General features: G+C 63.3%; 43 protein-coding genes, 1 tRNA gene and 1 pseudogene (2 of these 45 running past the window's edge). 10 read left to right on the top strand and 35 right to left on the bottom strand.

Annotated elements, in window-relative coordinates; genetic code table 11:
• Positions 1 to 854 carry the 5' portion of a methyltransferase domain-containing protein gene (locus MKZ40_RS06430; RefSeq protein ID WP_175088085.1) on the bottom strand. It extends 88 nt beyond the left edge of the window, so only the first 854 of its 942 coding nucleotides appear in the window; the start codon lies at positions 852 to 854; its stop codon lies beyond the left edge, outside the window.
• Positions 855 to 1,166: 312 nt separating this feature from the next.
• On the opposite strand from MKZ40_RS06430, the gene MKZ40_RS06425 reads away from it, so the two are divergent.
• A complete protein-coding gene (locus MKZ40_RS06425) occupies positions 1,167 to 2,336 on the top strand; it encodes a glycosyltransferase (RefSeq protein WP_175088086.1) in 1,170 nt (389 codons plus the stop codon).
• Positions 2,337 to 2,660: 324 nt separating this feature from the next.
• Here the strand turns inward: MKZ40_RS06425 and MKZ40_RS06420 are convergent.
• A tRNA-Arg gene (locus tag MKZ40_RS06420) sits at positions 2,661 to 2,737 on the bottom strand.
• A gap of 190 nt (positions 2,738 to 2,927) precedes the next feature.
• Positions 2,928 to 5,279: an EAL domain-containing protein gene (locus MKZ40_RS06415; RefSeq protein WP_175088087.1), complete on the bottom strand. Its 2,352-nt coding sequence runs from the start codon at positions 5,277 to 5,279 to the stop codon at positions 2,928 to 2,930.
• A 547-nt stretch (positions 5,280 to 5,826) separates the two neighbouring features.
• Here MKZ40_RS06415 and MKZ40_RS06410 point away from each other — a divergent pair.
• Positions 5,827 to 6,618 carry an alpha/beta fold hydrolase gene (locus MKZ40_RS06410; protein ID WP_175088088.1) on the top strand — a complete coding sequence of 264 codons (792 nt, stop codon included), beginning with the start codon at positions 5,827 to 5,829 and terminating at the stop codon, positions 6,616 to 6,618.
• A 169-nt stretch (positions 6,619 to 6,787) separates the two neighbouring features.
• On the opposite strand, the gene trpA is transcribed toward MKZ40_RS06410, so the two are convergent.
• Both trpA and trpB read right to left on the bottom strand, forming a co-directional pair.
• Positions 6,788 to 7,627 (bottom strand): tryptophan synthase subunit alpha, encoded by an 840-nt coding sequence (trpA, locus tag MKZ40_RS06405; protein WP_175088089.1) that lies wholly within the window; start codon positions 7,625 to 7,627, stop codon positions 6,788 to 6,790.
• 126 nt (positions 7,628 to 7,753) lie between these two features.
• Complete coding sequence (trpB, locus tag MKZ40_RS06400; protein ID WP_175088090.1) at positions 7,754 to 8,995, bottom strand: tryptophan synthase subunit beta; 1,242 nt, start codon at positions 8,993 to 8,995, stop codon at positions 7,754 to 7,756.
• A gap of 235 nt (positions 8,996 to 9,230) precedes the next feature.
• On the opposite strand from trpB, the gene MKZ40_RS06395 reads away from it, so the two are divergent.
• Positions 9,231 to 10,154 carry a LysR family transcriptional regulator gene (locus MKZ40_RS06395; RefSeq protein ID WP_175088091.1) on the top strand — a complete coding sequence of 308 codons (924 nt, stop codon included), beginning with the start codon at positions 9,231 to 9,233 and terminating at the stop codon, positions 10,152 to 10,154.
• A gap of 400 nt (positions 10,155 to 10,554) precedes the next feature.
• Here MKZ40_RS06395 and MKZ40_RS06390 read toward each other — a convergent pair whose 3' ends face one another.
• Positions 10,555 to 12,345 carry an EAL domain-containing protein gene (locus tag MKZ40_RS06390; protein ID WP_254626934.1) on the bottom strand — a complete coding sequence of 597 codons (1,791 nt, stop codon included), beginning with the start codon at positions 12,343 to 12,345 and terminating at the stop codon, positions 10,555 to 10,557.
• Positions 12,346 to 13,040: 695 nt separating this feature from the next.
• Here MKZ40_RS06390 and MKZ40_RS06385 point away from each other — a divergent pair.
• Positions 13,041 to 13,907, top strand: coding sequence for a 2OG-Fe dioxygenase family protein (locus MKZ40_RS06385; RefSeq protein WP_175088092.1), 867 nt, complete (start codon positions 13,041 to 13,043; stop codon positions 13,905 to 13,907).
• Positions 13,908 to 14,476: 569 nt separating this feature from the next.
• A complete protein-coding gene (locus MKZ40_RS06380) occupies positions 14,477 to 15,094 on the top strand; it encodes a LysE family translocator (RefSeq protein ID WP_175088093.1) in 618 nt (205 codons plus the stop codon).
• A 182-nt stretch (positions 15,095 to 15,276) separates the two neighbouring features.
• On the opposite strand, the gene MKZ40_RS06375 is transcribed toward MKZ40_RS06380, so the two are convergent.
• The 15 genes from MKZ40_RS06375 to leuC all read right to left on the bottom strand — a co-directional run bounded on the left by MKZ40_RS06375 (position 15,277) and on the right by leuC (position 33,890).
• The gene (locus tag MKZ40_RS06375; RefSeq protein ID WP_175088094.1) at positions 15,277 to 15,876 is read right to left on the bottom strand and encodes a YceI family protein; all 600 of its coding nucleotides are present in this window, start codon (positions 15,874 to 15,876) and stop codon (positions 15,277 to 15,279) included.
• Positions 15,877 to 15,942: 66 nt separating this feature from the next.
• Positions 15,943 to 16,485 (bottom strand): cytochrome b, encoded by a 543-nt coding sequence (locus MKZ40_RS06370; protein ID WP_175088095.1) that lies wholly within the window; start codon positions 16,483 to 16,485, stop codon positions 15,943 to 15,945.
• 178 nt (positions 16,486 to 16,663) lie between these two features.
• Complete coding sequence (locus MKZ40_RS06365) at positions 16,664 to 17,878, bottom strand: O-succinylhomoserine sulfhydrylase (RefSeq protein WP_175088096.1); 1,215 nt, start codon at positions 17,876 to 17,878, stop codon at positions 16,664 to 16,666.
• Positions 17,879 to 18,113: 235 nt separating this feature from the next.
• On the bottom strand, positions 18,114 to 19,628 hold the full coding sequence (purF, locus tag MKZ40_RS06360; RefSeq protein ID WP_175088097.1) for an amidophosphoribosyltransferase: 1,515 nt from the start codon (positions 19,626 to 19,628) through the stop codon (positions 18,114 to 18,116).
• A gap of 242 nt (positions 19,629 to 19,870) precedes the next feature.
• On the bottom strand, positions 19,871 to 20,599 hold the full coding sequence (locus tag MKZ40_RS06355; protein WP_175088098.1) for a CvpA family protein: 729 nt from the start codon (positions 20,597 to 20,599) through the stop codon (positions 19,871 to 19,873).
• Complete coding sequence (locus MKZ40_RS06350) at positions 20,596 to 21,306, bottom strand: SPOR domain-containing protein (RefSeq protein WP_175088099.1); 711 nt, start codon at positions 21,304 to 21,306, stop codon at positions 20,596 to 20,598. The genes MKZ40_RS06355 and MKZ40_RS06350 overlap by 4 nt, the downstream gene beginning before the upstream one ends.
• A 49-nt stretch (positions 21,307 to 21,355) precedes the next feature.
• On the bottom strand, positions 21,356 to 22,870 hold the full coding sequence (locus MKZ40_RS06345) for a folylpolyglutamate synthase/dihydrofolate synthase family protein (RefSeq protein ID WP_175088100.1): 1,515 nt from the start codon (positions 22,868 to 22,870) through the stop codon (positions 21,356 to 21,358).
• Positions 22,863 to 23,882 (bottom strand): acetyl-CoA carboxylase, carboxyltransferase subunit beta, encoded by a 1,020-nt coding sequence (gene accD / locus MKZ40_RS06340; protein ID WP_175088101.1) that lies wholly within the window; start codon positions 23,880 to 23,882, stop codon positions 22,863 to 22,865. The genes MKZ40_RS06345 and accD overlap by 8 nt, the downstream gene beginning before the upstream one ends.
• 303 nt (positions 23,883 to 24,185) lie before the next feature.
• Entirely contained in the window at positions 24,186 to 24,818 is a 633-nt protein-coding gene (locus MKZ40_RS06335; protein WP_175088367.1) for a phosphoribosylanthranilate isomerase, read from the bottom strand.
• Between the two features lie 22 nt (positions 24,819 to 24,840).
• Positions 24,841 to 25,932 (bottom strand): tRNA pseudouridine(38-40) synthase TruA, encoded by a 1,092-nt coding sequence (gene truA / locus MKZ40_RS06330; protein ID WP_175088102.1) that lies wholly within the window; start codon positions 25,930 to 25,932, stop codon positions 24,841 to 24,843.
• The gene (locus MKZ40_RS06325) at positions 25,932 to 28,748 is read right to left on the bottom strand and encodes a FimV/HubP family polar landmark protein (protein WP_175088103.1); all 2,817 of its coding nucleotides are present in this window, start codon (positions 28,746 to 28,748) and stop codon (positions 25,932 to 25,934) included. The genes truA and MKZ40_RS06325 overlap by 1 nt, the downstream gene beginning before the upstream one ends.
• Before the next feature lie 457 nt (positions 28,749 to 29,205).
• Positions 29,206 to 30,327, bottom strand: coding sequence for an aspartate-semialdehyde dehydrogenase (asd, locus tag MKZ40_RS06320; protein WP_175088104.1), 1,122 nt, complete (start codon positions 30,325 to 30,327; stop codon positions 29,206 to 29,208).
• A 218-nt stretch (positions 30,328 to 30,545) separates the two neighbouring features.
• The gene (gene leuB, locus MKZ40_RS06315; RefSeq protein WP_175088105.1) at positions 30,546 to 31,628 is read right to left on the bottom strand and encodes a 3-isopropylmalate dehydrogenase; all 1,083 of its coding nucleotides are present in this window, start codon (positions 31,626 to 31,628) and stop codon (positions 30,546 to 30,548) included.
• Positions 31,629 to 31,773: 145 nt separating this feature from the next.
• Positions 31,774 to 32,427 (bottom strand): 3-isopropylmalate dehydratase small subunit, encoded by a 654-nt coding sequence (gene leuD, locus MKZ40_RS06310; protein ID WP_175088106.1) that lies wholly within the window; start codon positions 32,425 to 32,427, stop codon positions 31,774 to 31,776.
• 11 nt (positions 32,428 to 32,438) lie between these two features.
• Complete coding sequence (gene leuC, locus MKZ40_RS06305) at positions 32,439 to 33,890, bottom strand: 3-isopropylmalate dehydratase large subunit (protein ID WP_175088107.1); 1,452 nt, start codon at positions 33,888 to 33,890, stop codon at positions 32,439 to 32,441.
• Positions 33,891 to 34,249: 359 nt separating this feature from the next.
• Here leuC and MKZ40_RS06300 point away from each other — a divergent pair, with 359 nt between their 5' ends.
• On the top strand, positions 34,250 to 35,140 hold the full coding sequence (locus MKZ40_RS06300) for a LysR family transcriptional regulator (RefSeq protein WP_175088108.1): 891 nt from the start codon (positions 34,250 to 34,252) through the stop codon (positions 35,138 to 35,140).
• Positions 35,141 to 36,129: 989 nt separating this feature from the next.
• On the opposite strand, the pseudogene phaC reads toward MKZ40_RS06300, so the two are convergent.
• From phaC to prmB, 5 genes and pseudogenes are all read right to left on the bottom strand, one after another.
• Positions 36,130 to 37,893, bottom strand: a pseudogene (gene phaC / locus MKZ40_RS06295) (class I poly(R)-hydroxyalkanoic acid synthase); the annotation flags it as partial.
• 616 nt (positions 37,894 to 38,509) lie between these two features.
• Positions 38,510 to 38,959 carry a phasin family protein gene (locus MKZ40_RS06290; RefSeq protein ID WP_175088110.1) on the bottom strand — a complete coding sequence of 150 codons (450 nt, stop codon included), beginning with the start codon at positions 38,957 to 38,959 and terminating at the stop codon, positions 38,510 to 38,512.
• Positions 38,960 to 39,179: 220 nt separating this feature from the next.
• On the bottom strand, positions 39,180 to 39,713 hold the full coding sequence (locus tag MKZ40_RS06285) for a hypothetical protein (RefSeq protein ID WP_175088079.1): 534 nt from the start codon (positions 39,711 to 39,713) through the stop codon (positions 39,180 to 39,182).
• Positions 39,714 to 39,973: 260 nt separating this feature from the next.
• A complete protein-coding gene (gene aroC, locus MKZ40_RS06280) occupies positions 39,974 to 41,065 on the bottom strand; it encodes a chorismate synthase (RefSeq protein ID WP_175088111.1) in 1,092 nt (363 codons plus the stop codon).
• 151 nt (positions 41,066 to 41,216) lie between these two features.
• Entirely contained in the window at positions 41,217 to 42,179 is a 963-nt protein-coding gene (prmB, locus tag MKZ40_RS06275) for a 50S ribosomal protein L3 N(5)-glutamine methyltransferase (RefSeq protein ID WP_107335261.1), read from the bottom strand.
• Positions 42,180 to 42,432: 253 nt separating this feature from the next.
• Between prmB and MKZ40_RS06270 the strand changes: the two genes are divergently transcribed.
• Together MKZ40_RS06270 and MKZ40_RS06265 are read left to right on the top strand one after the other, a co-directional pair.
• Positions 42,433 to 43,038 (top strand): Smr/MutS family protein, encoded by a 606-nt coding sequence (locus MKZ40_RS06270; protein WP_175088113.1) that lies wholly within the window; start codon positions 42,433 to 42,435, stop codon positions 43,036 to 43,038.
• A gap of 190 nt (positions 43,039 to 43,228) precedes the next feature.
• A complete protein-coding gene (locus tag MKZ40_RS06265; protein WP_175088114.1) occupies positions 43,229 to 44,071 on the top strand; it encodes a transporter substrate-binding domain-containing protein in 843 nt (280 codons plus the stop codon).
• Between the two features lie 154 nt (positions 44,072 to 44,225).
• On the opposite strand, the gene MKZ40_RS06260 is transcribed toward MKZ40_RS06265, so the two are convergent.
• From MKZ40_RS06260 to MKZ40_RS06235, 6 genes are all read right to left on the bottom strand, one after another.
• Positions 44,226 to 45,398: a patatin-like phospholipase family protein gene (locus MKZ40_RS06260; RefSeq protein ID WP_175088115.1), complete on the bottom strand. Its 1,173-nt coding sequence runs from the start codon at positions 45,396 to 45,398 to the stop codon at positions 44,226 to 44,228.
• Positions 45,399 to 45,456: 58 nt separating this feature from the next.
• Positions 45,457 to 46,425, bottom strand: coding sequence for an alpha/beta fold hydrolase (locus tag MKZ40_RS06255; protein WP_175088116.1), 969 nt, complete (start codon positions 46,423 to 46,425; stop codon positions 45,457 to 45,459).
• The gene (locus MKZ40_RS06250; RefSeq protein ID WP_175088117.1) at positions 46,422 to 47,342 is read right to left on the bottom strand and encodes an alpha/beta hydrolase; all 921 of its coding nucleotides are present in this window, start codon (positions 47,340 to 47,342) and stop codon (positions 46,422 to 46,424) included. The genes MKZ40_RS06255 and MKZ40_RS06250 overlap by 4 nt, the downstream gene beginning before the upstream one ends.
• A gap of 195 nt (positions 47,343 to 47,537) precedes the next feature.
• Entirely contained in the window at positions 47,538 to 48,899 is a 1,362-nt protein-coding gene (locus MKZ40_RS06245) for a DUF4340 domain-containing protein (RefSeq protein WP_175088118.1), read from the bottom strand.
• A complete protein-coding gene (locus MKZ40_RS06240; protein WP_175088119.1) occupies positions 48,899 to 51,652 on the bottom strand; it encodes a GldG family protein in 2,754 nt (917 codons plus the stop codon). Before MKZ40_RS06240 ends, MKZ40_RS06245 begins: the two co-directional genes overlap by 1 nt.
• Complete coding sequence (locus MKZ40_RS06235; protein ID WP_175088120.1) at positions 51,649 to 52,875, bottom strand: ABC transporter ATP-binding protein; 1,227 nt, start codon at positions 52,873 to 52,875, stop codon at positions 51,649 to 51,651. The genes MKZ40_RS06240 and MKZ40_RS06235 overlap by 4 nt, the downstream gene beginning before the upstream one ends.
• A 477-nt stretch (positions 52,876 to 53,352) precedes the next feature.
• On the opposite strand from MKZ40_RS06235, the gene MKZ40_RS06230 reads away from it, so the two are divergent.
• Both MKZ40_RS06230 and MKZ40_RS06225 read left to right on the top strand, forming a co-directional pair.
• Positions 53,353 to 53,484: a hypothetical protein gene (locus MKZ40_RS06230; protein ID WP_263643036.1), complete on the top strand. Its 132-nt coding sequence runs from the start codon at positions 53,353 to 53,355 to the stop codon at positions 53,482 to 53,484.
• Between the two features lie 170 nt (positions 53,485 to 53,654).
• The gene (locus MKZ40_RS06225; protein WP_175088121.1) at positions 53,655 to 54,605 is read left to right on the top strand and encodes an AEC family transporter; all 951 of its coding nucleotides are present in this window, start codon (positions 53,655 to 53,657) and stop codon (positions 54,603 to 54,605) included.
• Between the two features lie 138 nt (positions 54,606 to 54,743).
• Here the strand turns inward: MKZ40_RS06225 and sixA are convergent, their stop codons facing one another.
• The 3 genes from sixA to MKZ40_RS06210 all read right to left on the bottom strand — a co-directional run.
• On the bottom strand, positions 54,744 to 55,253 hold the full coding sequence (sixA, locus tag MKZ40_RS06220; RefSeq protein ID WP_175088122.1) for a phosphohistidine phosphatase SixA: 510 nt from the start codon (positions 55,251 to 55,253) through the stop codon (positions 54,744 to 54,746).
• Between the two features lie 156 nt (positions 55,254 to 55,409).
• Entirely contained in the window at positions 55,410 to 56,537 is a 1,128-nt protein-coding gene (locus tag MKZ40_RS06215; RefSeq protein ID WP_084589572.1) for an NAD(P)H-dependent glycerol-3-phosphate dehydrogenase, read from the bottom strand.
• A gap of 332 nt (positions 56,538 to 56,869) precedes the next feature.
• Positions 56,870 to 57,671: the 3' portion of an NAD(P)(+) transhydrogenase (Re/Si-specific) subunit beta gene (locus MKZ40_RS06210; protein WP_175088123.1), read on the bottom strand. It continues 587 nt past the right edge of the window; only the last 802 of its 1,389 coding nucleotides appear in the window; the start codon falls outside the window, past its right edge; the stop codon is at positions 56,870 to 56,872.

The raw sequence follows: 57,671 nt of genomic DNA, 5'->3' as shown, positions 1-57,671 counted from the left end.
AATTTCTGCATGTCAGCCTCGCTCAGCGGGTCGCGTGAACGCAGATAGTCGTGGAAGACGCGCAGCCCGGTCAGCTCGCGCACCTCAAGCCCCGCCTCTGCGGCCCACTGACGTATCTCGCCATCGCGAAGCGGTGAGATGGGTGTCAAGCGCTTGCCGGTACCCCAGCCCGCCAGGCGCCCTTCCAGCACCTTGTCGAAATTGCCCTTGCTGACATTGGAAAACGCCAGCGCATCGCGATTGAAGACACTCAGTGACATGACACCGCCGGGCGCCAGCAACTCCGCGAGCAATGCAAACCCTTCTCGCGGATCGACCAGCCACTCCAGCACGGCGTGGCACACTACCACCGGCCACTGCTGGTCAGTCACGGCGGCGAAGCCCTGCAGATCACATCCCTCCCAGACCAATCGCCCAGCGAACGGCTCATCACTCGACAGCGCGTCGGCTTGACCTGGCATTTGCGGATCTGACATTGCCTGAGCCGCCCGGGAGGGATCAGCCGTCGAACCAGCGGACAGCCCCTGGCCTTGCGGCGCGGCAGTGCTCAGGAAGCGTTTCGCGCGCTCACGCATCTCGCCTGAGGGTTCGATCAACGTGAGATGGTGCCCACGCGTGAGCCACCAGTGGGCTGTCTGCCCGAGCCCCGCACCGATTTCCAATACCGGGGAAGGCGGCAGGTGCGAGAAACGCTCATCCATCAGGCGCTGGGTCAGCGCAAGACGAACACGGCCGCGCTCCGTGGTGTAGAAACCACGTTCGAACTTGTCGGCCAGACCGTCGAAATGACGATCAGCGGTGGCACGGCGAACGCGGGAAGCGCCAGCGCGGGACGAGGTTTTCGGCTCAGGCATGAAGAATATCTTGGCGAAGGAGAAAGAACTGACGTTGCGATGGTGCAGATAATGCCTCACTCACTCGCCAAAGGCACTTCTCGGCGCGGATGAACCGCGATGTGATGCCGCTGATGGCCTGCTGCCACGCATTTCCTCCGCCAAAGGGATCGGCGTAGAATGGCGCCTGCATCGAGGGGCCAAGGAACGGCACATGGCGAGGAAAGCGGTCATGGGGCAGAGAAAGACCGACACTTGATCGACTTGAGCAGCTAAGGCTTCAACGTGACTGACTTGTGCACATCGACTCCACTTCCGACATAGACCTCAGCCATGAAACAACGCGTTCTGCTAATCGTCCGCAAGCTCAACATCGGCGGCATCCAACGCAATACCGTCAATCTCGCCAATGTCTTGCACCGCGAAGGCCATGAGGTTCATGTACTGGTACTGAAGGGTGAACTGGAGCTCGTCCCGGATGCCGGCGTGCATCTTCATCAGGTCGACTTTGACAAGGCATTTCGCAAGACGGGCATCGGCCTGTTCTACGACCTGTTCACCCGCCTGCTGCTGACCCCCTGGATCAAGGGCTCAGGCTACGTCTGGCGAGGCTATTATGGCGGTCACTATCTGCGCCGTTTCGTCGCGCGTCTGGAGAAGGAGCACGGGCCGATCGACCGGGTCATCACGCGCGGCCAGGGCGCCTTCGAGACCTTCTGGTCGTGGCGGGACCCTCGCCTGTGGCAGGTGGCGGTGTCATGGCCCGGCGACCTGAAAGAGGGCTGGCGACAACGCTTCCTGCTGAGCCGCCTGTATAGCGGTAAACAGGTCGTGTGCAATACCGACAATGTGCGTCAGCAACTGGAAAACCTGCTGGACCATCACGGGATCAAGGCGGCGAGACTCGCGACCATCGGCAATGTCTGTGATCTGGATGCCATCGCCGCCATGGCAGAGGAAGAGGTGGAGCTCCCCCCCCGTCCCTACGTGGTGCAGGTGTGTCGCCTCTCGGATGTCAAGCGCCAGGATGTGCTGATCAAGGCATACCTCGCGTCAGGTATCGAGGAAGACCTCGTCATCGTGGGTGATGGCCCCAAGCGGGAAGCCACCGAAGCACTGATCCGCGAGCTGGGTGTCGGCGACAGGGTCCACCTGATCGGTAGCCGCCTGAACCCCTACCCATGGATGAAGCACGCCCGCCTGTTCGTGCTCAGTTCACGCAGTGAGGCCTTCGGCATCGTGCTGGTGGAGAGCATGTGCTGTGGCACGCCATGCGTGGCACCGGATGTCCCCGGCGGCATTCGCAATGTCTTGATCCATGATCAGGCGCGTCTGATCTCCGAAGACTCCATCGAGGCGCTGGCAGCCAAGATTCGTGAAGGTCTCGCCAACCCGCCGGCACTCGACTCGGATCCGGAGCTGATCGAACGCTTCCGCGATACCCGCATCATGCAGGAGTTTCTGTCCCTGCCCACTGATGCCTTGACATCAGACTCCCGCTGACACCAACGCCCTGCATTTATCGAGAGACTTTCCTGCAGGGCTTGTTCTTGCGCCTTCCCGCGACGATTGAGTGACAAGTCGAATCGGTTGAGTGACAAAGCGATCGACAGACACGACGGTACGAGGTCCAGACCGAGAACCAGGACATTGTGAATCGGGTAATCGGACAGGAAGACCAAGTGCGGCAGCTCTTGAGGCGAGCCTGAAGCCGGGCCGGATGCTGCTCACGGCAAGGGCCGAGCACGCAACGCACGGTACAGAGAAGACGATGAGGCGATGACGCAGAAGGCAGGACAGACGACGTCGTCCAGAAGGTGGGGATGCTGGCGCCCCCTGCAGGAGTCGAACCTGCGACCTGCCCCTTAGGAGGGGGCCGCTCTATCCAGCTGAGCTAAGGAGGCGTAGCGAGCGGAAGTATAAGCCATTGAAGTGGCGAGATAAACCCGACAATTGCTGCGACGCCTGCATCACGCCCCCTGTCATCAGCTACATGATTGAGGCGCAGGATCGATAACCTGAGTGCATACTCCACGTCTGATTTCGGTGCCATGCCCCCTGACAGGCTGAGACAACCTCATGAACCTGCCTCCCCTATCCTTCCGACAGCCGGGCCTCCGCGTCGCCAATCATCTCTGCCATCGGGCGCGGGCGCCCCAGCAGGTAGCCCTGAACTCGCGAGCAACCCATGCGCCGGAAGACTTCGAGTTGCTCCACCTCTTCCACGCCTTCCGCCACGACATCGAGTGACAGGGCGCGCGCCATCATCAGCATGGCACGCACGATCTCGTTGCCCGTGGCATGCGTGTCTGGCGATTCCTCTAGACACAGGTCATTGATGAAGCTGCGATCTATCTTCAGCTCCTTGAGTGGCATACGACGCAAACGCGACAGATTCGAGTAGCCAATGCCGAAATCATCAATCGAGAAGCTCAGACCCAAGGCTGCCAGCTGGTCAATCTTCTCGAGCATTGCCGCTTCATCATCCGTCGCCAGGCTCTCGGTGATTTCCATACGCAAGAGCTCAGGCGCGAAGTCATGTTGCGCCAGCAGCCTGGTGACCTGCGGCACGAACTCGCTGCTACGGAACTGTACCTGACTGACGTTGACCGCCATCGGTAGTGCATGCCCTCGGGCGGTCATGGCGGCAAGCTCGCGACAGACCTGCTCCAGCACCCAATGCCCCAGCTCGAGAATCAGCCCGGACTCCTCCGCGATGGGGATGAAGGTCGCTGGCGAGACCATCCCCAGCTGCGGATCATGCCAACGCAGCAATGCCTCGGCGCCACACAATTGCGGCTCACCACTTTCGGGCAGGGAAAATTGCGGCTGGAGGTGGACGCTCAGCCGCTGGCAAGACACGGCTTCACGCAGCGCGTGCTCCATCTGGGCGGCATCGATGATGCGCTGGCGCATCTCTGGTGCGAAGAAACACAGCCGTGCACGCCCGGCCCCCTTGCTTTCATAGAGCGCGATATCCGCTTGATGCAGGAGGTGGCTCCAGGCATCGCCCTCTTCTCTGTCGATCTCGTCGTGCTCCGCCTTGCCGGCCGGCAGCACTTGCTGAGAGCAGGCGCCATAGCCTTCCTCGTGACGCGGATAGAGCGTGATGCCCAACGAGCCGGTCAATTGATGCGTTCGTCCTTCAAGCTCCAGCGGCCCCTGCAGTCGCTCCAGCATCTGCTCCGCCACCTGGCGCGCTCGGCTAGCCGCTTCGCGCGGCCCACCGGCTCTCGGTGCCAGCAGCACGATGAACTCGTCTCCCCCGTGGCGCGCGAGGAAGTCCTGCGGGCCCAGCATCTCAGCCAGACGCGAGGCGACCTGCTTGAGCGCCAGGTCACCGGCATCGTGTCCGAGGATATCGTTGAGACGCTTGAAGTGATCGAGATCCAGGAACATCAGCGCGCCCATCTCGCCGGGTTGGGCCTGCTCCGCCAGCTCACAGAGATGACGACGCACGAGACGCCGGTTGGGCAAACCGGTCAACGAGTCGTGCATGGCCTGATGCGTCAGTTGCTGGTCACGTCGATAGCGTTCGATCGCCAGTCTGGCCACCTTGACCGCGACTTCGAGCAAGCCATGGTGAGTCGCATCGAAGACCTCGCCTGTCTCGGCATAGAAGGCAAAGCTGCCCAGGGGGTTATCGTCGCCATCGAGAATCGGCATCGACAGGCAGGCATCCAACCCCAATGCATGCGGATGCTCACGGAAGCCCTCCCAGGCAGGTTCCTGCGCGATGGAAGGCGTCATGACCGGCTTGCGCCGCCACATCGCCGTCCCACAGGTGCCCACGCCTTCCCCGATCATCAAGCCACAAGTGAACAGCATGAAGCTTGCGGGCAGACTGGGCCCCTGCCCTGCCACGATGGTGAGGCCCACATCATCCAGCAGCAGCAACGAGGAGCGCACCTGAACCGCGGCACCTTCGATGGTCAGGCACAGGTCTCGCAATGTCTTGTCCAGAGACTGGCCTGCCGCCACAGCTTCCAGCAGCTCAAGCTGGGAGTGACTCAACATCAAGGCTCGGTGCATCTGGGTAATGTCCGTCTGCAACCCCAGATACCCATCCACCCGCCCCCCGGAATCCTTGAGCGGAATGCAGCGCAGCCGCAATCGCAGTGGTTGGCCATTGCTGTCGTAATGCACCAGCTCCTCATCGCTGGGTTCGCCGCGGCGGCGCTGTTCACGCAATCGGGTGATGACCAGCAGATCGGATGCCGGCCCCATCAGGAATTCACTGGGCACCTTGCCGACCACCTGCTGCTCTCGATAGCCGAGAAGCTGCTCAAAGGCGGGATTGACCCAGCGAATGCGCCCTTCGAGGTCGTAGCAACAGACGCCGTTGCTGGTGTGATCCAGCAGCTGGTTCAGCAAGCCTTCGGCTTCCTGGCCATTGGCGGGCCGTGAAGTGCTCGGCATGGTGCCAAACGATGTGGTGTCACTCACTGGCGTATCCTCAGCAGACTCCTCTGCGATCCTGGCTGGATGACATGCCGAGCCTTGGGACTCGGCGAATTACCAGCACCAGCGTGCCTGATCCTCGGCACCAGTATGCGGCCTATGTAGCAGTGATAGTAACCCACTGCGATGCGTTGAATATGAGTCCAGCGTCATTCAATCGGCACTGGCGTTGACCATCATCCGGCTCTCGAGCGCCACACAGGCCTTTGAATCGAGCGCGATCACTCCCACAACTCTGACAGCTCAGACTTCAGATGCCTGACAGCATGATCCACACGGAAGCCTCGGGCGTAGTACACACATCACGCCATTCGCCATGGAGAGCCACTCCTTGAACGCTCTGCTGCCCTTTGTGTCAGTCGCACTCTGCATACTGTTATCGGGATGCGGCCCGCGCTACCTTGCGACCAATGACATCCACCAGGCCCCTTACCTTGATGGATCCTCCCCCTCATCCCATCTCGTGACCCGCGACGCCACATCGCTGGCATGGGAGTCCTGGCAACCTGCGCAGGCAACCCCTCAACGCGCCATGCTGCTTGGCCTGCACAGCTACGGCGACTTCCGCCTGGCATTTTCCGATCTGGGTCCGTGGTTGGCCGGACAAGGCATCGTGACCTACGCCTATGATCAACGCGGTTTCGGGGAGTCCGGCCAGCAAGGGCGATGGCCGGAGTCCCCGTTGCTGGTCGAGGACCTGGTGGACGCCATCACGGTACTGCGCCAGCGCCACCCGAACCTCCCCTTGATCGTGGCGGGCGAAAGCATGGGCGGCTCGGTGATACTCAATGCCCTCGCCCGCCACCCGGAGCTGTCGATCGATGGCAGCCTGCTCGCTGCCCCGGGCGTCCGCGGTGGCATCCGCTGGCGCTATCTGTACAACGCAGGGCTCTGGACAGCGGCGCACCTGATCCCCGCAACCAGCGTGGAGGTACCCCGCAGGTACCCCGAAGGAGAACTTCAGCCCGTGGCCGCCAGGCGGTTGGCCGAGGATTCCCGCGTCGTGCATTCCGTGCGCCTTGATGCCTATTACGGTCTGATCCGCTTCACGGATCACGCCAGCGATGACATCGCGGCGCTTTCTGCAGACACACGGCTGCCGCACACCTTGCTGCTCCACGGTGATCGCGATGACACCGTGCCCCGTGTGGCCATCGAGCGGCTGGTCAATGACTGGCCGAGCGCCTCACGCGATACGCTCGAGATACATTACCTGCCCGAGGCACCCCACCTGCTGCTGCAATGGCACGACAGTGAGCAGGTACGTGGGCGGATAGCACACTGGTTGGCCGAGTTCCTGCCGGCGCACGCTTCACAAGAATGAAAGCAAGAGCGAGAGCGAGAGCGAGAAAGAGGCGATGGCCGTGACACGCCGACTCATGCCGATAGCGCGTGCCCTACAAACAGCAACGCCCCGAACAGAGTTCGAGGCGTTGCTGTCTATCTATCTAATTATCGCCCCTGTGAGGAGCATGCTGACCGCTAACCAGCGATCACTGACGCGCGGTCTTCAGGGCATCAGCCAGTTCACGGGTCAGGGCGTGTACGGCCTGAGTGCCCTGCTCCGGTGTCTCGGCATTGGCCTGCAGATCGATCAAGGCAGAGCCGACCACCACGCCGTCGGAGAAACGCCCGATCCGTGCCGCCTGTTCAGCGGTACGGATACCGAAGCCGACCGCGACCGGAATATCGGTATGTTCACGAATGCGACCGACCTCGGCCTCGACCTTCTCGGCAGTCGGTGCCGCGCCGCCGGTCACGCCATTGCTGGAGACGTAGTAGAGGAAGCCCGAGGTGTTGGCCAGCACACCCGGCAGGCGCTCACTGTCAGTGGTCGGCGTAGCGAGGCGAATGAAGCTGATGCCCGCTTCGTTGGCCGGGACGCACAGCTCGTCATCGTGCTCCGGCGGCAGATCGACGACGATCAGGCCGTCGACACCGGCCTCGCTCGCCTGCTCGAGAAAACGGCTCACGCCACGACGATAGATCGGGTTGTAGTAGCCCATCAGCACGATGGGGGTGTCCTGATCGCGCTTGCGGAACTCGCTGACCATCGCCAGGGTGTGGTCCATGGTCTGGCCGGCCTTCAGGGCACGCTGGGTGGCATGCTGGATCGCCAGACCATCGGCCATCGGGTCCGTGAACGGCATGCCCAGCTCGATGACATCGGCGCCGGCGTCCGCCATGCCGAGGAAGGTCGCGAGGCTGGCATCGTAGCCGGGGTCGCCCGCAGTGATGTAGGTCACCAGCGCAGCACGATTCTCGGCGCGCACGGCAGCGAAACGACGGTCAAGACGGCGGCTGGCAGTAGTGTCGATAGCGGAAGTGCTCATCAATAGACTCCGAATTTGCTGGCCTACAGGCATCGATGACACCTGCAGGCGAAGAAGGCATGGGGCGCTCAGACTCGATCAGCGACTGACGACTCTGACGCCGGGCAACACGTGACAGACCCGGGCTTACTCGCCGTCAGGGTTCAGGCCCAGTTCGTCGGCCAGGTGATGAGTCACGGTGGCCATGTCCTTGTCACCACGGCCGCTGAGGTTGACCACCATCAGATGGTCCTTCGGCAGGCCCGGTGCACGCTTGATGACTTCCGCCAGCGCGTGAGAGGACTCCAGCGCCGGAATGATGCCTTCCAGACGGCACAGCATCTTGAAGGCGTCCAGCGCTTCCTGGTCGGTCGCGGCGACATATTCGGCACGCTTGATGTCATGCAACCATGCGTGTTCCGGACCGATCCCCGGATAGTCGAGCCCGGCGGAGATGGAGTGCGCATCGCCGATCTGACCTTCTTCATCCTGCAGCAGGAAGGTGCGGTTGCCATGCAGTACGCCCGGCAGGCCGCCCTTGAGGCTGGCGGCATGACGCGGAGTTTCCAGGCCTTCGCCAGCGGCTTCGACACCGATGATCTCGACGCTCTCGTCATCGAGGAACGGGTGGAACAGGCCCATGGCGTTGGAGCCGCCGCCGATGCAGGCGACCAGCGAATCCGGCAGGCGCCCTTCCTTCTGCTGCAGCTGCACGCGGGTTTCCTGACCGATGATGGACTGGAAGTCCCGCACCAGCTGGGGATACGGGTGCGGGCCGGCCACGGTACCGATGATGTAGAAGGTGTCATCGACGTTGGTGACCCAGTCACGCAGCGCCTCGTTCATGGCGTCCTTCAGCGTGCCATCACCGGCGGTGACAGGCACGACCTTGGCGCCCAGCAGCTGCATGCGCTGCACGTTGGGCTGCTGACGATGGATATCGGTGGAGCCCATGTAGATCACGCAGTCCAGCCCGAAACGCGCCGCCACGGTGGCAGTCGCCACACCGTGCATGCCGGCGCCGGTCTCGGCGATGATTCGCTTCTTGCCCATGCGGCGAGCAAGCAATACCTGGCCCAGCGCATTGTTGATCTTGTGAGCCCCGGTATGCATCAGGTCTTCACGCTTGAGATAGATCTTGGCGCCGCCCAGCTGCTCGGTCAGACGCTCGGCGAAATACAGCGGGCTCTGGCGGCCGACATAGTCCGCGGACAGACCAGCCAGCTCCTCGGCGAATGCCGGATCCTGCTTGGCGGCTTCATACTCGCGCTGAAGGTGCAGGATCAACGGCATCAGCGTCTCGGCAACGAAGCGGCCGCCGAAATCACCGAAGAAACCCTTGGCATCAGGCCCTTGGCGCAGGCTGGGGGTAGCAGTCGTCTGGCTCATGCTGAACTCCTCGAAATCGTGTCAGTGGCTGGTCGCACAGAATGCGCAAGGCAATTGCGGGGCCAGCGATATGGTGATCATCCTAGCGCTGCAGGCACTGGAAGAAAAACGATAAATTCGCCAAGATGTGTGAGAAAATCTCACAGATGGTCGAGACGGTCATTGCCGCGCAGTGAACCTTTCCGTACCAATGACACGTCCAGCATTCGCCCAGCACTTGCTCAGGAGACACACCATGGAGCGCACCGAGCTACTGCCGCCCCTCAATGCCCTGCGCACCTTCGATGTGGCGGCTCGCCATGAGAGCGCCTCGCGCGCCGCAGAGGAGCTGCATGTGACCCACGGGGCCGTCAGCCGTCAGATTCGCCAGCTGGAAGACGCACTCGGCACACGCCTGTTCGATCGCGCCGGACGTGGCCTGACACTGACACAGGCCGGCCGTGAGCTGGCGACTGCGACCCGTCATCACCTTGGCGGTCTGGCACGCGTGTGCGGAGCACTGGCACGCAGTGATGCGCGGGCGCCCTTCGTGCTGAGCTGCCCGGGGTCATTTCTGGCACGCTGGTTCATTCCGCGGCTGGGGGCACTCAAGGACGCCCTGCCGGAACTCGAGCTGCACCTGACCGCCAGTGAGGACAACGAAGGGCTGCGCAATGGCGTGGACGGTGTCCTGCGCTTTCAGACGCCGCCCTTTGACGACGCCGAGCATCAGGAGACGCGCGTGCTGGGCACCGAGCGCATCGGCCCTGTCCTGCGGCCCGACAGCGAGTGGCTGGGCAAGGCCTCCACCGCCCCTTCCCCCGAGGTACTGCTGGGCCTGCCCCTGTTGCATACCCGATCACGCCCGCAAGCCTGGCCGGATTGGTGCTCACGCCAGGGGCTATCCAGTGAGGGGCTTGATTACGCGCAAGGGTTCGAACACCTCAACTACCTGCTCGAGGCGACACTGGTCGGGCTGGGCGTCGGCATCGCACCGGACTATCTGGTGGAGGAAGACCTGCGCAGCAAGCGCCTCGTGGCCCCCTGGGGCTTCGTCGAGACCGAGGCATGCCTGACACTGACATTGCCGCAGGTCGGCCGCGCTCGTGCTCGCCATCCGCATGCCGAAGCGCTGGGCGAATGGCTCGCCCGGGAACTGGCGACGGCTCCGCCCCACTAGCCGCCACACTTTGTGACAGGCATAAAAAAAGCCAGTCACAAGGACTGGCTTGCCCGGCCATGTATCCAGAGGATAACGCCGGAAAGATCGTGAATCCGCTCAAGGAACCATCGCAACCTGCAACGCAGGCTGGAAGCGAGGATGGGCGAACAACCCTGCGCATTGAACGACGCAGCCATCCTCGGCAGAAATGATCGAGGAGCCATGGCAGGCTCAACTCGAAGACTTCACGTCAGGTGGCCAGTCCTTATCCGAGATGGAGGACTCGAGATGAAGAGTGACGGCCTGACGCGCTTCAACTGTCAGCATCATATCTTTTAGTCCGCGAACAAAAAAGAGCCCAAACAGCAACAGACCTTTGCTGGAGAAGCACCATCAATCGCTCGCATGACGACCGGTATCAGTGACAGCCAGGGGCTGCAGCGCCCTTGTCCGAGGCGAGCCCCCCCGAGGCGCGATTCGGCGGATTGTTGCCGCCGAGTAACAGACGCTGAATATCCGTGGCCGCCATCGGCTTGTAGAAGTAATAGCCCTGGATCAAGTCACAACGCATCTCGCGCAACAACTCCAGCTGCTGTTCGTTCTCGACCCCTTCCGCGACCACCTCCAGCCCGAGGCGATGACCGAGGAAGACCGTGGCCTCCATGATGGCGCGGTCCTTGGGCTCCTGGGCGCACTCGATCACGAAGGAGCGATCTATCTTGAGCGCCGTCACGGGCAACAACTTGAGATAGCTCATCGAGGAATAGCCGGTGCCGAAGTCATCGATGGCGATCTTGTAGCCACGGTCGTAGAGCGCCCGTAGGCTGTCGCGCACCTTGATATCGGCATCGATCAACACGTTCTCGGTCAGCTCGATACCGATGTCCCGCGGTGTCAGCCCGTATTCCTCGACATAGGCCTCAAGGCGGGTGAAGACATCTGAACTGATGGCCTGGCGTCCGGAGATGTTGATGTCGATCCGGTAGCCCTTCAGCCCCATGGCGCGCCATTCGGCCTGCTGACGACACGCCTGGCGGATGACCCAGTCTCCAAGACGCTCGATCAGATTGGTACGCTCGGCGACCTTAACGAAATCTGAGGGCGGAATATAGCCCTCGGGAGAATGCCAACGCAGCAGCGCCTCGAAGGATTCGATGCGCTCACTGCGCGCCGCCACCTGCGGCTGATAATGCAGCGACAATTCCCCACCGCCATCCTGATTCAACAGCGCCTGCAGACGTCCGGCCAGATGGTGCTGATGCAGCATCTCGTTGCGGACTTCCTGATTGAAGAACTGATAGCCATCGCGCCCGGCCAGCTTGGCACGATGCTTGGCGACATCGGCATTGCGCACCAGCTCGGCCGCCTCGCTCCCATTCTCGGGATACAGGCTGATGCCGATACTCAGACGCAGCAGCAACTGGCGCCCTTCGATCTCGAAGGGTCGCTGGAAGTCCTGGCGAATGCGCTCGACCACCGACAGTGCATCACTCTCGTAGTCCAGACGTGGCATCGCCAGCACGAATTCATCGCCACCAAAGCGCGAGAGCAGATCCTGGCTGCGCTGGAAGCCCTGCAGGCGCTTGGCCACGCTGCGGATGACACGGTCCCCCATCTCGTAACCAAGGGTGTCATTGATCTCGGTGAAATGATCGATATCGAGAAACAGCACCATCAGGGTGTCGTCATGACGCTGACATTCACTGAGCGCCTCACCGAGTTCGCTCTCGAAAGTCTGGCGATTGGGCAGCTCCGTCAGGGGGTCGAAACGCGTCATGTAATCCAGATCACGCTGGACCTTGCGCTCACCCGCCAGATCGATATCGATACAGAACATCAGCGGGTTGTCAGTGCGCTCCCCCAACATCACATGGTGGGAAAAGACAGGCACGGGGGCACCCGACTTGTGCTTGAGCTCAAGTTCACTGGAGGGAATCTCGATACCCTGAGAGACCCAGGCATGGTGTGCGTCCACCACGACATCTGCCATCGTCTCCGGGATCACCAGAGTTTCCAGGCATCGTCCACGAGCTTCCTGCTCGCTATAGCCGTATAGCCGCTCGCTGGCCTCGTTCCAGTAGATGACGCGGCGCTGGCTGTCATAGCCCTGAACGGCGACGCGCGGCAGACTTTCCAACAGCTCTCGAAAGCGCTGATCACTGACGGGAAGTCCCTTGCTGGTCGAGAGGCCAACCATACTCGTCTGCATGACCGCCTCCTGCGTATGCTGATGATGTGACACCTGACGCTTGCGAGATAGCATGATGCCCGCAGTTGCGCCAAGAATCACCATCAGTAACGCGGTTGGCCATCGACCCAGCATGCTCTGGCTCCACACCACCACCGCCATCAACGTCAGTACCACGGCAATGATGACGGGACGAGAGCACAATATTCCGGCGACCCTGCTGGCCTGGCGGAACCCTTTAGCCATGTTGAAGGATACCTCCGCTGCCGTCCTTCGCCTGTTCGCCGGACTTCGGCGGAGCAGATCAACTCGTGACGGAATGTCACTTCGAACGAGTTCTCTCACACACAGAACGAGCTCTTGTCGTCATGAGAAAAGTCTAAGGGTCTGCTGCGCGTAAACCCAGCGTCTTGCAGCGCCTCTCGATGACTATCCTCAACGCTTCATGCAGTGCCAGACGGCCTGAACATGCGTTGCGCTGCTCGTCTGCAAAGGGCGAAGAATAGCGCCAATGACTTACATAATACCAGTCGATTAGATTACTCATACCTCGATACTGGCCATGTACCCATATTGATGATACTTGCGCGAGATTAGCGTGTTACCGCCATGGTACGGGTTTGACTATCTCGTGCGCACCTTCCCATTCTCCTCGACGTTGCCAACGCAACACCTTCCATCTGCGCCCAAGCGCACAAAACGTCGAGGAATTTCATATGAACATCGCAAATCGTGGCGTACGTCAACTGGCCGACTCTTCCCGCAAGATCACCCTGGAACAGGGCGGCCTGGTGGAGCACTACCCGGCCCCCAAGACGGACACCGCCCCCTTGCGCCTACCGCTTGCCTCGCAGTACTGGCCGGAGGCAGTCCACGAGGAGCTGGCACGCCAGCATTGGAGCAAGGCTTCCATCACCTCCCAGATCGATCTCGAGGCCTGGCAGGGCTTCTTGAAGGATCTGCCGCGCGACCCCTACGTCAACACCCGCTGGAAGCGCATGTCCTGGCTGCACCTGAACGACCAGCATGAGGTCGAGACGCTGGGCGAATGTCCGATGGCACAGGGCGGCAAGTTCAATGACGCCGCCAGCATGGCTGACCGTCTGCGCTATTACGCACCGCTGGAAGAGAGCTTCACCGAGCGCGAGGATGTGCGCGCCTTCGTGAAGGCATGGGCCGACATGTGGGGTATCGGCCCGCGTGAACCGATCCTGATGCAGATCACCGGCGTGCGCGGTGATGGCACCATCGACCCTCTCCAGGGTCAGGGCATCCACGCCGATGGCTGCAAGTACCTGAGCATCTTGGTGCTCAACCGCGAGAATGTCAGCGGCGCCATCAACACCCTCTATCAGGACAAGGCGGGCAAAGAGCTGCTGACCACCACGGAGCTGGCACCGGGCGAGGTCCTGCATATCCACGATGACCAGCTGTTTCACAGTGTCAGCTCCATCACCCAGGAGAACGCCGGCGAGCACTTCGAACGCTTCATCATTATCATCAACTGCTCGTTCATCGACGAGTTCCAGAACCGCATGCTGCGTCGTCATTTCCCGGACGCCGTCCTCAACGACTGCGAGTGAGCAACGGACTGCTCGCGAGCCATCGCAGCGAGACGCATCGCAACTTGCGGCGTCGTCTCATCTGAAGCCCCGCCGCGCAGAAGCCACGATGCCGATGCCCCCCGATACGTGAAACCCTGTTCTGAGCGCCTGAGCGCCTGAGCGCCCAAGTGCCTGAGCGCCTGAGCCTCTTGGCGACAGATGCAGGAATGAAGAAGGAGAGCCACCATCAGGTGACGCACTGTCACAAGGTGCGCGCCGACGAAAACGTGCATATGCAGCACCAAGCGTCAGCCGGGCGACCGGCTGGCGCTTTTATATGCCACAGAACGCCTGCTTCGCGCTTGCCTTGGATCATGCCGCTGCCCTGTTACACGATTCTTCCTTTTTCTCTCTCTTCTCTCTACTCTCTCTACTCTCTCTACTCTCTCTTCTCTCCTTTCTTTCCTCTTCCTTCAGCACTCCCCCGCCGCCGCACTTTGCATTACTCTGGTGGCTTGCGTTTGGCGCTATCGCAGTCGTCGCGACGCGCTTGATTGCATCGTCGCTTTGGAGGCGCTGTCCTCCCCTCTATGCATCAGGAATCTCTCATGACCTTTGAAAGCGGGCTGACCTTCTTCGTTGCCATCTTCCTGTTTGGCATCACCCCCGGGCCTGGCATCCTGGCGCTGCTGGCACGCGGCATGAGTCAGGGGGGCAACGCCTGCGTGCCGATGGCCGTGGGCATGAGTCTCAGTGATGTCTGCTACATGCTGGCGGCGGTGTTCGGCCTGTCGGCGCTGGCCACGCATTGGGGCGAGGTCTTCGTGGTCATCCGTATCCTGGGCGCCGCCTACCTGCTCTATCTCGGCTACCAGTTATGGACGAGCTCACCGACGCTGGAGGAAGCTGAGATTCCCAAACTACGCGGCAACTGGTGGAAAGGCTTTCTGCAGGGCTTTCTCATCTCGGCGTCCAACCCCAAGGTCATCCTGTTCTATATCGCCTTCCTGCCCACCTTCATGGATATCACCCGGCTGTCCGGCAGCGATATCGTGATCGCCGCCGGACTCAACCTGAGCGCCTTGCTGCTGGGCGTGGTGCCGGTGGGCTATCTCGCGGGCCGTGTCCGCCGCTATCTACGCTCGGCGAAGGCGGTCAAACGCCTCAATCGCGGCGCCGGCGGTCTGATGATCGGGGCGGGTGGCTATCTGGCATTGCGCGGCTGACGCCTGAACGACGCTCCCCGTGACACGAGCACCTTGCACAAACACGAACGCCCCTGCCGATTGGCAGGGGCGTTCGTGTCGAGAGGCATGTGATTGGGTAGCAAAGCGCTGGTGCTCAGTCCACGGCGTCAGTGCACGCTGTCGGCGCTGAAGTCAGTACCAGTACCCTGCGCTTGCCGTCTTTACTGGCGGATGCCTTCGATGACCAGATACAGATCGACGGTAGCCGCATTCGGGCCGAGCTTGGACGTGTCGATGCCGTAGTCGGCGAGCTTCAGCGTGGTGGTACCTTCAAAGCCCTGACGATAGCCGCCCCACGGGTCTTCACCACCGCCGATATGATCCACGTCCAAAGTCACGGGCTGTGTCTGGCCGTGCAGCGTCAGTTCACCCTTCAGCTTGCCGGAACCATCGCCGGTGGACTCGAAACCGGTCGAGGTGAAGGTCGCCGTCGGATATTGGGAGACATCCAGGAAGTCGGCCGACTTGATATGCTTGTCGCGTTCGGCGTGGGCGCTGTCCAGGCTATCGACATCGACTTCCACCGACACCTTTGCGTCTTCCGGCTTGCCCTGATCATAGGAGAAATCACCACTGAACTCCTTGAACTGCCCCAGCACGTAGGAATAGCCCAGATGGCTGATCTTGAACTGGATGAAGGCGTGCTGGCCATCAGTATCGATCGTGTAATCGGAGGCCTGTGCCTGACCCGCCATCAGTGGCAACGACGCCGCCATGAGGCCCGCCACCAGTGACTTGCCGAGGAAGGATATCTTGTTCATGTTGATGCTCCTTGAGAGGTTTCGTCACATCTGGCGTTCGAGCCGTACCCAACGCCTTCCTTTTCGTCAGCGCAGCGGCCGAATCATGCGCCGCAACGTGTCCTGCCCATCCAGCAGGTGATGCTTGAATGCTGCCGCCGCATGCCCCAGCGACAGGATGATCAGCGCACAGGCAGCATACCAATGCACTTCACCTGCCAGCGATGCCTGATCCTTCAGCCCCGAGATCACCGCCGGCACCTCGAAGAGATCGAATACCTTGATACCACGCCCGTCAGCGGTGGAAATGAGGTAGCCCGAGATCATCACCACCAGCATCAGCACGTAGAGCAGCACATGTCCGATCAGGGCCGCGCGCTGCTCATTGCGCGTACCATGAGCCTGCGGGGTCGTCTGGCTCCAGCGCCAGGCAAGCCGCACCAGCGTCAGTACCAGCAATATCACCCCGACCGAGCGATGCCACCACGGGCCGAGCTGATACCAGGCATCGTAATAGCCAAGCGACGTCATCCACCAGCCCAGCGCGAAGAGTCCGACGATGGCCAGCGCCGACAGCCAATGCATCACGATGACAGGCCAGCCCCAGCCCCGTCGAGAATTACGCCACATGAGGTGCTCCTGATGACAGTCTCCACCTGATCATCGATCTGACAGGTTCTTTGAGCAAGAGCTTAACCAGTGCCCGAACGGACGCCAACCCTCGCGGGCAACACCAGCGACATTTGTCCAGAGACACCCACGCCCGGCAGAACCGGGCGTGGGTGCGCAAAGGCAGACGTCAAGGGACTCAGCTCGCGAGCCGATCAAGCCCGCGCGCAAGATCACGCTTGATATCATCAAGATCTTCCAGGCCAACGGCAACACGCAGCAGGCCCTCTTCGATGCCGGCGGCCGCTTTCTGGTCATCGCTGAGGCGACCGTGCGTCGTGGTGGCCGGGTGCGTGATGGTGGTCTTCACATCGCCCAGGTTGCCGGTGATCGACAGGATGCGCGTCGCATCGACCACCGACCAGGCCGCCTCGCGGCCGCCCTTGACCACCACACCCAGCACCGCACCGAAGGCCTTCTGCTGGGCCTTGGCCAGCTCATGCTGCGGATGGCTCTCAAGCCCGGAATAATGCACCCGCTCGATGGCCGGATGTGCCTCCAGCCACTGTGCCAGCATCAGCGCGCGTGCACAGTGGGCTTCCATGCGAATGTTCAGCGTCTCCAGGCCCTTGAGGAAGACCCAGGCGTTGAAAGGACTCAGGCACGGTCCGCAGGTACGCACCACGCCATAGACCTCCTCCATCAGCGCAGAGCTTCCGACCACGGCGCCACCCAGCGTCCGGCCCTGACCATCGAGATACTTGGTGGCGGAGTGGATGACGATATCGGCGCCCAGCGTCAGCGGGCGCTGCAGAGCCGGCGTACAGAAGCAGTTGTCGATGGCGAGCCAGGCGTCGTTCTCATGGGCCAGCGCAGCCAAAGCCTTGATATCGCCAAGCTCGGACAGCGGGTTGGATGGCGTCTCGGCGAACAGCAGCTTGGTGGCCGGCGTGATCGCCTCGCGCCAGGCGTCCAGATCCTTCAGTTCGACGAAGCGCGTGGTGATGCCCAGCTTGCCGAAGTACTTGGTGAACAGGCTGACACTCGAACCGAAGATGGAACGCGACGCGACGATTTCATCACCGGATTCCAGCAACGCCAGCACGGTGGACATGATCGCGGCCATGCCGGAACTGGTCGCCACGCAACGCTCACCGCCTTCCATCGCCGCCAGGCGCTCCTCGAAGAAGCGCACCGTCGGATTGGTGAAGCGCGAGTAGATGTTGCCGGCTTCATCACCGCCGAACTTGGCTGCGGCCTCAGCGGCGCTGCCGTAGACGAAGCTTGAGGTGGTGTAGATGGGCTCGCCGTGTTCCTGCTCGGCACCGCGCAGGTGACCGGCACGGATGGCAAGCGTCTCGAGGCCCAGCTCATCGCGGGAAAGATCGGCGCGGGAAAGATTGTCGTCGTGCATGGTGTCCAGTACCTCTACTGATGGAATCTACTGCCCTGTGAATCACGATTCAGCGCCACGCGCCGCTGTGACATGGCGCGTCTTCAGCATTTCGGGTCGCGTCGACAGCAAGAAGAAGGAAAAGCGATGCGCCAATGTTACCGGTTTTGAACGCGCAACGGGCCCCGGATTTCTCCGGAGCCCGTTGCGGTTCGCTCATCGCGTGATTGCCAGCCAAGGATGACAGGCAGCCGGATCAGTCGATATCTTCGGAATCGTTGTGCAGATCCACTACCGCGTGGGTCTCGCCAGCGCTCTTGGCGCCATCATTGCGCGAGGCACGCAGGTCGTTCAGATAGGCTTCATCGATATCGCCGGTCACGTAGACGCCGTCGAACACGGAGCAATCGAACTCATCCAGCGCCGGGTTGACTTCACGACAGGCGTCCTTCAGGTCATCGAGGTCCTGATAGAACAGACGGTCAGCGCCGATCAGGTCCGCGATCTCCTTCTCGGTACGGTCATGGGCGATCAGCTCTTCCGCCGCCGGCATGTCGATGCCGTAGACGTTGGGGTAGCGAACCGCCGGTGCTGCCGAGGCGAAGTAGACGTTCTTGGCGCCCGCTTCGCGCGCCATCTGGATGATCTCGTTGCAGGTGGTACCGCGCACGATGGAATCGTCCACCAGCAGCACGTTCTTGCCGGCAAACTCGATATCGATGGCATTGAGCTTCTGACGCACCGACTTCTTGCGCAGTGTCTGCCCCGGCATGATGAAGGTACGGCCGATATAGCGGTTCTTCATGAAGCCTTCGCGGTAAGTCACTCCCAGATGCTGGGCCAGCTCGAGGGCGGAGGTGCGCGAGGTATCGGGGATTGGAATCACGACATCGATGTCCTGCTCCGGCCATTCACGCACGATCTTGTCGGCCAGCTTCTCGCCCATGCGCATGCGGGTGCCGTAGACGTAGGCGCCATCGAGCAGGGAATCCGGACGCGCCAGGTAGACGTGTTCGAAGATGCACGGCTTGAGAACCGGATCATCCGCGCACTGCAGGGTGTGCAGCTCACGCTCCATATCGATGAATACCGCTTCGCCCGGGGCCAGGTCACGGATCAGCTCGAAGCCGGCGACGTCGAGCGCCACGGATTCGGAGGCGATCATGTATTCGACGCCCTCGGCGGAGTCACGCTTGCCGAAACACGCCGGACGGATACCGTGCGGGTCGCGGAAAGCGACCAGGCCAGTGCCGTTGATGATCGAGACCGCCGCGTAGCCGCCCTTGCAGCGACGATGCACACGACGTACGGCATCAAACACATCACCGGCACCCAGACGCATGCCCTGCTTGCCCAGCTCGTGAGCGAAGACGTTGAGCAGCACCTCGGAATCGGAGCTGGTGTTGATGTGACGCAGATCAGAGGAGAACAACTCCTGCTTGAGCTGCTCGGAGTTGGTCAGGTTGCCGTTGTGCGCCAGCGTGATGCCGTAAGGCGAGTTGACATAGAACGGCTGTGATTCCGCCTCGCTGGAGGAGCCGGCGGTCGGGTAGCGAACATGGCCGATCCCCATGTTGCCCTTGAGACGCTGCATGTGACGAGTGCGGAAGACATCACGCACCAGACCATTGCTCTTGCGCAGCAGGAAACGACCTTCGTGCCAGGTCATCATGCCCGCGGCATCCTGCCCGCGGTGCTGCAATACGGTCAGCGCGTCATACAGCGCCTGGTTGACCGAGGCGTTGGCCATCAAACCTACAATCCCGCACATCCCGTCATTACCTCACTAATACACACTTGGATAGGGAAGCGCACGCTGGCGGCTGCCGGCGCCCGTCCATATGGCAATATGAGTGCTCACACGGCGCAATTGTCAGGCCTGCCCCCCATGCAGGCAACACCTGACCGATGGGTCAACCCCTTCGACTGCCGGCATGAGGCTTCAGCAACACGTGCCGAATGCTGAAAACGACAACGCCGGGCCACGATGCCCGGCGCTGAAAAACCTGCCTGTCACTGCTCACCGCCCACATTGCGGCTTTCGGCCTCGCCAGCGGTACTGCCTCTGAGCAACGCCTCCAGCGAGGGCTGCTCCTGCGCGGAATCCTGGCGCGTGAACGACTGCAGCGCCTGCTGGCTGAGTCTGTCGCTCAACTCACGCCCTTCTCGCTGGGCGCTGTCGATCAGGCCGCTGGCCTGTTGCTTGAGCCGGGTGCCACTGGCGGAATCCGGCAGCGACACGCTCTGGCCCCAGTCACCGCTCGTATCCCACTCACGATAGCGAGCCAACGACCAGTCGCGCAGCTGCTCAAGCGTCGGCCGCAGCTGCGCGGCCTGCCAGTCGGCGCTGTCACGCAGGGGCGTCAGCCCTACCACGGCGGTGATCAATACCAGTATGACCGCCGCGCGCAATGCGCCGAACACGCCACCGAGCAGACGATTGAAACCGCCCATGCCGACCGCATGAATCAAGCGTTCCAGCAGGCGCAGCATCAGCCCCCAGATCAGCACACTCGCGATCACCACCAGCACGAACCCTACCGCGGTGCGAATGCCAGGCGAGACGATCACCTCATCGAGCAGGCCACCCACCTCGGCGCCGAACTGGCGTGCCGCTACCAGAGCCACCAGCCAGCCCGCCAGGCCCAGGGCCTCGCTGAGCAGGCCCCGCATCAGCCCCAGCAGTACCGAGATCCCGATCAAGCCCAGACATAGCCAATCGATCCAGACCAGCTCGTTCACTCACCCTCCTTGCGCCGTACCAGCAGGCCCTTGATATTGACCTGCTGCTGCAGGCGCGAGCGTGCGGACTCACCGATCTCGGAGGACTTGTACGGACCGACGAAGACAACGGTCAACTTGCTGCCACGCGGAATCCGGTATGCCGCGAAGCCCTTGCCCTGCAGCTCCTTCTGGAGACGCTCGGCGTTGGCCGGGTCACCGAAGCTGCCGACCTGCACGGCCCAGCCACCGGCGGAAGACGAAGGCGCATTCGAGGCCACCGCAGGCTTTGGCTCAGAACTGGGCGCGGGCTTGGGTTCAGCCTTGGGAGTGGGCTTGGGCTCCGGCTTGGCAGCGGGTTCCGGCTTCGGCTTTGACTGCGGCTCGCTGCTGGCCACAGAGCGGGTCGGCGACAACTGCTCGGCCTCGGCGACACGGCTTGGGGACTCGGAACCGCTGCCACTGCCAGCACCCGGGTCACTGTCACGCACCTTGCCGTTGCTATCGACGAAGGTAATCGGCACATCCGTGCCGATCTTCAGCTCACTGGGCGGCTGCGGCTCATCGACGTTGGAGCGATCGATATCCACCGGCTTGCCAAGCGTCATCACCGGACTCGGGCGCTCATCACGGGCCGGCGGCTCATCGAAGAGCATCGGGATGAAGATCACCCCCAACGCCAGCAGGATGACCGCACCGCTGATTCGCTCGCGTTTGCCATATTTCATTGTGACATCTCCCTTGCACCCGAAATCCCGGACCCGCCGCCGGCCTGCATCAGGTCTGGGCGTCGAGCCACATCAATGCTTCACCGACCGTGAAGAAGGAACCACAGACCAATACTTCTCCAGCGCTCGTCTCGCGCGCCAGCCATTCGGCTGCAGCGGTGACCGTCTCGCACTCCGCCAGCACCTCACCACCACAGTGGCGGACCACGGCGGCAAGCTCACTGGCCTGGCGACTACGCTCGCCATCCAGGGTGGCGACGACGAAGCCGTCCACCACCGGCGCCAGCGCCTGAATCACGCCAGCGGCATCCTTGTCGCCCAGCATGGCGAGCAACGCCCGCCGCGGCTGGCTGGCAGAATCCCGCGCGCAACGCAGGTCATGAGCGGCAAGACGACTGGCCAGATAACTCGCGGCATGCGGGTTATGACCGACATCCAGACACCAGTCACGCCCGTGGCGGGTCAGCCACTGCATGCGCCCCTTGAGCTTGACGCTCGCCATGGCCTGCCGCACGCATTCGGCGTTGAGCTCGATACCGGCCTCGACCAGAGCATTCAGCGCACTGGCCGCATTGTCCCGCGGCAAGCCCGGGTCTGGCAGTGAATCGAATGTCAGCGCCGGCGCCGACAGGCGCTGCCATTGCCATCGCGAGGTAGCCGAATTGCTCGTACTGCCATCCAGGCTGCTGTTTGAACTGCTACCCACAAGGTCAGCCGCGGCCTGCCAGCGAAAGTCCTGCCACAGCACCTGCGGCGTGACGCCCAGTGAGCGTGCGTGCGCCGCGCAACTGGACGGCAGCACATCCGAGCCGAACACGGCCGGCTTGCCGGCGCGCAGAATACCGGCCTTCTCGAAGCCGATGTTCTCGAGATCGGTGCTAAGAAACGCGGCATGGTCCTGCGCGACCGTGATGATCATCGCGACATCACAATCGATGATGTTGACGGCGTCCAGACGCCCGCCCAGGCCGACTTCCAGAATCGCGAGCTGCGGCTGCTGCTGAGCGATCAACCACAGCCCGGCCAGTGTACCGGCCTCGAAGTAGGTCAGGCTGATCACGCCCTCGTCATCCACCGGCTCACCACTGGCTGACAGCCCGGAGTGGCGCGCGGAATCGACCTGCTCGAAGGCCGTGACCAATGCGGCATCACCGACGTCGTGGCCATTGAAGCTCAGACGCTCGTTGTAATGCAGCAGGTGCGGAGAGGTATAGGTGGCGGTGCTCAGCCCATGGGCACGCCCCAGCGCCTCGAGCATGGCAACCGTCGATCCCTTGCCGTTGGTGCCCGCCACGGTAATGATGCGGCCACCGAGTCGACGCGCGCCCGCCCCGACCAGACCGAGACGCCTGGCCACGCACAGCACTCGGGCAAGGCCCATATCGATACTGACGGGGTGCTGATGCTCGAGGCGCGTCAGCCACTCATCCAGCGAGAGGCCGCGCGGCACAGCATCATGCAGAGGAGAAAGCTGCCACGAAGCGGCATCCAGCGGAGGGAGTGAGGAAGACTGCAGCACCTCGTCGGTGCTGCAGCTTGCCGGGGCGGAGCCCTGCTCAGCCATCGCGACGTTCGCCTTGCGGCTTCTCGCTGGTAAAGGTCTCGTCGAGCACGCTGTCTACGGCGGAGCGCGGCTCGGCCGGTGCTTCGACAGGCGCATCCGCCTCGGCGGATTCTTCTTCGACGACCGCATCCGCGACCGGCAGGTTGGCGGCGTTGACCGGCATGCCCTGCAGCTTGAGCAGGATGCTGGACAAACGCTCACGCATCTCGCGGCGGTGGATGATCATGTCGACGGCGCCATGTTCGAGCAGGAACTCGGAGCGCTGGAAGCCTTCCGGCAGCTTCTCGCGCACGGTCTGCTCGATGACACGCGGACCAGCAAAGCCGATCAGAGCATTCGGCTCGGCGACATTCAGGTCACCCAGCATCGCCAGCGACGCGGAGACGCCACCGAAGACCGGGTCAGTCAGCACACTGATGTACGGCACGCCAGCCTGCTTGAGTTTTTCGAGCGCCGCGGAGGTCTTGGCCATCTGCATCAGGGAGAACAAGGCTTCCTGCATGCGAGCACCACCGGAGGCGGCGAAGCAGACCAGCGGGATGTTCTCGGCCAGCGCAAGTTCTGCTGCACGCACGAACTTCTCACCGACGATGGCGCCCATGGAGCCGCCCATGAAGCTGAACTCGAAGGCCACGGCCACGACCGGCTGACCGGAGAGAGCACCGCGCATGGCGACCAGCGCATCCTTCTCTGAGGTCTGCTTCTGGGCAGCGCTCAGGCGATCCTTGTACTTCTTGGAGTCGCGGAACTTGAGGCGATCGACCGGCTCGAGATCCGCCGCGATTTCCTCGCGGCCTTCACTGTCGAGGAACCAGGACAGACGTGCACGCGCAGTGAGACGCAGGTGATGGTCACACTTCGGGCAGACGTTGTCGTGCTTGGTCAGCTCCGGAAGGTACAGGACTGCTTCGCACTTGGGGCATTTACGCCACAGGCCGTCAGGAATGGAGGTACGCCGATCCTTGCGTTGGATACGGCTCATTGACGGCACAATCTTGTCAAGCCAGCTCATGGTGGGGAGGCTTCCGTTTTGCTGCTGTTCTGGGCACCGCTCGACGACTGTCGGCGGCCATGCGAGTTGGCACATATTCCAGAGCGTTCACGCCCCGGCAATATGGCAGGCAGCTACCATCACAGGGCAGTGCCAATGGAAAAGACCGTGCAACCCATTGGTCGTACGGCCACTTTTCCGAATTCTGGGGGTCATTGTAGCGGCTTCGCCCCCCTTGCGGGTAGTGCGAGATGCCAATTGAGCGTTGCGGCCCTCGCCGCCCGGGACGAAAGCAATGCAAGGGTCGCAACGCTTGCCGGCAAATCAGCACTGATGGCGGACTGCCTGACAGAATGCCTGCATGAGCTCGGCACTCTTCTCGCCGGGCGCGGCTTCCACACCGCCGGAGACATCGACCGCGTAAGGGGCGACCTGCGCCACCGCTGCGGCGACATTGCCTGACTCGAGACCACCGGCCAGGATGACCGGCAGCGGCAGATCGGCCGGGATGCGCGACCAGTCAAAGGTCTCGCCGGTGCCACCGGGCACGCCGGGACGATAGGCATCCAGCAGCAAGCCACGCGCGTCATGGTAGCGCGCCGCCTCCGCGGCGAGATCGAGCCCGTCACGCATGCGCAACGCCTTGATATAGGGCCGCCCTGCCGCTCGGCACTGCTCCGGCGTCTCATTGCCATGCAACTGGAGCAGATCGAGATGTGGCGCCGCTGCGGCAATCTCTTCGGCGTTGGCATCCACGAACAGGCCGACCCGCGTCACGAAGGCCGGCACGCACGCGGCAAGCTCGGCCAACCGCACCACATCAACCGCACGCTTGCTGCCCGGCCACAGTACGAAGCCCAGCGCATCGGCACCTGCCGCCACGGCGTCATGGATATCCTGCTCACGCGTCAAGCCACAGATCTTGATCCGGGTACGCTGGCTCTCTCGAGCGCTCATCTCGGTCATGGGATCGCTCCGTTCAACGTGAGGATTCATTCTGGGGGTCAGTAGTCAGCGTGTCATTCTCGGCACCTGCCGCAGGGCCGCCTGCCGCAGGAATCGCTTGCTCATGCTCGCGGCTGAGGCGCTCGGCTTCACGGGCCACGTTGCCCAGCCGGATGGCCTCCTGCTCACTGAGCTTGCCTGCCGCGCGCGCCTCTTCGGCCCCCTCGGCCTCGGCACGCGCCATGCGTGAGCGCACCATCGGGCAGTCCGGCAACGGGCGCTCGCCCGTCCACTCGCCAAGATGTGCGACCAGACCAGGCCCCAGGGGTTCCTTGGGCAGCGCATAGCGCGGCGGATAGATGACATCGACGAAGTGAAGCCCTGTCGCTGCTGCCGTCGCGCTCGAACGCGTGCGATCTCCCCCACGCATCAGCTCGACGATCCACTCGACAGGCTTCTCGCCACGCCCGATGGCCATCAAGGTGCCCGCGATATTGCGCACCATGTGATGCAGGAAGGCATTGGCCTGGATATCGATCATGACGATATGGCCATGACGACTGACTTCAATGAAGTGCACGTGGCGGCGCGGCGAACGCGACTGACAGCCTGCGGCGCGGAACGCCGAGAAATCCAGCTCGCCCACCAGATGCGCCGCCGCGGCCTGCATGTCGGCGACATTGAGCGGCTCGCGACACCAGGTGACATTGTTGCGCTCCATCACCGGCCGAAACGGCTGATTGATGATCATGTAGCGATAGCGACGGGCGATGGCGCTGAAACGCGCATGGAAATCATCGGGCACCGGCACGGCCCAATGAATCCCGATATCGGGGGGAAGGTTGACGTTACCGCCCATGCGCCAGGCCTTGCGGCTGCGACCCACGGGAGTATCGAAATGCACGACCTGACGCACGGCATGCACACCGGAATCGGTGCGGCCACTGCAATGCACGGTAATCGGCGTGGAGGCGACCTTGGACAAGGCCTTCTCGAGCGCTTCCTGCACGGAAGGGGCGTGGCTCAGACGCTGCCAGCCACAATAGCGGGTGCCATCATATTCAACGCCCAGAGCAATGCGCCCCGGGCGTTTCTCGTTATCATCCAACGGTGTAAAAAAGGGCATCAGGTCAGACCAAAGCGCTCCATCAACGCCAGCGCCTCTTCACGGACCATGTCATCACTGGCGGTAGCGAGCGGCTCAAGCAGCGCAGCCGCCTGATCATCATCGCCATCCACCAACAACTGACGGGCTTCCTCGAGCTGTTGGAATGCCTTGGTATCCTGGGCGCCAGCCCCAAACCCTGCCGACTCGACAGAGGGATAGGCATTATCCTGATCCCCAGACACGAACGCCACTTCCTCGACCTCGAATTCCGAGATATCACGCCGCGGCACCTCCACCTCTTCCAGCGTCATGCTATCCAGTGACGGCAACTCATCCATGCCATCAACTGCAGCTGACGACTTGCTGGACGCCCCATGCGGCTTCTGGCTTGCTGCATTGCTCTCGATCGCAGCGTTGTCATCCAGCTCTTCACGCAGTGAGGTGAACTCGACGGACTCGCCCTTGAGCGCACTGTCCGCCGCCTTGGATGCCGCGGTATCAGTGCCCTTCTCGCCATCAGCCTGACCTGCATCCCCCAGCGTCAATTCCGGCGCCTGGTAATCGATCACGTTGTCGCTGTTGAAGTGACTCTCACGCACGGGCGCCTTCTCGAGGTCCTCGCCCTTGAGGCCCGGCTCGAAGGCGACGCCCTGGTCGGGAGCACGCTCGTCCAGTGGTTCGCTCACGCCGTCACCGGCATGCTGTTCGCTGTCAGACAGCCCCACGGAATCTTCCGGGTCGTCAAGGGAGGCGTCAGAGCCCGTGGCGGATACATCTGCCATGCCGTGAGCCGCATCATCGGTCTTGTCGCGACTTTCAAGCGGCGTGCGAGGTGCCGCCGCCTGCTGGCTTGCCACTCCTGACAGATAGGAGACCTTGCGCCCCACCTGACTCGCGCCGCCGCCTGCGACAGCACGCAGCGCACTGCTTGAGACACTGTAGCGATCCAGCAGCGCCTGGGCCTCGAAGCGTTCTTCCTCATTACCGGCCGCCAGCACCTGCTCCCCTTCATGATGCAGGGCCTCGGCATTGCCAAGCTCGCCATGGACTCCCATCAGCTTGAGGCGCAGGTCCTGGCGTGCGGGATCCTCCACCAGACCGGCTTCCAGCAGGGCTTGTGCCTGATCGAAGCGGCCGTAGGCGATGAAGATGTCCGCCTCGCTGATCGCAGCCGCTTCCGGCTGGGAGAGCGGCTCGAGGCTACCGGAACCCCGGCGCACCGCCACATTGGCATCTTCAGACGCGGATGACTTGTGACCCGCGGCAGCAGCGGCAGTCGAGGCCGCAAAGGTATCCGAAAAGACGCGTGGCTTGTCCTGGTCGGGCTCTTCATTGCCGCGGACCGCATCGGCAAAGCTCATGTTCTCGTCGCCCCCGGAACCGGAGCGGCGGCGCAGCAACAACAGCAACAGCAGCAGCAATGCCCCTGCCGCCCCGCCGACGATGGCCAGGTTATCCTGCACCCACTGCCAGGTCGCCTGAGGCCACGGCTGCTTGGGCAACACCAGATTGCCCTCGCCGTCGCGTGGCTGACCGAGGTCCACCCCGGCGGCGATCAGGCTTTCCGGCAAGGCCAACGGCGAGATACCGCTGTTGACGAGCAGACGATTCTGTTTGGCGAGCAGCACCTTGGCCGTCTCGAGCTGCTCGGTACGTTCTGCCAGCGACGCTCGCAGCTCGCCGACTTCGTTGCGCAGCGAGGCCACTTCGCTGCGCAGATCATCACGCTCCTGCTCCAGCTGATCGAGGCGCTGCTGATTGGTCAGCAGCTGATCTTCCAGCGACTCGAGGCGATCGGACAGTTCATCGATCGCCTGTTGGCTACCCGCTGAGATCTGACCACTGGCTGCTGCCGCCTTGGGCTTGCTGCCGTCTTCATCCAGCAGCGTCAGACGCGGCTTGCCATCGGCACCCGCGCTGGCAGGCCCGCTCGGTGCAGCCGTGGCCGCAGGTGCAGCACTGGCGGAGGGTTCGTTCGATGTGCTGGCCGCAGCAGTTTTCTTGCTGGCCGGAGCCGGTACGGTCTTGCCCTGCGCGCCCGCGACCCACTGCTGATACTGCTGACGCACTTCCCTGTCGGCCTCGGTACGCGAGCGCCCCAACATGGTGCTTCGATCAGGCACCTGAAGGACGACACCCGCGCGCAGCTTGTTGATGTTGCCGCCCGGGAAGGCCGCGGGATTGGCTTCCTGGATCGCCAGCATGGCCTGACGGATGCTGACACTGGCATCCGGACGCACGCGACGCGCGATCGTCCACAGCGAGTCACCGTTGCGCACCTTGATGCTGGACGGCGGTGTGCTGGATGACGCACTGCGCGAGGAGGCCTGGCTGGGCTGGGCATTGTCGCGGAACACCACGGAACGTGTCGGCGAGGAATCATCGGTGGCCAGCGGGCGAGAACGCGCGCCGGCAGGTGTCACCAATGACGGCTGACTCGAATAGCCCGCCGGATCGAACAAAAGAGTCACCTGACGCTGAAGCTTGCCATTGGGCCATTCGACATCCAGCAGCAGGTCCACATAGGGTTCACGTACCGCGCCATTGGTAGACAGCTGAAGGTAGTAGCGCCCGCCCTGCTGCTTGACGGCAACCTTGATGTCATCACTGACATAGCTGCGATCGACGCCCGCTCGCGTAAAGGCGGCAGAATCGGCAACGCCGGCCTTGATGAGGCTGGCATCGAGGCCCGAGGTATCCGTGAGGCCGATGCGCGCGTCCAGTGGCTGATTCAGATTCGAGCGCAACCGCGGCGATTCCATGCCGACTGCCAAGGCCTGAGCACTGTAGACGGCGAACGACACCGCCAGTGCGAGAGGAAGCTTGCGTCCCATTGAGTGTCCCTTCGTATGCGGCCGAATCATCGCCCGACCTGCGCATTATGTTACGTATACTTACACAAGATACCAGAGAGTCCGTCCCAAGAGTGCGGGAAGCCATTGGCAAAGTGGAAAAAGTTTCAACGATAGAGTGTCGGCCCACGATCGATAAAGGCCGCAGAGGCGTCATATCGCGAGTGACCAGCTCGACGATATTCCCCATTACGATACCCGTAAAAAACACCTCCCTGCCATCATGCATCAAAAGCGCCAGCCAAAATCGCAAAAAATGCGCAGCAAGGACTGAGATATCTGGTACTCGCCGTGACATCAGTGACCTATCTCTCACCTGAAATCACCGACCATCCACGACGCGACGTGCAAAAGCGAAACGCCCTCGACTCCAGAGAGCCGAGGGCGTTTTCAGTTCAGGCTCACAATGAACCCGACGACATGCCGCTACGCAGTGCGATCAGGCCGCGCGATGTTCACGCAGGATAGTCAGCATGCGCTTGAGCGGCTCTGCGGCCCCCCACAACAGCTGGTCACCGACACTGAAGGCGGACAGGTATTCGCCACCCATCGCCAGCTTGCGCAGACGGCCGACCGGCACGGTCAGGGTGCCGGTGGCAGCGGCCGGTGTCAGGTGCTTGAGGCTGTCTTCCTTGGTGTTGGCGACGACCTTGACCCAGTCGTTGTGCTTGGCCAGGCGGTCTTCGATCTCGTCCAGCGGTACGTCCTGCTTGAGCTTGACGGTGAAGGCCTGAGAGTGGGAACGCATCGCACCGATACGCACGCACAGACCATCGATCATGATCGGGTTGCCCTGGCTGTCGAGAATCTTGTTGGCCTCGACACCGGCCTTCCACTCCTCGCGGGTCTGACCGGATTCCATCGCGGAATCGATCCACGGCAGCAGCGAGCCGGCCAGCGGCGCACCGAACTGCTGGGTCGCGAAGTCATCGCCGCGCATGGTGGCGGTCACCTTGCGGTCGATATCGAGGATGGCGCTGGCCGGGTCCGCAAGCTCGGAGGCCACACTGCCATTGAGCTGGCCCATCTGGGTCAGCAGTTCACGCATGTGGCGCGCACCGCTGCCGGACGCCGCCTGGTAGCTCATGGAAGTCATCCACTCGACCATGCCAGCCTCGAACAGGCCGCCCAGACCCATCAGCATCAGGCTGACAGTGCAGTTGCCGCCGACAAAGGTGTTGGCACCGGCGCCGATCTTCTCATCGATCACGTGACGGTTGACCGGGTCCAGCACCAGCACGGCGTCCTTGTCCATGCGCAGGGTGGAGGCTGCATCGATCCAGTCGCCCTTCCAGCCGGCTTCGCGCAACGGGCCGAACACCTGCTTGGTGTAGTCGCCGCCCTGACAGGTGACGATGACATCCAGTGACTTCAGCTCATTGATGTCATTGGCATCCTTGAGCGCCGGCACCGGCGTGCCCACATCAGGACCGGCCTGACCGACCTGGGAGGTGGAGAAGAATACCGGCTCGATACCGGCGAAATCGTTGTCATCACGCATGCGCTGCATCAGCACGGAACCGACCATGCCACGCCAACCGACAAATCCGACTTTCAACATGCTTGTTCTCCTTGTTCATGCACGGCCGGAAGCAGGGAAGACACCACCGCTCCCGACACAGGAATGACCCGCAGCGAGCACAGGCAACTCACACGAGGCGAGCCTTGCCCAACGCTCCAGCCGCAGGTCCTGACATGAGAACCCGGCGACGCACGCCGAGCTCCCCCATGATCATCGCGCGAACGCCGCTGGCTTGCGGCGTTCGCGCGGGTATTGCCTCACGCCTGGGCCTTGAAGGCAGCCAGCACGGCATCGCCCATCACGGAGGTGGAGACCTTGCGGGTCCCGGCGTAGGCGATATCGGCAGTGCGCAGCCCTTCATCCAGCACCACGCCGACCGCCTTCTCGATGCGCTCGGCCCAGGCGGATTCATTGAGCGAGTAGCGCAGCATCATGGCCACCGACAGGATGGTCGCCAGCGGGTTGGCGATGCCCTGGCCCGCAATGTCCGGCGCGCTGCCGTGGCATGGTTCGTACATGCCCTGACCACCCGCATTCAGCGAGGCGGACGGCAGCATGCCGATGGAGCCGGTCAACATCGCGGCTTCATCCGACAGGATATCGCCGAACATGTTGCCGGTGACCACCACGTCGAACTGCTTGGGGGCACGCACCAGCTGCATGGCGGCGTTGTCGACGTACATGTGCGACAGCTCGACATCCGGGTAGTCGGCGGAGATGCGCTCCATCACGTCACGCCACAGCATGGTGACTTCCAACACGTTGGCCTTGTCGACGCTGCACAGCTTCTTGTTGCGCTTCTGCGCCATCTCGAAGGCAGTGCGACCGATGCGCTCGATCTCGGACTCGGAGTAGACGTAGGTGTTGTAGCCGACCTGCTGGCCATCACGCGTCTCGATGCCACGCGGCTGACCGAAGTAGATGCCGCCGGTCAGTTCACGCACGATCATGATGTCCAGCCCGGACACCACTTCCGGCTTGAGGCTGGAGGCCTCGGCCAGCTGCGGGTAGAGAATCGCCGGACGCAGATTGGCGAACAGCTCGAGCTCCTTGCGCAGCCCCAGCAGGCCGCGTTCCGGACGCAGCGAGATGTCCTCGAGCTTGTCCCACTGCGGGCCGCCGACTGCACCGAGCAGGATGGCGTCCGCTGCCTTGGCCGCCTCCAGCGTTTCCGCCGGCAGCGGGTGACCGGCCGCGTCATACCCTGCACCACCGACCTTGCCTTCGCTCAGCGTGATGTCCAGACCTTCGCTGCGGGCGGCTTCAAGGATCTTCACGGCTTCAGCAGTGATTTCCGGGCCAATGCCATCACCGGGCAGAATCAGGATATTGCGGCTCATCTGGAACTCTCCTTGGGCCGGAAGTCTTCCGGCGAGACCGACGGTTCACCGTCGGTGCTGAGACTGGGCTCGCCGCCATTCTGGACGGCGAGCCATGACGAATATGTTGCGATTTCAGGCGCTGATTGGCGCGCGGCTGGCCAGATCAGGCCGTCTTGCCATCGCGGAACAGCCACGGGCGCTCGGTGCGGTGGCACTTCTCGAAGCTGTCGATGGCGTCTTGGTCCTTGAGGGTCAGACCGATATCGTCCAGGCCTTCCATCAGGCAATGCTTGCGGAAGCTGTCGACCTCGAAGGGAATCGACTCACCGGACGGCGTGATGACCGCCTGCGCCTCGAGGTCGATATCCAGACGATACCCTTCCAACGCCTCGGCTTCCTTGAACAGACGGTCCACCGTGTCCTCGTCGAGGGTGATCAACAACAGACCGTTCTTGAACGAGTTGTTGTAGAAGATATCGGCGAAGCTCGGCGCGATGACGACGCGGAAGCCGAAGTCGGTCAGTGCCCAAGGCGCGTGTTCACGCGAGGAGCCGCAACCGAAGTTGCGACGCGCCAGCAATACGCTGGCACCCGCGTAACGCGGCTGGTTGAGCACGAAGTCCGGGTTCAGCGGACGCTTGCTGATGTCCTGACCGATATAGCCCTCATCGAGATAGCGCAGCTCATCGAAGAGGTTCGGCCCGAAGCCGGTACGCTTGATTGACTTCAGAAACTGCTTCGGGATGATCAGATCAGTATCGACGTTGGCGCGATCAAGCGGTGCCACGAGGCCCTGCTGGCGAATGAACTTTTCCATGTCGGGCCTCCTCAGGCGACTTGAGTGTTGTTGGTAGGGATGGGGGCAAAGTCACGAACATCAACGAAGTGACCCGCAATCGCGGCAGCGGCGGCCATGGCCGGGCTGACGAGGTGCGTACGCCCACCGAAGCCCTGACGGCCTTCGAAGTTGCGGTTGGAGGTGGACGCGCAATGCTCGCCACTGCCCAGCTTGTCGGCGTTCATCGCCAGACACATGGAGCAGCCCGGCTCGCGCCATTCAAAGCCCGCGGCGAGGAAGATCTCGTGCAGTCCTTCGGCTTCCGCCTGCGCCTTCACCAGGCCAGAGCCCGGCACGACCATCGCCTGCTTGAGGCTCTTGGCGACCGTGCGGCCTTCGGCCACGCGCGCCGCTTCACGCAAGTCCTCGATGCGTGAGTTGGTGCAGGAACCGATGAACACGCGGTCCAGCTTGATATCGGTTATCTTCTGCTGAGCGCTGAGGCCCATGTACTCGAGCGCACGCGTGATGCCACGCGCTTCGGTGTCATCGCTGGCGGCAGCCGGGTCCGGCACTACGCCATTGACGCTGGTGACCTGCTCCGGGCTGGTGCCCCAGGTGACCTGCGGCGCGATGTCCTCGGCCTTGAGCACCACGACCTTGTCGAATTCGGCGTCCGCATCGGAGACCAGATTGCGCCAGTCGGCGACGGCCGCTTCCCACTGCTGGGCGTTCGGCGCATAGGGACGATCGCGCAGGTAATCGATGGTGATGTCATCGACACCGACCAGACCGACCCGCGCACCGGCTTCGATGGCCATGTTGCAGATGGTCATGCGGCCTTCCATGGAGATGTCCTGGATGGCAGAGCCGCCGAATTCGATGGCGTAGCCGGTACCGCCGGCGGTGCCGATCTCGCCGATGATGGCGAGCACGACATCCTTGGCGGTGACGCCAGTGCCGAGACGCCCATCGACGCGCACCAGCATGTTCTTCATCTTGCGCTGGATCAGGCACTGGGTGGCGAGCACGTGCTCGACCTCGGAGGTGCCGATCCCGTGAGCCAATGCCGCGAAGGCACCGTGGGTCGCGGTGTGGGAATCGCCACATACCACGGTCATGCCCGGCAGGGTCGCGCCCTGCTCCGGCCCGACCACATGCACGATGCCCTGGCGCGCATCATTGATGGTGAACTGCTCGATGTTGAAGCTGTTGCAGTTGTCGTCGAGGGTCTGCACCTGAATGCGTGAAGTCTCGTCCTCGATGCCCGAGATACCGGCAGCACGCTCCTTGAGAGACGTCGGCACGTTATGATCCGGCGTTGCCAGGTTGGCATCCAGACGCCACGGCTTGCGGCCGGCCAGACGCAGCCCTTCGAATGCCTGCGGCGACGTGACTTCGTGCAGCAGGTGACGGTCGATGTAGATGAGTGCAGTACCGTCTTCGCGTTGCTTGACCAGGTGCTGATCCCACAACTTGTCATAAAGGGTCTGGCTAGCCATGTCGTGTCTCCTCGTGGCGCCTTACGGTAAGAGCGCGCTTGCTGCCTCGGGGCTCGTAACGGCCCCTTGATGAGGGTGTGTCGTCCAGTGTTGATGGCGGGGCGGTCGTGCGAGCCCGTGGATAGTGACCACTTGCTTGCAGGCTCCAGCATCGCCGCCGCGTCCTGTGCCATCAAGAGTACTCGGCGACCATGAATAAAAGCAATTCATGTTTTTCATGCTTTGGATTCCCAAAAGGAATAACATTACTCATCAGGTCTTGATCAGGAATTCATCCGCCTGGGACGGCATAGACCGCCCCGCTTGATGCGCCTCTGAATGCCTCTCTGAACGCCGTCATCACAGGATAGCTGGCCCACATGGACACACCCTCTCTGCAGGCCTTCGTCGCCGTCGCCGAAACCACCTCCTTCTCGCTGGCCGCCGAGCAGTTGCACCTCACCCAGCCGGCCGTTTCCAAGCGCATTGCCCAGCTGGAGCAACTGCATGGCGCACGGCTGTTCGATCGCATCGGACGGCGTGTCTCGCTGACGGAGGCCGGCAATATCCTGCTGCCCCGCGCCCGCGCCATCCTGGTGATGCACGATGACACCCGGCGTGCGCTGCGCAATCTGTCCGGCGAGGTAAAAGGCAGCCTGACGATGGCGACCAGCCACCATGTGGGCCTGCACCGGCTGCCGCCACTGCTCAAGGCCTTCACCATGGCCCACCCCGAGGTGCGCATGGACATGCGGTTTCTGGATTCGGAACAGGCCTATCAGGGCGTACTGGATGGGGAGCTGGAACTGGCCGTCGTCACCCTGGCACCGCATCGCGACCCCAATCTGACGGTGGTGCCGGTGTGGCTGGATGAAATGCGCTTCGTGTGCGGACGGGACCACCCGCTGGCCGGCCATAAAGCGTTGCCGCTGGCCGCCCTATCACAGCACGACGCCGTGCTGCCGGGCCACCTGACCTTCACGCGCGGCATCGTCATCGACACCTTCGCGCGTGACGGCCTCTCGGTGGAAGTCTCGATGTCCACCAACTACCTCGAAACCCTCAAGATGATGGTCGCCATCGGCCTGGGCTGGAGCGTACTGCCAGAAAGCATGATCGATGACGAGATCGAGATCCTGCCCATCGACCACCGCCCCATCGAACGCCAGCTCGGCTACCTCTATCACAACAACCGCACACTCTCGAACGCCGCCAGCGCGATGATCGAACTGCTGGAAGGCGCAAGGGACGCGGCATCGAGAAGCCTCTAGCGCGCTCGAAAGCCCCGCCTGGAAATACCGCCAGAACGCACAACGCCAGCCCCGGAGGGCTGGCGTTGTGCGTTCTGACTTACCGCTTGTGGCGCCGCGGATCAACTCTTGTCGCTATCCTTGGCTTTGCCTGACGAACCCTCCGTCTTGCTGGCCGCAGGCTTCGCATCGTCCTTCTTCGCCTCTTCCGCTGCCTGGGCGGCGGCGGCCTTGCTGGCATTGGAGGGACGGCCACGGCGCGGCTTGGGCGCTTGGCTGCTGGTAACACTCTTGGCATCTGCGCCCGTGCTGCCAGTGTCACTCTTGGCGGTAGACCCAGCAGTCTTGGCAGTGCTTCCAGTGCCCGTGCGACCTGTCGAACTGGAGGCTGGCTTGCTGGCCGCAGTGCTCTTGCTGGTGCCAGTCGTCTTGCTCGCAGTGCTCTTGCGCGTCGTCGCTGGCTTCGTGGCGCTGGAGCCGGAGGCCGCGGAAGAAGTGCTGCTGTTCGAGGTGCCGGATTCAGGCGGCTTGCTGTCAGAGGCTGACGTGCTCGCCGTCGTCTTGCTTGCAGTCGTCTTGGCCGCCGTTGACTTGGTGGCTGTGGTCGTCTTGTTGGCAGCCGTCTTGCGCGGCGTGGAAGTCTTTCTGGCCGTGTTGGTCCTGGTCGCTGAGCTACCGGCGCTGCTGGCAGCCGTGCTCTTGGCAGCAGTGCTCCTGGAGGCTGTGCCTTTGGGAGCAGCGCGCTTGCTTGCCGGTGCTGCTGAGTCAGTGGACGCTGATGCGGCCTTGGAAGCGACAGGCTTGGCGGTAGACGACTTGGCAGCAGAGGCACTGCTGGCATCATTGGCGGCCTTGCCGGTGACGGCTTCAGTCATCGCGGTCATGGCTTCTTCCAGCGGCAGCGTCACCTGCTTGAGCGCTTCATTCACGCTCTTCTCGACCGTCTGCTGGACATCACGCACGGCCTTGAGCTGCGCATCCGCCACGCTGGTGATCTCTTCCGGCACGCTCTGCCCCAGCACTTCGGGAATGGTCTGGCGCGCATAACGCCCCGGCGCCGCTTCGATCACGTCGAGCTTGCCCTCACCCGGCGTGCGTGCAGCGACTTCCGGTTCCGGCTCCACGAAGCCATTGCCGGTCATCCACGCCTGCCAGTCATTCCACCAGGAGCCTTCGTGCAGCTCGGTACCTGCGAGCCACTCATCCGGTGTTGCCGGCAGGCTGTCATTGGTGGCGTAGCCGTACTTGTTCTTGTGCGGCGGATTGACGATGCCCGCGATATGACCGGAGCCACCGAGCACGAAGCGCTTGATGGAGGCCTTGGGCAGCTGGGTGCCGTTGTAAGTGGTCTGCCACTTGGCGATGTGGTCTTCGCGCGCGGAGACCCAGTAACTCGGTGTCTCGATCTGCGAGAGATCGATCGGCACGCCGTCCAGCTCGATGCCGCCGGGCTGTACCAGGCGGTTTTCCAGATACATGTGACGCAGATACCAGGCATGGGTCCCGGCCGGCAGGTTGGTGCCGTCGGTGTTCCAGTACAGCAGGTCGAACGCGGTCGGCGCCTCGCCCTTGAGATAGTTGGAGACGTAGAACGACCAGAACAGGTCATTCTCGCGCAGCAGATTGAAGGAGAACGCCATCACGCGGCCATCCAGGTAGCCGTCCTGCGCCATCTGCTTCTCGAGCCCCTGCAGCACCGGCTCGTTGAGGAAGACACCGATCTCACCGGGATCGGAGAAGTCCTGCAACGTCGCCATGTAGCTGACCGAGCGCACACGGTCGGACTGCTTCTCGGCCGCCAGATAGGCCATGGTGCTGGCCGTCAGCGTGCCGCCGATGCAGTAGGACAGGATGTTGACCTGCTTCTCGCCGGTAGCCTGCTCGATGGCATCCATCGCGGCCAGCGGCCCCATCTGCATGTAATCGGCCCAGGTGAGATCACTCTGCTCGGGCCCCGGGTTGCGCCAGGAGATCAGGAACACGGTGTGGCCCTGCTCCACCAGCCAGCGCATCATCGAATTGTCCTGACGCAGATCGAGAATGTAGTACTTGTTGATCCACGGCGGCACGACCAGCAACGGCGTGCTGAAGGCCTTCTCGGTGGCCGGACGATACTGGATCAGCTGGATCAGCTCGTTCTCGAAGACCACGTCACCCGGCGTGACAGCGATGTTATCGCCGAGACGGAAGGCTTCGGTGTCGGTCATCGCGACATTGATGCCTTCGGCGGAATTGGCCAGGTCATCACGCAGTCGCTTCAGACCGTCGAGCAGGTTCTGTCCGCCGGTCTCGCGGGTCACGCGCTGCACTTCCGGGTTGGTGGACGCGAAGTTGGAGGGCGAGAAGGCGCTGACGTACTGGCGCGCGTAGAACTCGAGATTGCGCTTCTGGCTCTCCGGCAGGCCTTGAATGCCGGCCAGCATGTCGTCCACGGCGCGCGAGAACAGCAGGTATTGCTGCACGAGGAAGTGGTAATAGGGCTCGCTCTGCCAGGCCTCATCGCGGAAGCGGCGATCAGAGCGCGCAGGCGTGATCACCGGCTCGACGCTCTCGCCATTCAGCTCGCGCAACGTGCTCTGCAACAGGGCCATCTGGTCCTGGAAGAGGCGCGTCTGGGTCGACATCAACAGCTGCGGGTCGCGTGCCAGGGCCTCGGCCCCTGCCTGGAAGCATCGACCCATCTCGTCATAGATGGTGGAAGCGGCAGCGCTGGGCCATAGGCGCTCCAGCATGTCACTCATCAAGGCTTGATACTGGGCACTGGCCTGCTGCATCACGCTGGCCCACTCCGTGCCTTCAGCACCGTCGGGGAACAGATTGGCAAAGGCCTGAGAGAATGTCTGCGAGAACGCCTGCTGCTGGGCTGAGTCCATATCGCCCTTCCTCCTTGTCATTGACCATCACGTCATTGGCTATCGAAGCTTGGCTGCCGAACGTCGTCGGCGGCACGATTTCATCGAATCGAATCCTTCCTGACCACTGAGCAGTGCCATGCCATCCCTCGTGGGACGGGCGCCTTCACTGGCGACGGACACTGCTTTCCAGACTGTTTTGAAGACCGTTTCACGGCAGTTTTCAAGCCCGCTCACGGCTGTATTCAAGCTCGCTCACGGCTGTTTTCAGTTCCGTTCATGACTGATTTCAGGGCGCTGCAGGTGAGCATGCCAAGGCAAGCGCAGTGTGCTGTCAGCGGTAATGCCCTGTCAGCTACGATGGCCTGCCACCTGCAGGTCTGCTTTCCATCGGATTCGCGCGCGGCAAATACGAGAGCAAAACAGACTGTGCGCCAGCGTACTCATCTCCAGCATGCGCCTTCCAGCACGGCAGGGGCAATGCCTGAAAACGGCAAAAAAAAGGCTGGCGCAAGCGCCAGCCTTTTCGAGGTATACCTTAGCTCTTGGCGCGGCTTGTCGCGGTAGCCGGCTTGTTGCTGGCAGAGGAGGATGCCTTGTCCTCTGCTGCTGAAGCGGCTTTCTCTGTGGCAGCGGACGCCTTGTCGGTGGCTTCCTTGCCAGCGTCAGAGTAGGCCTGTTCGAGCTGGGCGCGCATTTCGTTGCCCATCTCGGCCAGCTTCAGGGAATCATCCATCATCTGCTGAGACAGCTCGGTCGCTACTTCCAGCTGGCGGTTGCTGAACTCGCTGAACTCTTCCATACCCTTGATTTCAGTGGCAGCACGCGCACGCTCGAGACCAGTCTCGGTATAGCGCTTGGCAGCGTCCATCTGATAATCGGCAATCTTGCCCATATGGTCGAGCATCAGAGTGTTGAGCTTGCGCATCGGCTGGTAGAAGCTGCGGGCTTGCTCGGCAAAGGCGTTGAACATCTGATCCTGCTGCATGACGGTTCCTCCCATGGATTCCGTACCGGGACAGCGCGCAGAAGTCTCTGCGCCACCTGTGGAGCACAGCGATATGCTGCACTGCACAAAGCCTAGTCTGCTCCTCAGGTGGTTGCAATCCCATGACAGAAAACTGTCAAACGACATTCTCTGTCATGAGATTGGCCGTGCTTGACCCACTCCCCTGTCAGCCAAGCGCGTTCTTCGCGCCTGCCAGTCGTCAACTGCGCTTGGCGCGTGAGCGCGCACTGGCCGGTTTCGCATCCTCCGCCCGGTTGGCGCTCTGCTCTGCCTTCTGATCCGCGCCGTGATCACTACTGCGCCCTGAACTCCTGCGCGCGGCAGACTCCGTCTTGTCAGACTCCTTGCCTTCCGCACCTCCCTGACCGAACTGCTGCAGGGTATCCAGCATCATCTTCTGATACTGATTGAAGGCGGCCATGCCCTGGGCCATGCTCTCGCCCATGTCGCCGGACATGCCGCCCGCTGCGCCCTGTCCGGCATTGCCAGCGCCAGACGCGCCACCCATCATCCCCTCGGCCATGCCCGGCGGCATGAACTTGGCAAACGGCGTGCCCGCGCCCGGCGCCGTCAGCGGCTTGAGCAGACTCATGGGGTCATAGCCTTCAACACCCGCCTCCATCTGGCGACGAAAGCGCTCCATCAATTCCTGTTGGAAGGCTTCCACGTCCGGCAGGCCCATCGCCTGGCGAAATTCCTGCGGCGTGAGGTCGAATTCGACATTGATCTTCATGGCAGATTCCTTGTGTTGTCTGCCCGCACACGGCGTGGTGCGCGAGTCTGCTGGCATGCATGCCATTCGAGTCTAGCAGCGAGAATGACACGGGGCAGCCCGCTACTTACGCCTTTTCTTATTTACTTTGTGCAAGCCAGCCCACAACGCAAGACGCCCCAGCCACGAAGGATGCTGGGCATCACTCCACGGCTGGGGCGTGTCTTTTTACAAATTCAGCGGCTTGGCAGCGTCAAAAGTTCAGCCGCGCCGCATGCGGCTTACACCTCGCGCAGCACCGGCGTATCGACCTTGACGTCAGCGTTCTGACCACGATGGCGCAGCAGGTGATCCATCAGCGTCAGAGCGACCATCGCCTCGGCGATCGGTGTGGCACGAATGCCGACACACGGATCATGACGGCCGGTGGTGATCACCTCGACCGCCTCGCCGTTGACGTCGATGCTGCGGCCCGGCAGCCGCAGGCTGGAGGTCGGCTTGAGTGCGATGCTGGCACGAATGGTCTGGCCGCTGGTGATGCCGCCCAGAATGCCGCCGGCATGATTGGAGAGGAAGCCTTCCGGCGTCATCTCGTCACGGTGCTCGGTGCCCTTCTGGCTGACCACGGCAAAACCGTCACCGATCTCGACGCCCTTGACGGCATTGATGCTCATCAGGCCATGCGCGAGTTCGGCATCGATGCGATCGAAGATCGGCTCGCCCAGGCCGACCGGCACGCCAGTCGCCTCGACGGTGACCTTGGCGCCCACGGAATCGCCTTCCTTGCGCAGGGCATCCATGTACTGCTCCAGCTCCTCGAGGCGTTCGGCATCGCCACAGAAGAACGGGTTGGTGTCGACCAGCGACCAGTCCTTGACCTCAAGCTCGATGGGGCCGAGCTGGGACAGGTAGCCACGCACCTGCACGCCCAGGCCCGCCAGATACTTCTTGGCGATGGCCCCGGCGGCGACGCGCATCGCGGTCTCGCGGGCCGAACTGCGGCCGCCGCCACGGTAGTCACGCTCACCATACTTGTGGTGGTAGGTGTAGTCGGCGTGAGCCGGGCGGAACTGGTCCTTGATCTTGCCGTAGTCCTTGGAACGCTGATCGGTGTTCTCGATCATCAGACCGATGGCCGTGCCGGTGGTGCGGCCCTCGAACACGCCCGAAAGAATGCGCACCTGGTCCGGCTCGCGACGCTGGGTAGTGTGGCGCGAAGTGCCGGGACGGCGGCGGTCCAGATCGATCTGCAGATCCGCTTCGCTGATCTCGATACCCGGCGGGCAACCATCGATGATGGCGCCCAGTGCCGGGCCATGGCTTTCGCCGAAGGTGGTGACGGTGAACAGCTTGCCGAAGGTATTTCCGGACATTCAGGGGGTCCTCAGGCGATGCCGCCGGTCATGGCCGACGGCGTTCTGATAATAGTTGTCGTAAGCGTTGCAGAGCCTGGCGGCCTGCGCCCGTGCTTCTGTCGAATCTTGCCAGCTCAGGCGAATCCCGCCGTAACAGGCGCCCGCCAGCTCAAGCGAATTCAGGCGCGCAGACTTCCAGCGTCTGGGCATCGATGGCGAAGACGCCATTGCCGCCGCGTTCGAACTCCAGCCACATGAAAGGCACTTCCGGGAAGGCTTCCATCAGGTGACGCTCGGAGTTGCCGACCTCGACGATCAAGACGCCGTCGTCGGTCAGGTAGTCACGCGCCTCGCGCAGGATACGGCGCACGATATCCAGGCCATCATCCCCGGCGCCCAGCGCCAGCGCCGGCTCATGGCCGAATTCCTGCGGCATGTTGGAAAGATCGAAGGTATCCACGTAGGGCGGATTGGAGACGATGAGGTCATAGCGCTTGCCCGCCACGCCCGCGAACAGGTCCGACTGCACGGCGATGACACGCCCTGCCACGTCGTGGCGTTCGATGTTGCGTCGCGCGACTTCCAGCGCATCGCTGCTGATATCGACCAGGTCGACCTCGGCGGTCGGCATCACCAGCGCGGTGGCGATACCGATGCAGCCGGAACCGGTGCACATGTCCAGCACGCGGGTCGGCGGCAGTTCCGGGAACCAGGCCGAGAAGCCGCTCTCGATCAGCTCGGCGATTGGCGAGCGCGGAATCAGCACGCGCTCATCGACATCGAAAGGCACGCCGGTGAAGAAGGCTTCGCCCAGCAGATACGGCAGCGGCTTGCGAGTGGTGATGCGCTCACGCACCAATGCCACGATGCGCGCACGCTCCATGGTCAGAAGGCGCGCGTCGATCACGGCGGGGTCCGTGTCCCACGGCAGATGCAGCGCACCCAGCACCAGCGCCACCGCTTCGTCCCAGGCAGAGTCAGTGCCATGGGCGAAGTGCAGGCGATGCGCGTGGAACTCGCTGGTCGCCCAGCGGATCAGGTCGCGCAGGGTCACCAGCTCCTCGACGAGACGGGAGTCCGGCTCACTGAGGCTGGAAGGATGGCGCAGGTCGGACGCGGAAGATGTGGACACGATGATTCCTGTAAGCGGACAGATGGACAACGAGCGCCACCAGTCGTGAGGAAGCGGGGCGTCTCGCGCAGGCATTGTAGCGTTCACGAGGCGTGGCGGCGACCCTTGGCATGCCTTGCTGGTGTGCCTGTCGCTTTTGTCTTCGCAAGCGACAACCGTTTGTCTTCGACAGTGACAATCGCGTGTCTTCGACAGCGACAACAGCCGCGCTATACTGCGCGACTTGCCATTTTATTGCCCGCGGAGCCCGGCCATGCCACCCAACCACGACGACAGCTCGGATACCGGCGACGACTTCAACGCCTTCCGTGCCGCCCTCAAGCAGGCCGGCGTACGCAAGATCACCACCAACCGCGCCGATCCCGGTCGCAAGCCCGTCGACAAGGAAGAGCAGGCGCGTCTGGCGGCGCGCCGCGCGGCCGCCAGTGAAGCCTCGACCGACTCGCTCGGCACGCCATCGCGCACCACCGATGGCCAGGTCGAGCCGGTCACGCCCAGCCAGCTGCTCGACTTCGCGGTGCCCGATCTCCCCTACCGCCAGCGTCAGCGTCTCAAGCGCGGCGAGATCGCCTGGGAAGCGGGTCTCGACCTGCACGGCTATACGCTGGAGCAGGCTCGCATCGAGCTTGAGTCCTTCATCGACGATGCCATTGCCCGTCGCTCACGCTGCGTGCTGGTGGTGCATGGCAAGGCATGGACCGGCATGGCCGATCACCCCATCATCAAGAGCCACGTCAATGCCTGGCTGCGCCAATGGCCTGACGTGCTGGCCTTCACCTCGTCACTGGAGCTGGATGGCGGCAGCGGCGCAGTCTATGTCCTGCTGCGCAGCAAGGGCCGTGACCCGCTGCTCGACTGAGCGAATCCCGCGCTCGCCACACCGCCGAGAACTTGATGATCAGAGCACCTGACAATAGCCGAGCACTTGAATAGTGAGCATCTGAATAGCCGAGTACTTGAATAACGGAGTGCTTGAATAGCCGAGCACTTGAGCAGCAGAGGCAGGGCTCATGCCGAGCCTGCCGCCATAACGACAAGGGAACACCCTGATGACACCCAACGCTGAACAGCCAACTCGCCTCTCTTCACGCCGCGCTCTTTCCGCTGTCATTCTCGGCGGCGCGACCGCCGCCGGTCTGTCACTGGCCTTCGCCATGCCGGCCGCCGCCAGCGATGCACTGTCCGACAGTACGCTTTCGCGCGTGCAACAAGACCAGGTGCTGAAAGTCTGCACCACCGGTGACTACGCGCCCTTCAGCCACCGTGAAGACAATGGCGACTTCGAAGGCATCGACATCGACATGGCCGCCTCACTGGCCAGGAGCCTGGGCGCCACGGTACAGACCGTGCCGACCAGCTGGCCGACGCTGATGGAAGACTTCACCTCCGGCAAGTGCGACATCGCCATGTCCGGTATCTCGGTCAAGCTGGACCGTCAGGCGCAGGCCTACTTCAGCCAGCCTTACCAGACCGGTGGCAAGACGCCCATCGTGCGCTGCGAGGATGTCGACAAGTACCAGACCGTCGCGCAGATCAATCAGCCCAGCGTGCGCATCACCGTCAACCCGGGCGGCACCAACGAGCGCTTCGCCAATGAATTCCTGAGCGATGCCACTCGCGTCGCGCACGACGACAACCGCACCATCTTCAACAACATCATCGAAGACCGTGCCGATGTGATGGTCACCGACGCCATCGAGACGCAGCTGCAGGCCAGCCGTCATCCGGAGCTGTGCAGCGTGCACCCGGACTCGCCGTTCACCTTCTCCCAGAAGGGCTATCTGCTGCCGCTGGGTGACAACATCTGGAAGGCCTACGTCGATCAGTGGCTGACCCAGATGCAGGGTACCGGTGAGCAGGCCGCCATCTTCGACAAGTGGATCAACGGCTGAGACGACATTTCGCTCAGGCTCCGTCACACGCACTGCAACGAAGAGCGCTGTATTGAAGAGCGTCGTGTTGAAGAGCACTGCAACGAAGAGCACTGCAACGAAAAGCCCCCGCCGATTGGCGGGGGCTTTTCGTCAAAGGACAACTCAAAAAAGGCTAGCCATCGCTGCCCTTCTCGTAGCGATCCAGCGCTTCGGCGGCCAGGTGCCGCCCCAGCTTGATCAGGCCCGCGGCGCGGTGGAATTCATAGGCGCCACATACCGTCTTGGGAATCTCGACCAGGATATCCGGCGGATAGCCGGCGATCTTGTACTTGGCCAGCGTCGCCTGGGTGATATCGAAGGAGCGCATCATCATGTCCAGCTTGCCCCAGGCAAGCTCCGGCGCGTTTTCATCGACCCGTTCAGGCTCGACGTCGTTCGCAGGCGACGACTGCTTGCCTTGGGTCACGGCACCAGCCTCTGCCTGCGGCTCTGCCAACGCTTCCGTGCCCGGCACTGGCTCGGCATCGCTGCTCTTGAGTGCCTCGAACTTCAAGCGCGAGGCATCGCCCGGTGGCAGCGGGACACCGCCGACCGGACTGGCAAACGCCATGCCTTGCTGGTCCTCCAGCGCCTGCTCCTTCTCGGCAGAGAAGATGCGCTCGGCACCGCGACGCACTCCCCGCAGCCAGTCGCTGAAACCACCGCCGCGCGCTTCCAGGGCAGCTTCGCGCGCCTCTTCCTCGGCGGCATCGGCCGGTGGCAGCATCTGTTCCAACGTCTGGTTACGCGGCGAATGCGCCGTAGCATTGACCGCCAGCACCAGGTCAACGTGGGCGGCGACCAGCGGCGTGATCGGCAAGGGATTCATCAGGCCGCCATCCACCAGCACCTTGCGGTCGCGTTGCACCGGCGTGATCACCCCGGGCACCGCGATGGAGGCCCGGATCGCCTCGAGCAGATTGCCGCTCTGGAACCAGACCTCCTTCTGGGCGATCAGGTCGGTGGCGACGGTGGTGACCGGAATCGGCAGATCCTCGATACGCGTATCACCGATCAGGGCTTCCAGCTCTTCCATGATGCGGCGCGCGCGGATGGCGCCCATCGGGCTCCAGGTGACATCCACCAGCCGCAGCACGTCGAAATAATCCAGCTCACAGACCCAGTCACGATAGGCATCCAGCTTGCCGGCGGCATGGATGCCCCCGACCAGTGCGCCCATCGAGCAGCCCGAAATGGCGCGGATGTCGTAACCGCGCGCCAGCACTTCCTCGATGACGCCGATATGGGCATAGCCTCGAGCCCCGCCACTCCCCAGTGCCAGGGCGATGGTCTTGCGCTTGGCCATGGCATGTCTCCCGCTGCAGATGATGATAGATGAACGGATACGGCACAGGGTGCATCACTCATTGCGAGCTGACCCACTCGACGATGGCATCGGCGACCGCCGCCACATGCGGTGGCTCCAGATGCAGGTGGTGGCCACCCGGCAAGACGCGACGTTCCAGCCGCTTCACGGCATCACGCGCCTGCTGTGCTTCGTGCCTTATGGTCAGAATACCCCGCTCGCCCTCGATCAGCAGTACCGGCTGGGTCAACGCCGCCAATAACGCCAGCACCTGCTCCGGGGTGTAGCGCATCAATGAAGGCCGCAGCAAGCGACGGTCACTTCTCAGTCGCAGGCCACCGTCTTCCAGCACCTCGAGATTGCGCTCGACGATCGGCCGCGCCGTATCGGCATCAATGGGCGTGACACCTCCCGCAACCCGCGCCGCCACGGCGTCCTCGACATGACGATAATGGGCACGTCGCGTAGCGGCGCGTCTGGCCGGCTGCGCATGGCGTGCCAGCAATCCGCGGCGCAGCTGGTCGACCACCTCCGAGGCTGGCGTGGCAAGTGCGCCGATGCCATCGATCAGCACCAGGCGCGCGATATATTCCGGCAGCGCCGCAGCCACCTGCCCCGACACCGCTGCCCCCAGCGAGTGCGCCATCACCGTGACCGGCGCACGCGGCAGCCCCTCGTCATACAGGCCTTCCAGCGCCTCGATCACATCGTGGCAGTAATCCCACACCGCATAATCACCGTGCTCGCCCAGCGGACTCGAGCGCCCGTGACCGACCATGTCGATGGCGATGAGACGAATGCCGAGCCGCTCACACAACAACGGCGCCAGGCGGCTGAAGCTGGCGGCATTGTCGAGCCAGCCATGCAGCGCCAGCCACGTCGGTGCCTGCTCGGCGTGCTCGGCAGGCGCCCACTCCAGGGCCGCCAGCTCTCCGCCCGTACGACGTGGGAAGCGACGCTCACGCAACGTAACGTTGGCGCTCAGGGGAGCTGCAGCGATGTCCCGAACGGTGTGATCAATGCTCATGATTGCCTCTCGGCCAGCAGACCTGGCGGAAGTATATTCGGCGGCGCGAGGTCCGCGATGGCCGCCAGCAGCGCGGCGCGCGTCTCTTGTGGGTGTTCAAAGGGATACATATGTCCTCCCCGGACATGCTCCACCGTCAGCCCGGCGCGGCGCAGGCGTGCCTGACGCGCCGGCGTGAGCAGATCAGACTGGGCGCCGGCCAGAATCCTGACCGGCACCGCCAGTTTCGCCGGTGAGCCTGACAGGTGATCGCTGAGGTGACGGAAGATCTCGACCTCATGACGGGTATCGAAGCTCAACGACAGGCTGCCATCCGCGTGACGATGGGTGGCGTTGTCGATGTAGTCGTCCAGCGCCTCTGGCGTGAAGTTGGCGAACAGCGAGCGACGGCGCAGGTAATCCTGCATGGCCTGACGGGAATCCCAGCGTGCGCGACGCCCACGGGTACGGCCCGCCGGCGTGACACGATCAATGAAGCCGAAGCGTTTGGCGACCTTCATGCCCAGCGCATCGCGGCCCAGCATCAACGGCGGATCGAGCAGCACGAGGCAGTGGAAGCGCTCCGGCTGCTTGAGCGCCGCCATGTAATTGACGATGCCTCCCAGCGAATGGCCGACCCCGATCACCTTGCGCCCGGTGCCGCCCGCCGCGGGCAACGGCCCCAGCGCGGCATCCAGACACGCCAGCCACTCATCACGCAGCGAGATCAGATTGTTGCCGACCGGGTAGGCAGGGTCGTGCGCCAGTCGGTCCACCGGCAGCAGATTGAAGTGCTCGGCCAGCGGCGCCAGCAGGCTCTTGTAGCAGGCACCGGTAAAGCCATTGGCATGCGCGAAGGCCAGTACCGGACGCTCGGTGTCCGCATTCAAGCTGGCCGGGTCAGTGCCGTCCTGTTCGGACAAGGTCTTTTCGCACATGGAAGGTTCGGACAAGGCACGTTCGGACAAGTGCTGCCCGGGCCGGGGTTGCCGTGAGGTGGCATTCATCGCAAGGTCTCCTTACCACGGGCCGCCGTCCCTGACGCGCCCAGACAAACGGTTGTTTAAATATAGTCAACAGCATGCCAGCCCCGCCCCATGGGCGCTACTCCTCCCTTTGGCCCATGGAGCACCTCACTCCTCCTCCATGGCTGCCGGCACCAGCGCACCGACGGTTTCCGTGCTCGGCTCAGCGGCTTCCGCCTCAGGCAGCGCCAAGGCACGACTGACCGCCAGTGCCGCCTGAATCGCGACAGCCGTGAGCTCAATGGGTTCGTCTTGCAACGCCCTCGCGCCCAGTGCCAGCAGATGATCACGCAGCGCGCCATTGACCTGTATCTCGACGGCATTCAAGCGCGCGACCAGTTCAGGTGGCCACCCCTTGCCGGAGAGCGTCAGTCGCGCCCAGGGCTTGCTGCCGGCCGCGATGGCCAGCACCAGCTGGGTGCGATCACTGAGCTGCTCATGCTGACGGTAATAGAGCGAGGGGCGCGACCAGTTGAGGGTCAGCGTCACGGCGGGCTGCCAGCCGTCTGCCTGGGCTGCGCCGCTTTCAGGCGTGGAGGCGCGGGGGCGCAGGTCATTCTGCGTCAGTGGCGACAGCGCAGCGAGAATCTCATGGGCAGCGTCGCTGTCAGGTGCCAGGCCTCGCACCAGCGGCGCTTGCCGTGTTGACGCGCCTCGGACAGAAGACGAAAGCGTAGACGCCGCCAGCGAGATATCCAGGCGACTCAGCGGTTTGTACACCGCGGCGTCACTGCGCAGCTCGGTGACATCCAGCACCTCACTGGGCGCCATGCCGCCGCGCCAATCCGGCAACCCGATATCGCGCGTCAACTCCCAGACCGGCGCGCCATCCGCCCCATTCATGGTGGGGGAGCCTTTGACTTTCGCGTCCGAGGGCGATGGCACCCATCGCACGTAGCGCCCCGCCAACTCAGCACTGCCCGCGCTGTTCACCTGCGTTGCCGCCGCAGGTCTGGCGCCCAGTTGCAGACTCACCTGAGCGCCGTTGCCCTTCACGCTCAGCAGCGGCGACTGCGCGCTGAAGCCCAGCGCTTCAAGTGCCTTGTCCGTGGCCGGCTTGCGCGTGCGCAGTTGTGCTTCGCCCAGCTGACTCACCAGCGCCTCCACCTTGCTCTGGCGGGCAGGCCAGCCAGCCAATGAGGTGATCTGCCAGTCGCCTGCGGGCCCACGCGCCAGGCTCAACCAGTCCTGGCTGGCATCTGTGCCACGCCGAATGCCGATACGCTGCGCCGAGGCGGCCACCTGCGCCAGCAGCGGCAAGGGCTGCAAGACGCCTGACTGGCCCGCGGCGACTGTCGTCAGCGACTCGCTCAGCAGCGCATCACGTTGCCACTGGGCAGGGGCTGCTCCGCCCGTGGCGACGCCTGAGCGCAGCGATTCCAGCAGTGACGGCCCTGCGGTGAGCGCCGTCACCGCGGCCACGGAGACCAACGCCGTCAGTGCCCATCCCGCCCGATTGAAGCGCCCCATCAATCACCTCCCGACTGGGTAGTATCGCTCGGCGTCGCCTTGCCTGAAGCTGCCTTGCCTGAAGCTGCCTTGCCTGCGGCTGACTTGCTAGAGCCTGTCGGCACGTTTGTGACGGCGTCACTCGCAAAGCGGGCGCTGTGCTGTCCATTGCGCTGTGCATTGCGCTGTTCATTTCGTTCTGCGCTGCGCTTCCCGCTGGGTTGCCCGTGGCCCGACAGACGCCCTGTCGACTGATAGCCCGCGCGACGGCTGGCGCGATAGCGGCGCCAGCAGATCAGCTCGCCGAGCAGGCTCAACGCCACCGGCAAGGCCAGCAGCGTCCACAGGCGCAGCTCGCGGCGCAGGGCATCACGCTCGGCATTCGCCTCACGCTGCTGACGTGACAACGCGTCCTCGAAGTCATTCTGCATCGCCGCCAGGGCGTCGCTTTGCTGCGCGGCTTCGGCCTTGCCAGATACCGGCGTCGCGCCGAGCGCACTCAGACGCGTCTGCCAGTCATTGCGCAGCCGGGTCTCCTCGGCGGCCTGACGATCGGCCAGTTGATGCAGGCGCGTCAGCTCGCGCACCTGATGGGCACGCGCACGCAGGGCGACCAGCTCGGGGCTGCCTGCCAGCAGATCCACGGCATTTTCCAGCCAGCGCGCATTGGCATTGAGGGCCTGCTCGCTGCCATCCGCTGCCGTGCGTCGCCACAGACGGTCACTGGCCATATCGACATCGCTGACCACCAGCAACTGGCCACTCTTGGCGCCCGCTGCCGGCCATTGCGCCAGCACGGCCAGCCCACCGGCCGGCGGCGTTTCCCCTGCCAGTCCCGACAGCGGACGCGGGTCCATGCGGCTGGCGTGGACACGTGCCGCCGGAATCAGGCGCGCCTCATCACTGGCACGAATCAGCCACTGCAACGGCGCTTCCTGCGCTCCCGGGCCTTTCGATGATGCGTCTGCTACATCAGACAGCGGCGCCAACCAGCCCGCGCTGGACATCACCAATTGCTCGACATTGAGGTTGAGCGCGGCGTCCGACAGCTGCGCAGCGCTTAACCCGAGCAGTGTCGGGCTCAGCGCACGGGTGCCGTCCAGCAAGCCGATCGGCAAGGCCAGCTGTGCATCCGCCACCACCTCGCCCGCGCGTGATTCAAGCCCGGCGCGCGCCAGCAAGGCCTCGAGCGCCTCGGAAGCCGGCGCCGGCTGGTCGAGCATTTCGGGCAGCGGGTCCACCAGCATCAACACCCGGCCGCCACGCTCGAGATAGGCCGTGATGGCCTCCAGCGTCTTGACCGGCAACAGCCGCGGCGCAATCACCAGCAACGCATCCTGATCGGCGATCGGGCGCGCGGCATCATCACCGGCCGACAGCCAGTCGATGCGCAGGCGTGCATTGAGATGCTCCATCAGGCCCCAGCTGCCCAGCGCTCTGCCCTGCTCCAGACTGGGTTGGCCCATCACCGGCAAACGCGAGACGACACCCAGGCGCGGTGGCTCGGTGCGCGAGACTTCCTGGATCTGGCGTGTCACCTGCGCCTCCAGCCCGCCGATATCCGCCGCCTTGAGCAGCGGGATGGCGCGGCGTTCGGCATAGGGGCCATCCACCACCAGCCCGAACAGCATCTCTTCGCCGCCCGGCAATGACAGTGCGGTCAGGCCCTGCGCTTCGAGATCCGCGAAGTCGGCACTGTCCGGTGCAGGGTCGACACGCTTGAGGCGTATCTGCGGTTCACGCGCGAAGGCGGCCAGACGCGTCTCGATCCGTGTCGCCAGCTCACGCAGCTGCGGCAGATCGGCGGCGAAACGTTCGCTGTAGGCGAAGGTCAGCGTCACCGGTGCCTCGAGGCCACCGAGCACCGCGCGGCTGGCAGGGCTCAGGCTGTGCTGACGCGTGGCGGTCAGATCATGCGCGCGGGTGAGCGGGTTGTGGCCGTCGGCGCTCAGCAATGGCGGCAGGCGCACGCCGGCCAGCAATAGCGCGGTGACCGCAGCCGCCAGTGCCGCCGTGACCAGCCACTGTGGCGCCTGCTTGCGTGCATGGCGTTCCTGACTGAGGCCGCGCGCCTGCAGCACCAGCCCGGCCAGGGTCAGCAGCAGGAAGTAGCTGGCATCGAGCCAGGTCGGCCGGCCTTCACTGAAAGGCGTCAGATGCGCCGGCAAGCTGATCAGATCGAGCAACTGCACCCAGTGCGGTGCCAGATGCTGAGCCAGCTGGCTCGTCACCGCGGGTGTGCCCGGCAGCATCAGCGCCAGGCCCAGCACCAGCGCCCCGAGCCACGCCGACAGCGCAGAAGGCGCGCGCACCGCCAGCGCCTGACCGAGACTGGCCAGCGCCATCACCAGCAGCGCCATGCCCAGATAGCCGCTGAGCATCAGGCCGAGATCCGGCGTGCCGAGCCAATGGACCAACACCACCAGCGGCGCCGTCATCGCAAGCCCCAGCCATCCCAGCACGCTGGCACTGATCAGGCGTGCGCTGGCCAGCCGCCACGACCCCAGCCCGAGGCCGGACAGCCATTCGAGCAGGCCGTTGGCGCGCTCTTCCGGCCAGCCACGCAGGGCCAGCAGTGGCGTCCACAGCACCAGCAGCCAGGGCAACACCTGCCAAAGCGAGCCAAGATCGGCGCGATCACGTGCCAGCAGATCGCCCACCTCGAAGGCCCCCAGCGGCGCCAGCACCGCCATCACCACCAGCAGCGACCAGCTGGCGCCCTGTGTCAGTGCCTGATGCAGGTCACGGCGGACCAGCGCGAGAACGGCCCTCATGACGACACCTCCTGATCTGCGCGCGGTGCCTGCCTGCGCATCGGCAGCGGCGAGGGCTGCTCCGCCATGCGCGTCACCAGCTGGCGGAACGCGACCTCGATATCGCCCCGTTCATGGACACATTCATCGAGGCGGATTTCCATATAGCTGCACCAGCGTGCCAGCGCGGGGCGCGGGTCCTGATGGAGACGCCCGGCCAGGCGCAGCACGGCACCGGTCGAGATCACCAGCGGCGACTTGTCACGCGCCATGGCATCGCCGGGCTTGACGGGCGTGATGGCCGCCACGCCCGGCAGACGCGAGACACTGGCCAGTTCGCGCTCGCTCAAGGCCCGACTCAACGTCACTCGCCATACAGGCAGACTGGAACTCGCGCCATACCCCGCGCCGTAGCGCGAACGACTGCCCCCCAGGATGCCTTCGCTGACGGAGGTCGCGGCCAGCGCCTCCGGCGTGTCATCGAAGCCCAGCTGACCATTGGCCATGACCAGCACGCGATCACAGATGCGAGGCACTTCCTCCAGCAGGTGGGTGGAGACGATGATCAGACGCTCGCGACCCAGCTCACGAATGAAGGCGCGCACGCTGTCCTTCTGCAGCGGGTCCAGCCCATCGGTGGGCTCATCGAGCAGCAGAATGTCCGGATCATGGGTCAACGCCATCGCCAGCGCCACGCGACGCCGATAGCCTTTGGATAACACGGCGCACAATTGATTGGCGAAAGGCGTGATATCCAGGCGATCCATCAATGCCGAAAGGCGATCATTGCGTACCTTGCGCGACAACCCATGCAGACCCGCCACGCACTCGAGACTCTCGCGCACCGTCAGCTGCGGCCACAGGGGTGCGCCCTCCGGCAGATAGCCGATGCGACGCTTGAGGCGGTTGAGCTGGCGCTGACTGGCGCGACCATCGAAGGATTCGCCTTCCAGCTCCAGCTGGCCCTGGGTGGCGGCGAGCGTGCCCGCCAGCATGCGCAGGCTGGTGGTCTTGCCGGCGCCATTGGGCCCCAGCAGACCGATGACCTCACCACGCGAGGCCGTGAAGGTCAGCCCGGTGACGGCCTGTTGCTGACCGAATTGACGCCCGAGCCCGCGACTGACCAACAACGCCGGGGAAGCGGACGGATCGTCAGACGCGCGCTCGGGGGTTGCCGCAGATCGAGCTGCCGCAGAGCGAGTCGCGGCAGAGGATGACGCAGAGGTCGTGTATGGGTCCTGCAAGATACCCGCTCCTTGTACTTTTCTTGATAGGGGCAATGCGTAGCCGGGACTGATGGTTCCGGCAGGTGATCATGAGGCCGGAAGATGACCGTGGCACCGGCAGATAACCGTGACAGATGACAATGCAGCGCACAGGGTAAGCGGACAGCCAGCGCTCGCCAAGCAGGAGGACACGCACAGTCGCCACTCGCGCGGTTATGGCGGCTATTCCACCCTTTGCCGGCCCTCAAGGCCTATCGCGGCGCCGGTCTTCTCGACCACCATCCCCCCCCCTGGTTGGCGGCATGCGGTCAACAGAACCTGACATTGGTGCTGTCACCAGAGCTGCACGACTATCCCTAAGTCTAAGGAAAGCCTGATATGCTGGACGGATGACAGTCACGCGCTGTTGGCAGAAGGTCTTGCTGGCCGGCCGTGTGGCTGCCAGAGCCTTCACTCGCTGAGCCAACATTTCACCTTGCTGGACAGGACCCCTCGATGCCCAAGCATGACAAGCAGTCCGCTACTTCCTCGCCGTCTTCCAGGCCGCGCCGCGATACCCGCCTGCGCAACGGGCTGTTCTGGGCCTTGCTGGCAGCGGCCTTGATCACGGGCTTCTGGCTAGCCTGAGCCAGGCCGCCGCGGCAGTTCACGACGGGGCTGATACGACAGCTCGCAACGGGCTGACACGACAGTTCACGATGGGCGATCGCGCGACGCTCGCCAGGCGCTGACCAAAAGCCTCACCAGACAGACCGCAACACTCACAGGACAAGGGCTGAAATGAGCGAGACTACTTCATGAACGACATGCTGGCGCTGTTCGTCGCGACCCTGAACGTCACCGTTCCGGTCTTCGCGATGGTATTTCTGGGCCTGGGCCTCAAACGCCTCGGCTGGATCGATGACACCTTCATCGGCACCGCCTCATCGCTGGTATTCAAGGGCACCATGCCGGCGCTGGTCTTCCTCTCCATCGTGCGCGCGGACCTGGATCACGCCCTGCGCCCGGGCATGCTGACCTACTTCGCGCTGGCGACACTGGGCACCTTCCTGCTGCTGTGGGGCTGGGCGATCCTGCGCGTACCGAGAAAGGAACGCGGCGAGGTGGTACAGGGCTCGTTTCGCGGCAACTGCGCCATCGTCGGGCTGGCACTGGCCGCCAATCTCTATGGCGATCTCGGCCTCTCGATGGGCGGCATCCTGATGGGCGTCGTCATCCTGTCCTACAACATGCTGTCGGTGGTGGTGCTGTCGAGCTATCTCGGCGATGGCCGCACCAGCTGGAGCGGCATCGCGCGTGGCATCATCACCAACCCGTTGATTCTCGGCGTGCTGGCCGCCCTGCCCTTCGCGGCATTCAGCTGGCAGCTGCCCGAGTGGCTGGAGACCTCCGGCGACTACTTCGCGCGCATGACGCTGCCGCTGGCATTGATCTGCATCGGCGGCACCCTGTCGATGCGCTCGCTGCGTGAAGGCCGCAAGCTGGCGCTGAGTGCCAGCCTGATGAAGATGATCAGCGTGCCGCTGCTGGCGATCACCGTCGCGGTGCTGCTGGGCTTCCGCGGTACCGAACTCGGGGTGCTGTTCCTGTTCTTCGCCTCACCGACGGCGGCGGCAAGCTTCGTGATGGTGCGGGCGATGGGCGGCAATGACCGCCTGGCCGCCAACATCATTGCCATCAGCACCCTGATGGCGGGCATCACCATCACGGCAGGCATCTTCGTGCTCAAGCTGAGCGGTCTGGTCTAGCAGCAGCACTCTGATCAGGCAGCAGTCTGGTTGCATGCCAAAGCGAAACGCCCCCGCCAGTGCAGACTGGCGGGGGCGTTTCGCTTTGGCTCAATGGTTGCGGCTCAATGGTTTTGGTTCATGACAGCCGCGCGTGACTTACGCCAGTTCCGCCGGGCTCACGAACTGGTGCAGATCCGCCAGACCGGCGGCCCAGACATCGGCGTCCAGCCAGGCGAGGCTTGCGGTGGCAAAGGCCAGCTGGGTGCTGCCGGGGCCATCGACCAGGGCGCTGGCCAGATTCGAGACCAGCGGATTGTGGCTGATGATCAGCCAGTCGCGCGGCTCGCGCCCTTCAGAAGTGGGCGGCACATGGGTCTGAAGCCAGTCGAGCACCGGCGTCAGCGGGTCGTCCGGGGTGATGATCTCGAGCGTGGTCTGCTGCTCTCCACTCAGCTCCAGCGCCGAGGAGATCTCCTGAGCGGTCTGCTGGGCGCGGGTGAACGGACTGACGACCAGCGTCAGGCGCGCACGACGCTCGGCAGGCAGTTGATGGGCCAACCAGCACCCGATGCGGCGCGCCTCTTCGCGACCATATTCGCTCAATTCGCGGCTGGGGTCCGGCGTGCCGGCCTGGGCCTCACCGTGACGCATGATCAGTACACTCATGACATTCTCCTGAAAAGATGACTGCCGCAGCGCAAGCGCCAAATCACTCGCTCTGTCGCTGCGGCCGATGACCAGGGACTCGCCAACCGGAGCGTTGCACGAGTCAGACAAGGGGATGGCGAAACACACTCCATCACCGCTACCTGCTATGAGTCCTCAGGAGCCGTCGGGTTCCAACTGCCGCGCCTGCTGCACCGACTCACGCGACAGCACGAATTCCACATCGCTGGATTGCTCACCGCCCATCAGCGCGCGGGCCATGTGATGCGGGTCGACATTCTCGAACAGCACCTTGGCCATGCCACTGACCAGCGGCATGTAGATGCCCAGTCGCTCGGATTCATCCTGTACCAATCGCACGGTGTTGACACCCTCGGCGACCTGGCCCAACACCTCGACCGCCTGGTCGAGGGTTCGCCCTTCCCCCAGTGCGTAGCCGACCCGATAGTTGCGCGACAACGGCGAGGAGCAGGTCACGATCAGATCACCTACGCCGGCAAGGCCTAGGAAGGTCATCGGATTGGCGCCCTTGGCCACGGCGAAGCGGCTCATCTCGGCCAGCGCGCGGGTCATCAGCATGGCACGGGTGTTCTCGCCCATGCCAAGGGCCGCGGCCATGCCGGCCGCGATGGCGTAGATGTTCTTCAGCGCCCCGCCCAGCTCGACGCCGTAGCGGTCATTGCTGGCGTAGACACGGAAATAGTCGCAGCCGAAGGCCGTCTGCACGCGAGCGCGGGTGTAGGCGTCGTCGGAGGCGATCACCGTGGCTGTCAGCTGCCGCTGGGCGATCTCGGCCGCCAGATTGGGGCCAGACAGCACGCCGATGTGCGTGAAGCCGGTTTCCTGCTCCAGCACCTCACTCATCAGGGTGAAGCCTTCGCTCTCGATGCCCTTGGTGGTGGCCACCAGTATCTGCCCTTCACGCAGGTGGGCGCGCGCCTGGCGGACCACCGTGCGGAAGGCCTTGGAAGGAATCGCCACGCACACCAGTTCGGCCTCAGCCAGCGCATCGGCCATGTCGGTGGTGGCACGCACCGAGGCATTGATCTCGAAGCCCGGCAGATAGCCAGAGTTGCGGTGCCGGGTGTTGACTTCCTCGGCCTGGCTGGCATCACGCATCCACTGGGTGACGCTGGCACCATTGTCGGCGGCAATCGAGGCGATCGCGGTCCCGAAGCTGCCGCCACCCAGCACGCAGACATTGAGTCCCACCGCCTGAGGGGTCGTTTCGCTTACCTCGCGATCACGAATGGCCCGACGAGGTGAAGGGGTAGTGGCAGACATGCAGACTCCTTGGATGACGATGTGCTCAGTGAATGGCAGGCATTGTACTCATAGTTTGTCAGAGAATGCTGAACAAGAGATGTCTGCGCAGGCTTCGTGGCCAACGTAGGGGGCTGCGCCTGGGTGACACACCTGAGTGGCGTACCTGCCAAGCGCGCCTCGCAAGCAATCGACTGGCATGCACCATCGACTTGCATGAACGATCGTTATGCATGAACTCTCGATACATACAAAAAACCGACAATCCCTGCCCCCTGAGGCGCAGAAATTGCCGGTCTGTTCAGCGCTGGCGGGATGGCGGCAGACTTGCCCCATCACGCCGAGGCATCAGATCACAGCGTCTTGAGGGCCGTGATCATGTCGCCGACCACCTTCTGACCATCGCCATACACCATGCGCGTGTGGTCAAGATAGAAGAGGTGATTCTCGACACCGGAGAAGCCGGAACCCTGACCGCGCTTGATCACCAGCACGTTGCGTGACTGATCGGCGTTGAGGATCGGCATGCCGTACAGCGGGCTTGAGGCGTCGTTCTTGGCGACCGGATTGACCACGTCATTGGCGCCGATGACCAGCGTGACGTCGGTGGTCTCGAAGTCGTTGTTGATCTCGTCCAGGTCCGCAATCATGTCGTAGGGCACGCCGGCTTCCGCCAGCAGCACATTCATGTGGCCCGGCATGCGACCGGCGACCGGGTGGATCGCGAAGCGCACTTCGACGCCACGCTCACCCAGCAGCTCGACCATCTCCCAGACCTTGTGCTGCGCCTGTGCCACCGCCATGCCGTAGCCCGGCACGATGATGACGCGCTCGGCGAAGGCCAGCTGCACGGCGGCGTCCATCGGATCGGAGGCCTTCATGCTGCCCTCGATCTCGCCCTGCTCGACACCGGAGGCGCCGCCGAACTGCTTGAACAGCACGTTGCGGAGCGGACGATTCATGGCCTTGGCCATCAGCTGGGTCAGCAGCGTACCGGCCGCCCCGACGACAGTACCGGCGATGATCATCGCGGCATTGCCGAGCACGAAGCCTTCCATTGCCACCGCAAGGCCGGTCAGCGCATTGAACAGCGAGATGATCACCGGCATGTCGGCGCCACCGATGGGCAGTGCCAGCATCGCGCCGAACAGCAAC

Origin of the sequence: Cobetia sp. BMC6 (genome assembly GCF_029991385.1) — a bacterium.
Lineage (GTDB): Bacteria > Pseudomonadota > Gammaproteobacteria > Pseudomonadales > Halomonadaceae > Cobetia.
This window is presented reverse-complemented; position numbering and strand designations above follow the sequence as displayed.

Bases quoted from the DNA above. Each gene is read 5' to 3' on its own strand.
- MKZ40_RS06425 (WP_175088086.1), top strand. From the start codon at position 1,167: ATGAAACAACGCGTTCTGCTAATCGTCCGCAAGCTCAACATCGGCGGC.
- MKZ40_RS06410 (WP_175088088.1), top strand. From the start codon at position 5,827: ATGCTGCTTGGCCTGCACAGCTACGGCGACTTCCGCCTGGCATTTTCC.
- trpA (WP_175088089.1), bottom strand. From the start codon at position 7,627: ATGAGCACTTCCGCTATCGACACTACTGCCAGCCGCCGTCTTGACCGT.
- trpB (WP_175088090.1), bottom strand. From the start codon at position 8,995: ATGAGCCAGACGACTGCTACCCCCAGCCTGCGCCAAGGGCCTGATGCC.
- MKZ40_RS06395 (WP_175088091.1), top strand. From the start codon at position 9,231: ATGGAGCGCACCGAGCTACTGCCGCCCCTCAATGCCCTGCGCACCTTC.
- MKZ40_RS06390 (WP_254626934.1), bottom strand. From the start codon at position 12,345: ATGCAGACGAGTATGGTTGGCCTCTCGACCAGCAAGGGACTTCCCGTC.
- MKZ40_RS06385 (WP_175088092.1), top strand. From the start codon at position 13,041: ATGAACATCGCAAATCGTGGCGTACGTCAACTGGCCGACTCTTCCCGC.
- MKZ40_RS06380 (WP_175088093.1), top strand. From the start codon at position 14,477: ATGACCTTTGAAAGCGGGCTGACCTTCTTCGTTGCCATCTTCCTGTTT.
- MKZ40_RS06375 (WP_175088094.1), bottom strand. From the start codon at position 15,876: ATGAACAAGATATCCTTCCTCGGCAAGTCACTGGTGGCGGGCCTCATG.
- MKZ40_RS06370 (WP_175088095.1), bottom strand. From the start codon at position 16,485: ATGTGGCGTAATTCTCGACGGGGCTGGGGCTGGCCTGTCATCGTGATG.
- MKZ40_RS06365 (WP_175088096.1), bottom strand. From the start codon at position 17,878: ATGCACGACGACAATCTTTCCCGCGCCGATCTTTCCCGCGATGAGCTG.
- purF (WP_175088097.1), bottom strand. From the start codon at position 19,628: ATGTGCGGGATTGTAGGTTTGATGGCCAACGCCTCGGTCAACCAGGCG.
- MKZ40_RS06350 (WP_175088099.1), bottom strand. From the start codon at position 21,306: ATGAAATATGGCAAACGCGAGCGAATCAGCGGTGCGGTCATCCTGCTG.
- MKZ40_RS06345 (WP_175088100.1), bottom strand. From the start codon at position 22,870: ATGGCTGAGCAGGGCTCCGCCCCGGCAAGCTGCAGCACCGACGAGGTG.
- accD (WP_175088101.1), bottom strand. From the start codon at position 23,882: ATGAGCTGGCTTGACAAGATTGTGCCGTCAATGAGCCGTATCCAACGC.
- MKZ40_RS06335 (WP_175088367.1), bottom strand. From the start codon at position 24,818: ATGAGCGCTCGAGAGAGCCAGCGTACCCGGATCAAGATCTGTGGCTTG.
- truA (WP_175088102.1), bottom strand. From the start codon at position 25,932: ATGCCCTTTTTTACACCGTTGGATGATAACGAGAAACGCCCGGGGCGC.
- MKZ40_RS06325 (WP_175088103.1), bottom strand. From the start codon at position 28,748: ATGGGACGCAAGCTTCCTCTCGCACTGGCGGTGTCGTTCGCCGTCTAC.
- asd (WP_175088104.1), bottom strand. From the start codon at position 30,327: ATGTTGAAAGTCGGATTTGTCGGTTGGCGTGGCATGGTCGGTTCCGTG.
- leuB (WP_175088105.1), bottom strand. From the start codon at position 31,628: ATGAGCCGCAATATCCTGATTCTGCCCGGTGATGGCATTGGCCCGGAA.
- leuD (WP_175088106.1), bottom strand. From the start codon at position 32,427: ATGGAAAAGTTCATTCGCCAGCAGGGCCTCGTGGCACCGCTTGATCGC.
- leuC (WP_175088107.1), bottom strand. From the start codon at position 33,890: ATGGCTAGCCAGACCCTTTATGACAAGTTGTGGGATCAGCACCTGGTC.
- MKZ40_RS06300 (WP_175088108.1), top strand. From the start codon at position 34,250: ATGGACACACCCTCTCTGCAGGCCTTCGTCGCCGTCGCCGAAACCACC.
- MKZ40_RS06290 (WP_175088110.1), bottom strand. From the start codon at position 38,959: ATGCAGCAGGATCAGATGTTCAACGCCTTTGCCGAGCAAGCCCGCAGC.
- MKZ40_RS06285 (WP_175088079.1), bottom strand. From the start codon at position 39,713: ATGAAGATCAATGTCGAATTCGACCTCACGCCGCAGGAATTTCGCCAG.
- aroC (WP_175088111.1), bottom strand. From the start codon at position 41,065: ATGTCCGGAAATACCTTCGGCAAGCTGTTCACCGTCACCACCTTCGGC.
- MKZ40_RS06270 (WP_175088113.1), top strand. From the start codon at position 42,433: ATGCCACCCAACCACGACGACAGCTCGGATACCGGCGACGACTTCAAC.
- MKZ40_RS06265 (WP_175088114.1), top strand. From the start codon at position 43,229: ATGACACCCAACGCTGAACAGCCAACTCGCCTCTCTTCACGCCGCGCT.
- MKZ40_RS06260 (WP_175088115.1), bottom strand. From the start codon at position 45,398: ATGGCCAAGCGCAAGACCATCGCCCTGGCACTGGGGAGTGGCGGGGCT.
- MKZ40_RS06255 (WP_175088116.1), bottom strand. From the start codon at position 46,425: ATGAGCATTGATCACACCGTTCGGGACATCGCTGCAGCTCCCCTGAGC.
- MKZ40_RS06250 (WP_175088117.1), bottom strand. From the start codon at position 47,342: ATGTGCGAAAAGACCTTGTCCGAACAGGACGGCACTGACCCGGCCAGC.
- MKZ40_RS06245 (WP_175088118.1), bottom strand. From the start codon at position 48,899: ATGGGGCGCTTCAATCGGGCGGGATGGGCACTGACGGCGTTGGTCTCC.
- MKZ40_RS06240 (WP_175088119.1), bottom strand. From the start codon at position 51,652: ATGAGGGCCGTTCTCGCGCTGGTCCGCCGTGACCTGCATCAGGCACTG.
- MKZ40_RS06230 (WP_263643036.1), top strand. From the start codon at position 53,353: ATGCCCAAGCATGACAAGCAGTCCGCTACTTCCTCGCCGTCTTCCAGG.
- MKZ40_RS06225 (WP_175088121.1), top strand. From the start codon at position 53,655: ATGAACGACATGCTGGCGCTGTTCGTCGCGACCCTGAACGTCACCGTT.
- sixA (WP_175088122.1), bottom strand. From the start codon at position 55,253: ATGAGTGTACTGATCATGCGTCACGGTGAGGCCCAGGCCGGCACGCCG.
- MKZ40_RS06215 (WP_084589572.1), bottom strand. From the start codon at position 56,537: ATGTCTGCCACTACCCCTTCACCTCGTCGGGCCATTCGTGATCGCGAG.